54 protein-coding genes (2 of these 54 running past the window's edge) are annotated in these 57,093 nt (G+C 71.7%); 33 read left to right on the top strand and 21 right to left on the bottom strand.

Features of this window, described 5'->3' with window-relative positions:
- From ACIB24_RS20575 to ACIB24_RS20630, 12 genes are all read left to right on the top strand, one after another.
- Positions 1 to 169, top strand: the 3' end of a protein-coding gene (locus ACIB24_RS20575) for an AMP-dependent synthetase/ligase (protein ID WP_398284055.1). The gene continues 1,622 nt to the left of window position 1, outside the view; 169 of the gene's 1,791 nt are visible here — the last part of the coding sequence; the start codon falls outside the window, past its left edge; its stop codon occupies positions 167 to 169.
- A 13-nt stretch (positions 170 to 182) separates the two neighbouring features.
- The gene (locus tag ACIB24_RS20580) at positions 183 to 917 is read left to right on the top strand and encodes an ABC transporter ATP-binding protein (protein WP_398284056.1); all 735 of its coding nucleotides are present in this window, start codon (positions 183 to 185) and stop codon (positions 915 to 917) included.
- Entirely contained in the window at positions 914 to 2,416 is a 1,503-nt protein-coding gene (locus ACIB24_RS20585; protein WP_398284057.1) for a hypothetical protein, read from the top strand. The genes ACIB24_RS20580 and ACIB24_RS20585 overlap by 4 nt, the downstream gene beginning before the upstream one ends.
- 272 nt (positions 2,417 to 2,688) lie before the next feature.
- The gene (locus ACIB24_RS20590) at positions 2,689 to 3,192 is read left to right on the top strand and encodes a TadE/TadG family type IV pilus assembly protein (RefSeq protein WP_398284058.1); all 504 of its coding nucleotides are present in this window, start codon (positions 2,689 to 2,691) and stop codon (positions 3,190 to 3,192) included.
- On the top strand, positions 3,192 to 5,036 hold the full coding sequence (locus tag ACIB24_RS20595) for a pilus assembly protein TadG-related protein (protein ID WP_398284059.1): 1,845 nt from the start codon (positions 3,192 to 3,194) through the stop codon (positions 5,034 to 5,036). The genes ACIB24_RS20590 and ACIB24_RS20595 overlap by 1 nt, the downstream gene beginning before the upstream one ends.
- A 124-nt stretch (positions 5,037 to 5,160) precedes the next feature.
- The gene (locus ACIB24_RS20600) at positions 5,161 to 5,871 is read left to right on the top strand and encodes a hypothetical protein (RefSeq protein ID WP_398284060.1); all 711 of its coding nucleotides are present in this window, start codon (positions 5,161 to 5,163) and stop codon (positions 5,869 to 5,871) included.
- 10 nt (positions 5,872 to 5,881) lie between these two features.
- Entirely contained in the window at positions 5,882 to 7,162 is a 1,281-nt protein-coding gene (locus ACIB24_RS20605; RefSeq protein ID WP_398284061.1) for a CpaE family protein, read from the top strand.
- On the top strand, positions 7,159 to 8,604 hold the full coding sequence (locus ACIB24_RS20610) for a CpaF family protein (protein WP_398284062.1): 1,446 nt from the start codon (positions 7,159 to 7,161) through the stop codon (positions 8,602 to 8,604). The genes ACIB24_RS20605 and ACIB24_RS20610 overlap by 4 nt, the downstream gene beginning before the upstream one ends.
- The gene (locus ACIB24_RS20615; protein WP_398284063.1) at positions 8,601 to 10,673 is read left to right on the top strand and encodes a type II secretion system F family protein; all 2,073 of its coding nucleotides are present in this window, start codon (positions 8,601 to 8,603) and stop codon (positions 10,671 to 10,673) included. Before ACIB24_RS20610 ends, ACIB24_RS20615 begins: the two co-directional genes overlap by 4 nt.
- Before the next feature lies 1 nt (position 10,674).
- A complete protein-coding gene (locus ACIB24_RS20620; protein ID WP_398284064.1) occupies positions 10,675 to 11,673 on the top strand; it encodes a type II secretion system F family protein in 999 nt (332 codons plus the stop codon).
- A gap of 3 nt (positions 11,674 to 11,676) precedes the next feature.
- A complete protein-coding gene (locus ACIB24_RS20625; RefSeq protein WP_398284065.1) occupies positions 11,677 to 13,494 on the top strand; it encodes a hypothetical protein in 1,818 nt (605 codons plus the stop codon).
- A gap of 410 nt (positions 13,495 to 13,904) precedes the next feature.
- Positions 13,905 to 15,197 carry a DUF4041 domain-containing protein gene (locus ACIB24_RS20630; RefSeq protein WP_449619065.1) on the top strand — a complete coding sequence of 431 codons (1,293 nt, stop codon included), beginning with the start codon at positions 13,905 to 13,907 and terminating at the stop codon, positions 15,195 to 15,197.
- A 36-nt stretch (positions 15,198 to 15,233) separates the two neighbouring features.
- Here the strand turns inward: ACIB24_RS20630 and ACIB24_RS20635 are convergent, their stop codons facing one another.
- Complete coding sequence (locus tag ACIB24_RS20635; RefSeq protein ID WP_398284066.1) at positions 15,234 to 16,253, bottom strand: DnaB-like helicase C-terminal domain-containing protein; 1,020 nt, start codon at positions 16,251 to 16,253, stop codon at positions 15,234 to 15,236.
- A gap of 81 nt (positions 16,254 to 16,334) precedes the next feature.
- Between ACIB24_RS20635 and ACIB24_RS20640 the strand changes: the two genes are divergently transcribed.
- From ACIB24_RS20640 to ACIB24_RS20660, 5 genes are all read left to right on the top strand, one after another.
- Positions 16,335 to 18,098, top strand: a complete 1,764-nt coding sequence (locus ACIB24_RS20640; RefSeq protein WP_398284067.1) for a sensor histidine kinase — start codon at positions 16,335 to 16,337, stop codon at positions 18,096 to 18,098.
- Positions 18,095 to 18,754, top strand: coding sequence for a response regulator transcription factor (locus ACIB24_RS20645; protein WP_398284068.1), 660 nt, complete (start codon positions 18,095 to 18,097; stop codon positions 18,752 to 18,754). The genes ACIB24_RS20640 and ACIB24_RS20645 overlap by 4 nt, the downstream gene beginning before the upstream one ends.
- Before the next feature lie 282 nt (positions 18,755 to 19,036).
- A complete protein-coding gene (locus ACIB24_RS20650; RefSeq protein ID WP_398284069.1) occupies positions 19,037 to 19,264 on the top strand; it encodes a Flp family type IVb pilin in 228 nt (75 codons plus the stop codon).
- A gap of 274 nt (positions 19,265 to 19,538) precedes the next feature.
- On the top strand, positions 19,539 to 19,766 hold the full coding sequence (locus ACIB24_RS20655; protein WP_398284070.1) for a Flp family type IVb pilin: 228 nt from the start codon (positions 19,539 to 19,541) through the stop codon (positions 19,764 to 19,766).
- 34 nt (positions 19,767 to 19,800) lie between these two features.
- A complete protein-coding gene (locus ACIB24_RS20660) occupies positions 19,801 to 21,195 on the top strand; it encodes a hypothetical protein (protein ID WP_398284071.1) in 1,395 nt (464 codons plus the stop codon).
- Between the two features lie 48 nt (positions 21,196 to 21,243).
- On the opposite strand, the gene ACIB24_RS20665 is transcribed toward ACIB24_RS20660, so the two are convergent.
- From ACIB24_RS20665 to ACIB24_RS20680, 4 genes are all read right to left on the bottom strand, one after another.
- Positions 21,244 to 22,374, bottom strand: a complete 1,131-nt coding sequence (locus ACIB24_RS20665) for a glycosyltransferase family 4 protein (RefSeq protein ID WP_398284072.1) — start codon at positions 22,372 to 22,374, stop codon at positions 21,244 to 21,246.
- Positions 22,371 to 23,645, bottom strand: coding sequence for a peptidase MA family metallohydrolase (locus ACIB24_RS20670; RefSeq protein WP_398284073.1), 1,275 nt, complete (start codon positions 23,643 to 23,645; stop codon positions 22,371 to 22,373). The genes ACIB24_RS20665 and ACIB24_RS20670 overlap by 4 nt, the downstream gene beginning before the upstream one ends.
- A gap of 120 nt (positions 23,646 to 23,765) precedes the next feature.
- On the bottom strand, positions 23,766 to 24,776 hold the full coding sequence (locus tag ACIB24_RS20675; protein WP_398284074.1) for a C40 family peptidase: 1,011 nt from the start codon (positions 24,774 to 24,776) through the stop codon (positions 23,766 to 23,768).
- Positions 24,777 to 24,991: 215 nt separating this feature from the next.
- Positions 24,992 to 25,252, bottom strand: a complete 261-nt coding sequence (locus tag ACIB24_RS20680) for a hypothetical protein (protein ID WP_398284075.1) — start codon at positions 25,250 to 25,252, stop codon at positions 24,992 to 24,994.
- 111 nt (positions 25,253 to 25,363) lie between these two features.
- Here ACIB24_RS20680 and ACIB24_RS20685 point away from each other — a divergent pair, with 111 nt between their 5' ends.
- Positions 25,364 to 27,133, top strand: a complete 1,770-nt coding sequence (locus ACIB24_RS20685) for a DEDD exonuclease domain-containing protein (RefSeq protein ID WP_398284076.1) — start codon at positions 25,364 to 25,366, stop codon at positions 27,131 to 27,133.
- 141 nt (positions 27,134 to 27,274) lie between these two features.
- Here ACIB24_RS20685 and trpD read toward each other — a convergent pair whose 3' ends face one another.
- Positions 27,275 to 28,357, bottom strand: a complete 1,083-nt coding sequence (gene trpD / locus ACIB24_RS20690; protein ID WP_398284077.1) for an anthranilate phosphoribosyltransferase — start codon at positions 28,355 to 28,357, stop codon at positions 27,275 to 27,277.
- Entirely contained in the window at positions 28,354 to 28,773 is a 420-nt protein-coding gene (locus tag ACIB24_RS20695; RefSeq protein WP_398284134.1) for a hypothetical protein, read from the bottom strand. Before ACIB24_RS20695 ends, trpD begins: the two co-directional genes overlap by 4 nt.
- A gap of 278 nt (positions 28,774 to 29,051) precedes the next feature.
- Between ACIB24_RS20695 and ctaE the strand changes: the two genes are divergently transcribed.
- From ctaE to qcrB, 4 genes are read left to right on the top strand one after another with little or no spacing between them, the layout of a single operon-like run.
- Positions 29,052 to 29,723 carry an aa3-type cytochrome oxidase subunit III gene (gene ctaE, locus ACIB24_RS20700; RefSeq protein ID WP_398284078.1) on the top strand — a complete coding sequence of 224 codons (672 nt, stop codon included), beginning with the start codon at positions 29,052 to 29,054 and terminating at the stop codon, positions 29,721 to 29,723.
- Between the two features lie 34 nt (positions 29,724 to 29,757).
- Complete coding sequence (qcrC, locus tag ACIB24_RS20705) at positions 29,758 to 30,543, top strand: cytochrome bc1 complex diheme cytochrome c subunit (RefSeq protein WP_398284079.1); 786 nt, start codon at positions 29,758 to 29,760, stop codon at positions 30,541 to 30,543.
- A 21-nt stretch (positions 30,544 to 30,564) separates the two neighbouring features.
- The gene (gene qcrA, locus ACIB24_RS20710) at positions 30,565 to 31,644 is read left to right on the top strand and encodes a cytochrome bc1 complex Rieske iron-sulfur subunit (protein ID WP_398284080.1); all 1,080 of its coding nucleotides are present in this window, start codon (positions 30,565 to 30,567) and stop codon (positions 31,642 to 31,644) included.
- On the top strand, positions 31,641 to 33,308 hold the full coding sequence (gene qcrB, locus ACIB24_RS20715; RefSeq protein WP_398284081.1) for a cytochrome bc1 complex cytochrome b subunit: 1,668 nt from the start codon (positions 31,641 to 31,643) through the stop codon (positions 33,306 to 33,308). Before qcrA ends, qcrB begins: the two co-directional genes overlap by 4 nt.
- 8 nt (positions 33,309 to 33,316) lie before the next feature.
- Here qcrB and ACIB24_RS20720 read toward each other — a convergent pair whose 3' ends face one another.
- From ACIB24_RS20720 to ctaC, 5 genes are all read right to left on the bottom strand, one after another.
- Complete coding sequence (locus ACIB24_RS20720; protein WP_398284082.1) at positions 33,317 to 35,290, bottom strand: neutral/alkaline non-lysosomal ceramidase N-terminal domain-containing protein; 1,974 nt, start codon at positions 35,288 to 35,290, stop codon at positions 33,317 to 33,319.
- Between the two features lie 24 nt (positions 35,291 to 35,314).
- Positions 35,315 to 36,478, bottom strand: a complete 1,164-nt coding sequence (locus tag ACIB24_RS20725) for a L,D-transpeptidase (protein ID WP_398284083.1) — start codon at positions 36,476 to 36,478, stop codon at positions 35,315 to 35,317.
- A 103-nt stretch (positions 36,479 to 36,581) separates the two neighbouring features.
- A complete protein-coding gene (locus tag ACIB24_RS20730) occupies positions 36,582 to 36,986 on the bottom strand; it encodes a cytochrome c oxidase subunit 4 (protein WP_398284084.1) in 405 nt (134 codons plus the stop codon).
- 4 nt (positions 36,987 to 36,990) lie between these two features.
- Positions 36,991 to 38,697, bottom strand: coding sequence for an aa3-type cytochrome oxidase subunit I (ctaD, locus tag ACIB24_RS20735; protein ID WP_398284085.1), 1,707 nt, complete (start codon positions 38,695 to 38,697; stop codon positions 36,991 to 36,993).
- On the bottom strand, positions 38,694 to 39,596 hold the full coding sequence (gene ctaC / locus ACIB24_RS20740; protein WP_398284086.1) for an aa3-type cytochrome oxidase subunit II: 903 nt from the start codon (positions 39,594 to 39,596) through the stop codon (positions 38,694 to 38,696). The genes ctaD and ctaC overlap by 4 nt, the downstream gene beginning before the upstream one ends.
- 125 nt (positions 39,597 to 39,721) lie before the next feature.
- Here ctaC and ACIB24_RS20745 point away from each other — a divergent pair, with 125 nt between their 5' ends.
- Both ACIB24_RS20745 and ACIB24_RS20750 read left to right on the top strand, forming a co-directional pair.
- Positions 39,722 to 40,873 carry a cysteine desulfurase family protein gene (locus ACIB24_RS20745; protein ID WP_398284135.1) on the top strand — a complete coding sequence of 384 codons (1,152 nt, stop codon included), beginning with the start codon at positions 39,722 to 39,724 and terminating at the stop codon, positions 40,871 to 40,873.
- A gap of 11 nt (positions 40,874 to 40,884) precedes the next feature.
- A complete protein-coding gene (locus tag ACIB24_RS20750) occupies positions 40,885 to 41,091 on the top strand; it encodes a sulfurtransferase TusA family protein (RefSeq protein WP_398284087.1) in 207 nt (68 codons plus the stop codon).
- A gap of 114 nt (positions 41,092 to 41,205) precedes the next feature.
- On the opposite strand, the gene aat is transcribed toward ACIB24_RS20750, so the two are convergent.
- The 4 genes from aat to ACIB24_RS20770 form a co-directional block, all read right to left on the bottom strand.
- On the bottom strand, positions 41,206 to 41,880 hold the full coding sequence (aat, locus tag ACIB24_RS20755; RefSeq protein WP_398284088.1) for a leucyl/phenylalanyl-tRNA--protein transferase: 675 nt from the start codon (positions 41,878 to 41,880) through the stop codon (positions 41,206 to 41,208).
- A 104-nt stretch (positions 41,881 to 41,984) separates the two neighbouring features.
- Positions 41,985 to 42,980, bottom strand: a complete 996-nt coding sequence (locus ACIB24_RS20760) for a carbohydrate kinase family protein (protein WP_398284089.1) — start codon at positions 42,978 to 42,980, stop codon at positions 41,985 to 41,987.
- A 90-nt stretch (positions 42,981 to 43,070) separates the two neighbouring features.
- The gene (locus ACIB24_RS20765) at positions 43,071 to 43,439 is read right to left on the bottom strand and encodes a HesB/IscA family protein (protein ID WP_398284090.1); all 369 of its coding nucleotides are present in this window, start codon (positions 43,437 to 43,439) and stop codon (positions 43,071 to 43,073) included.
- A gap of 119 nt (positions 43,440 to 43,558) precedes the next feature.
- Positions 43,559 to 44,650, bottom strand: a complete 1,092-nt coding sequence (locus tag ACIB24_RS20770; RefSeq protein ID WP_398284091.1) for a glycerate kinase — start codon at positions 44,648 to 44,650, stop codon at positions 43,559 to 43,561.
- Positions 44,651 to 44,730: 80 nt separating this feature from the next.
- Between ACIB24_RS20770 and nadA the strand changes: the two genes are divergently transcribed.
- Positions 44,731 to 45,906 (top strand): quinolinate synthase NadA, encoded by a 1,176-nt coding sequence (gene nadA, locus ACIB24_RS20775; RefSeq protein WP_398284092.1) that lies wholly within the window; start codon positions 44,731 to 44,733, stop codon positions 45,904 to 45,906.
- 63 nt (positions 45,907 to 45,969) lie between these two features.
- Here the strand turns inward: nadA and ACIB24_RS20780 are convergent, their stop codons facing one another.
- Both ACIB24_RS20780 and ACIB24_RS20785 read right to left on the bottom strand, forming a co-directional pair.
- On the bottom strand, positions 45,970 to 46,368 hold the full coding sequence (locus ACIB24_RS20780) for an acyl-CoA thioesterase (protein WP_398284093.1): 399 nt from the start codon (positions 46,366 to 46,368) through the stop codon (positions 45,970 to 45,972).
- Positions 46,365 to 47,750, bottom strand: a complete 1,386-nt coding sequence (locus tag ACIB24_RS20785) for a dipeptidase (protein ID WP_398284094.1) — start codon at positions 47,748 to 47,750, stop codon at positions 46,365 to 46,367. Before ACIB24_RS20785 ends, ACIB24_RS20780 begins: the two co-directional genes overlap by 4 nt.
- Positions 47,751 to 47,819: 69 nt before the next feature.
- On the opposite strand from ACIB24_RS20785, the gene ACIB24_RS20790 reads away from it, so the two are divergent.
- Positions 47,820 to 48,437 carry a DUF3043 domain-containing protein gene (locus ACIB24_RS20790; protein WP_398284095.1) on the top strand — a complete coding sequence of 206 codons (618 nt, stop codon included), beginning with the start codon at positions 47,820 to 47,822 and terminating at the stop codon, positions 48,435 to 48,437.
- A gap of 22 nt (positions 48,438 to 48,459) precedes the next feature.
- Positions 48,460 to 49,470 carry an aldo/keto reductase family protein gene (locus ACIB24_RS20795; protein WP_398284096.1) on the top strand — a complete coding sequence of 337 codons (1,011 nt, stop codon included), beginning with the start codon at positions 48,460 to 48,462 and terminating at the stop codon, positions 49,468 to 49,470.
- A gap of 48 nt (positions 49,471 to 49,518) precedes the next feature.
- On the opposite strand, the gene ACIB24_RS20800 is transcribed toward ACIB24_RS20795, so the two are convergent.
- Positions 49,519 to 49,731, bottom strand: coding sequence for a hypothetical protein (locus ACIB24_RS20800; protein WP_398284097.1), 213 nt, complete (start codon positions 49,729 to 49,731; stop codon positions 49,519 to 49,521).
- Positions 49,732 to 49,846: 115 nt separating this feature from the next.
- Between ACIB24_RS20800 and ACIB24_RS20805 the strand changes: the two genes are divergently transcribed.
- Genes ACIB24_RS20805 through ACIB24_RS20815 form a run of 3 tightly spaced genes read left to right on the top strand, consistent with a single transcriptional unit; the run spans position 49,847 to position 52,398 of the window.
- A complete protein-coding gene (locus ACIB24_RS20805) occupies positions 49,847 to 50,593 on the top strand; it encodes a bifunctional adenosylcobinamide kinase/adenosylcobinamide-phosphate guanylyltransferase (RefSeq protein ID WP_398284098.1) in 747 nt (248 codons plus the stop codon).
- Positions 50,594 to 50,605: 12 nt separating this feature from the next.
- Entirely contained in the window at positions 50,606 to 51,481 is an 876-nt protein-coding gene (locus ACIB24_RS20810) for a nicotinate-nucleotide--dimethylbenzimidazole phosphoribosyltransferase (protein ID WP_398284099.1), read from the top strand.
- Positions 51,478 to 52,398, top strand: coding sequence for an adenosylcobinamide-GDP ribazoletransferase (locus tag ACIB24_RS20815; protein ID WP_398284100.1), 921 nt, complete (start codon positions 51,478 to 51,480; stop codon positions 52,396 to 52,398). The genes ACIB24_RS20810 and ACIB24_RS20815 overlap by 4 nt, the downstream gene beginning before the upstream one ends.
- An 81-nt stretch (positions 52,399 to 52,479) precedes the next feature.
- On the opposite strand, the gene gcvT is transcribed toward ACIB24_RS20815, so the two are convergent.
- The gene (gcvT, locus tag ACIB24_RS20820; RefSeq protein WP_398284101.1) at positions 52,480 to 53,580 is read right to left on the bottom strand and encodes a glycine cleavage system aminomethyltransferase GcvT; all 1,101 of its coding nucleotides are present in this window, start codon (positions 53,578 to 53,580) and stop codon (positions 52,480 to 52,482) included.
- 73 nt (positions 53,581 to 53,653) lie between these two features.
- On the opposite strand from gcvT, the gene ACIB24_RS20825 reads away from it, so the two are divergent.
- A complete protein-coding gene (locus tag ACIB24_RS20825) occupies positions 53,654 to 55,150 on the top strand; it encodes a leucyl aminopeptidase (RefSeq protein ID WP_398284102.1) in 1,497 nt (498 codons plus the stop codon).
- A 212-nt stretch (positions 55,151 to 55,362) separates the two neighbouring features.
- Complete coding sequence (locus ACIB24_RS20830) at positions 55,363 to 55,539, top strand: hypothetical protein (protein WP_398284103.1); 177 nt, start codon at positions 55,363 to 55,365, stop codon at positions 55,537 to 55,539.
- Positions 55,540 to 55,573: 34 nt separating this feature from the next.
- On the opposite strand, the gene ACIB24_RS20835 is transcribed toward ACIB24_RS20830, so the two are convergent.
- Positions 55,574 to 55,936, bottom strand: a complete 363-nt coding sequence (locus ACIB24_RS20835; RefSeq protein WP_398284104.1) for an oxidoreductase — start codon at positions 55,934 to 55,936, stop codon at positions 55,574 to 55,576.
- Between the two features lie 299 nt (positions 55,937 to 56,235).
- Here ACIB24_RS20835 and sucB point away from each other — a divergent pair, with 299 nt between their 5' ends.
- Positions 56,236 to 57,093, top strand: partial view of a 2-oxoglutarate dehydrogenase, E2 component, dihydrolipoamide succinyltransferase gene (gene sucB / locus ACIB24_RS20840; RefSeq protein ID WP_398284105.1) — the 5' portion only. It continues 1,035 nt past the right edge of the window; the window shows 858 of its 1,893 coding nt (coding positions 1–858); it begins with the start codon at positions 56,236 to 56,238; its stop codon lies beyond the right edge, outside the window.

Here is a 57,093-nt window from a genome sequence, read left to right on the forward strand (position 1 = left end):
CGACGACGCCAACACCACCGTCAGCAAGGCGGAATCGATCCGCAAGTTCACGGTGCTGAGCGACGACTGGACCGAGGCCTCGGGCCACCTGACGCCGAAGATGAGCATCAAGCGGGCGGTCGTGATGAAGGACTACGCCGAGGACGTCGAGGCGCTCTACGCCAAGTGAGGCGCACGAACTGATGCAGCCCGCGGTCGAGGTGCGGGACCTGCGGGTCCGGTACGGAGCGGTGGACGCCGTGGCGGGGCTCGACCTGTCGTTGGCCGACGGGGAGACGCTCGCGCTGGTCGGGCGCAACGGGGCCGGGAAGTCCACCACGCTGCGGGTTCTCGCGGGGGTGGCCCCGGCGGACGGCGGGTCGGTGCACGTGCTCGGGCTGGACCTGCGGGCCGACCCGGTGGCCGTGAAGCGGGTCGTCGGTTACTGCCCCGACGTGGGCGGGCTCGTGCCGCGGGCCACCCCGTGGGAGCACCTGCAGCTGGCCGCCCGCTTGCGCGGGCTGGACGACTGGCACGACCGGGCCACCGACCTGCTCGAGCGGTTCGACCTGCTGGCCGCCGCGCATCGGGTCACGGCCGGCTTCTCGCACGGTATGGGGCGCCGGCTCTCGGTGGTGCTCGCGGCGCTGCACTCCCCCGCGGTGCTGCTGCTCGACGAACCGTTCGACGGGGTCGACCCGCTGGGCGTCGAGGCGACGCTCACGCTGGTCCGGGAACTGCAGGACGCCGGGAGCGCGGTGATCGTCTCGACGCACCTCGTCGAGCTGGCCCTGCAGGTGTGTCAGGGCGCCGTGGTGCTGCGCGGTGGGCGCGCCGTCGCCTCGTCGGCCGGCCCGATCGGCTCGGAGGCGGCGGGTGACGTGCTCGACCTGCGCGGCGCGGAGGGCGCGGAGCGGTACCGGGAACTGTTGCGGTGAGCGCGGTCTCGCCGTCGGCGTGGGCTCAGACCGGGGCGCTGGTCCGGTTCCGGGCCGCGCGGGCCGGGCCCCGGGTGGCGGTCGGGCTCGGGGTGATCGTCGGGCTGCTCCTGGCGGCCGCCCCCGTGGGCACCCTGCTGCCGAGCGACGGGGTGGCGCAGGCCCGCCTGCTGCTGCCGACCGCCTGGCTCGGTTTCGGCGTCACGGTGCTGATCGCCGCGGCGACCGGCGGCAGCCGGATGCTCGTCCCCCGGGACGGGCTCGTCGCCGTCCCGGTCGAACCGGGCACCGAGCACCTCGTGGCGTTGCTGCTGGCCCCACTGAACCTGGCCTGGATCGTCGAGACGCTCGGCCTGCTGGCCCTGGCCGGCTGGGTCTACGGCGAGGGGCGCCTGACCGTGACGATGCTGCCCGGGTTGGCGCTCACCCTGCTGTGGGTGCTGGCCTGCACGGTCGTGGCCCAATGTGCGGGCTGGCTGGTCGAACTCGCGCGCACGACGCGTTCCGGGCCGTGGCTGCTGCGCGGCCTCGTGGTGGTGGCGATCGGCGGCGGCCTCACGCTCGCCGTCGCCGGCGCCTGGCCCGCCCTGCTCGACTCGTCGCCGCTGGTCGGGCTGGCCTTCGCGGGACTGTCCGGCACGGCGCCGCTGCGCTGGGCGGTGGTCGCGGGCGGGTTGCTGGTCGCCACGCTGCTCGGCCTGCTGGCCGGGCCGCCGCTGGTCCGCCGCGTGCAGCGCCGTCCGCCGCGCGACCTGGTCTCGGTCGAGTCGCGCACCTATCCGGCCCGCCCCGACCCCGCGTCGCTGCTGGCGGGGTCGTTGCGCATCGATCGGGCCGGGGTCTGGCGTTCGGCGCCGCTGCGCCGCGGGCTGGCCACGCTCGCCGTCGCCCCCGGGGCGGCCGCGGCCGCGGCGGGCCTGGACTGGCCGATGCTGGTGCTGATGCCCGGGCTGGTCGCCGCCGGCGCCGGCCTGTTGTTCGGGGTGAACGCGTTCAGCCTCGACGGCCGCGGCGCACTGTGGCGCGAGTCGTTGCCGGGCGGGGCCCGGGACTGGTTGCGGGCCCGCTTCCTGGTCATCGCCGAGATCTCGCTCGGCGCAGCACTTCTCGCTACCGTGCTGGGCGCCCTGCGGGCTCCGACGCCGCACCCGGCGGACGTGGTGGCCGTGGTCGCGGCGGCCGTGGCCACCACGGCCCAGGTGCTCGGCGCGTGCGCCCGGTGGTCGCTGCGCCATCCCTACGCCGCGCACCTGCGCGAACCGCGCGACCAGCCCGCCCCACCGCTGGCGATGGCCGGGTACTCGGCCCGGCTGGCGATCCGCACCACCGTGGTGGGGCTGCTGCTGTCGGCCTGCGCACGCGGCGACCTCGCCACGTACGCGGCGCTCATCGGCGTCGCGGTCACCTGCTGGTCGCTGCGGCCCGTCGCCCGGGCCCTCGAGGAGTGGCAGCGCGGCGACGTCCGCGCGCGGGTCGTCGCGACCGTCGCCGCCGGCTGAGCTGCCCCCGGGCATATCCGCGTCCGCAAAGGTCGCCATGAGCGTCCCCGGGACCACCGTGACGACCGATCCGGACGCGGATGTCCGTGTCGGCACCCACCAACCGGCCGTCCGGAGGAGGCGGGGCGTCCCCTGACCTGCGGCGGACCGTTCGGCGGAGGTCGTGATCGGCTCATGACCTGAAAGACGCCTCAGGAACTTGGCGCGCAGAACCGCCTCGATAGTGCAGACTGTCCGAGACCAAACGGGTGCGGAGAGTAAGGAGGCGGGTTTTGCGGTCAGATCCCCGCCGAGGTGACCGAGGGGCCACCGCGGTCGAGTTCGCCCTGATCTTCCCGCTGCTGGCGGGCTTCCTCTTCGCGATCGTCCAGTACGGCTACGGGCTGTACCAGTACCAGGCCTTCGTCTCGGCGATGGACGACGCGGCCCGCGCCACGGCGACCGGCATCAGCAACTGCGCGAAGCTGTCCGACCTCACGCTCAACATCGTCGAGGGCAACGGGCTGCCGGTCGACGCCGACCATCCGCTGAAGGTCACGGTCAACTGGCTGAACGACACCTCGGCCACGAAAACCACTACGGCGCAACGACTCGGCTATGCCGAGGTGGTGGGCACCTACGACAACCCGATGAACTTCAACGTGCCGCTGGTGCCGTTCCCGTCGTCGTTCACCAGCACCCAGCGGGTGATGGTCCAGCAGACCACGAGCAGCGTGACCAGCGCCGTGCCGACCCTGCTGAACTGCCCCGCGGTGACCGGGGTGACGTCTCCCTGATGCGCTCGCAGTTCCTGCACCGGACCCGTCGCGACGCCGGCGTCGTGACGGTCGTCTTCGCGCTGTGCGTGTCGACGTTCCTGATCGGCTTCGCCGCGCTGGCCGTCGACGCCGGCACGGCCTTCGCCCGGCGCGCGCAGCTGCAGTCCGTGGCCGACCGGCTCGCCGTCGCCACCGCCGGCGGCCTGCCCGGGACCGACGCCGCCCTGGCCGACTTCGGCACCGCCTACCGGCAGATGTGCTCCCAGGAGCAGGCCGACGGCAACGAGCTGTGGGACGACTGCGACGGCTCGCTGGACTGGGCCACCGACCGGAACCGTGCGAACGGCGAGGTCGAGTTCCTCAACGACACCAACGGCGGGCTGACCTTCCTGCTGAACCGGCTCGTGCAGAACCGGCCCACGCAGGCCACCGAGGTCCGGGTCACGCTGCCCCCCTCCCGCGTCGAGTACGCGTTCGGCGGGATGTACGGCGTCGGCTCGGCGCTGGTCAGCAAGTCGGCGACCGCACGCATCGGGACGCCGATGGGGGCGGGCATCCTGCCGTTCACGGCGACCAGCACCGATGTGGCCAACGGTCAGCTGTGCATCGTCGACCCCGACGTGTCCGAGGTGGTCGCGCCGAACTGGCCAGTCCCGGCCCCCACCGACAACGCCCCGGGCCTACGGGTGATCGACCCGGCGACCGCGAAGGTCGCCTTCACCGGCGACGGCGGCCAGACCCGAGTCACCCTGCGCCTGTCGTTCAACTCCAATTTCACGTGGAAGGCCCAACAGTTCAAGGTCTTCTACAACACGTCCCCGACGCAGGCCTCGTACCTCACCCCCACTATGAGGGAGCTTCCCCTGGTCGACGGCTGGGTCAGTTACGACCTCACGTTCGACGTCCCGGAACAGCAGCCGGGCAGCACCGTCTCGTTCTGGGTGACCGGCCAGCGCTACAGCTGGTTCTACGACAGCTGGCAGAAGTTCACGTCCTACCCCACGACGATCGACTTCACCGGCCGCCCCGAGGGTGAGATCGACCCGTGCAGCCTGCCCCAGGCATCGGGCCGGGGTTATGTGAAGCTGGCCCGTACGGGCGGGGACGCGGGGCTCGACCCGTTGCAGCTGCTGGAGAAGAACGTCCGGACCGGGCCTCAGGTGCAGCTCTACACCGAGAACGCGTTGCTGGACCTGCTCGGCTCGTTGCCCGTGGTCAGCGACCTGTGCGTGGGCCAGCTGTTCCAGCCGGCGAGCATCTGCCTCAGCGGCGGGGCGACCAGCGGGTTCAGCAGCCAGTTGAAGGACGGACTGCTGTCGGGGGCGGACGGCAGCAACGGCCGACTGGTCGGCGACTGCGGCTACGGGACGACGAGCGCGGGCGGTACCGGAGGGGTCGATGCGAGCCGGTTGCTGAGCGCCGACAGCCCGCTCGTGGACCCGCATTTCGGCACCGGCGCCCAACTGCGCGCGAAGATCGTCTCGGGTATCCCGCTGGGCGCAGACGAGGACGTGCACGGCTGGGTCACCGGCAAGGCGCTCAGCTGCCCACGGATGGCCGTTCTCCCGGTGGTGGGCAATACGGCCCCCACCGACCCGCTGGCGGTCATCGGCGCCAAGAAGATCACCGGCTTCGTCTATGTGTGGATCGACGGGCCGGTCGGCCGCGGGCTCGGCTTCAACGGCGACCAGCTCCGTTCGGTCAGCGCCTATGTGATCGACCCCCGGTACCTGCCGGTGGACGTCGCCGGATCGGGCACGGTCGGGCCCTACCTCGGTGACTCCATGCCCAAGGAGGTCACGCTCGTCTGCACCCTCGACGTGCCCACGGGCGGCGACACCTCGGCCGGATGTAAGCAATGAAAGAGGGGGCTTGGGGCGAGGGGCACGTATGGGCCAGAATGCCACCTCTACGTGAACGCTCCGCAGCACTGAGTCACATGATTGACCCGAACGACGAGGCGCCACCCCAACCGGAAGGACGGCCGTGAAGCGACGTGCCCTGCTGCTGACGTTGTCACTGCTGGTCGCTCTCCTCGGCACCGTCCTCGTCGGCCTCTACGTGAAGGGCGCCGACGACCGGGCCCAGGAGGGCCAGGAGATGGTCCGCGTCCTGGTGGCCACCCGGCTCATCCCCAAGGGGACCACCGCCACGGCCGCGGCCCCGGACATGGTGTTGACCGACGTCCCGAAGTCGAGCCTGACCTACCTGAAGCCGTTCACCGTGAACAACGCCGGTGCGCTGCAGAAGATGGGCGGGAGCACCACGCTGATCGACATCCGCGAGGGCGCCCCCATCTCCGAGACGTACTTCAGCGCCCCGCAGTCGGGCGGGGCGACCGGGGCGAGCGCGGCGACCGACGACGTCACCTTCGTCTTCCCGCTCGACCCCGCCCCCCGCGCGACCGGGGTGATCGGAGCCGGGGACAGCGTGACGATCCTGGTCACCCACGGCGACAAGACCGGCATCTTCATCAAGAAGGCCCTGGTCTACGCGGTCAACGGCACCCCGGCCGGGGACAACGACGCCACCGGCGCCGCCAACTCGATCGCCGTCACCGTGTCCCTCCTCGACGCCGAACGGGTCATCAACGCGCAGGCGCGCCAGTGGAAGCTGTACATCGTCAAGCCGGCCAACCCCGACTCGGTCCGCGAACTCGGACCGGTCACCAACTCCAACGTGCTGGACAACCCATGACGGGGCTGACATGACAGGGATGCCTTTGTTCTGCGACCCCGACCTCACCGTGGCCGACACCCTCCGGGTCAGCACGGGCGGGGTCGGCGTCGTGTTCGCCGACCTCGGGTCGCTGCGCGACCACCTGCTCGAGGTGCCGGACGACGACACGCTCGTGCTCGGTCCGGGGGTCCTGGACGACGAGGCCTTCGCGGTCGCCGACTACATGCGCGTGCACCGGCCGAGCCTCGGCGTCGTCCTGGTCCGCCGCGAGGTGACGACGCCGCTGCTGCAGGAGGCGCTGCGCTCCGGCGTCCGGGAGGTCGTGCACGAGCGCGACGCGCTCGGCCTGGGCACCGCCGTCCAGCGCAGCGCGCACCTGGCCGCGGCCATGCGCAACCAGCCCGGCGCCCTGAACGGGGCCGCCGTCCACCCGCAGGCCGGTTCGCCCCTCTCCCCGCCGCAGGGCGTCCCGGGCCGCAAGGCGACCGTGGTCACCGTGTTCGCAGCCAAGGGCGGCTGCGGCAAGACCACGCTGGCCACCAACCTGGCCGTCGCGCTGGCCGACCGGGGCCGGGCCCGGGTCTGCATCGTCGACCTCGACCTCGCCTTCGGCGACGTGGCGATCACCATGCACCTGGTGCCCAGCAACACGATCGCCGACGCCGTACCGCTCAACGGGAAGCTCGACCCGACCGCCGTCGAGGCGCTCCTGACCCACCACTCGTCGGGCCTCAGCGCGGTGGTCGCCCCGACCGAACCGTCCGCGGCCGAGCAGATCTCCCCCGGGCTGATCTCGCACCTGCTCGAGGTGCTGCGCGCCGAGTTCGACTACGTCGTCATCGACACCCCACCGTCCTTCGACGACCAGATCCTGGCCGCCCTCGACGTCTCGGACGTGATCGCGCTCGTCGTCACCCCCGACGTCCCGGCCCTGAAGAATCTGAAGATCGCCATCGAGACGCTGACCGAGCTGGGCTACCCCGCCGACCGGCTGCGGCTGGTGCTGAACCGCGCCGACGCCAAGGTGGGCATCACCCACGCCGAGGTGGAACGCACCGCCCGGATGCCCTGCTCGGCCCAGATCCCGAGCTCGCGGGACGTGCCGGCCTCGATCAACCGGGGGGTGCCGATCGTTCTGGACGACCCGAGACACGGTGTGTCCCAGGCGATCCGGCAGTTCGCCTCGTCCCAGCTGCCCCAACTGGCCAGCTCGCTGGACCGGTACACGCAGGTCAACGGGCACACCGGGCACGACGCGGGAACGCAACGGCGGGGACTGATGAAGAAGCGGAGGCCGAGAACTTCATGAGCCTTGCCGACCGGCTCGCCCAGGCGCGTGAGGACCGGGCGGAGCAGGAGCAGCACAGCCGGCTGTCCAGCACCGCCCGTGCGCAGGCCCCGATGTCCCACCGTCGCCGGACCACCCCGGTCGACCCGTTCGCGGACCTCAAGCGCACCGTGCACCAGACCCTGCTCGACAGCCTCGGCCCCAAGCTCTACGACTCGCGGCTGCCGCAGTCGGAGCTGGAGCAGCGCGTGCGCCAGTCGCTGCACGAGGTGCTCGCCGGCGGCGACATGCCGCTCACCGCCGCGGACCGCTCGCGGATCGCCGGGGAGATCGCCGACGACATCCTGGGCTACGGGCCGATCGAGCCCTACCTGCGCGACCCCGACATCACCGAGATCATGGTGAACGGCCCCGACCAGCTCTACGTCGAGCGCAGCGGCCGGATCCACCCCGTCGACGGGCACTTCGCCGACGAGGCGCACCTGCGCCGGACCATCGACAAGATCGTCGGCCGGGTCGGGCGCCGGGTCGACGAGGCCAGCCCGATGGTCGACGCACGGCTGCCCGACGGCAGCCGGGTGAACGCGATCATCCCGCCGCTGGCCGTCGACGGTTCGACGATGACGATCCGGAAGTTCTCGGCCGACCCGTTCGAGGTCGAGGACCTGATCCAGTTCGGCACCCTGACCCGCGGCGTCGCCGAGGTGCTCGACGCCTGCGTGCGCGGCCGGCTCAACGTCCTGGTCGGCGGGGGTACCGGGGCCGGGAAGACGACCACCCTCAACGTGCTGTCCAGCTTCATCCCCGGCGACGAGCGGGTCGTCACCATCGAGGACGCCGCCGAGCTGCAACTGCACCAGGAGCACGTGATCCGGCTCGAGTCCCGCCCGCCCAACATCGAGGGCCGCGGTGAGGTGACCATCCGGGACCTCGTGCGCAACTCGCTGCGCATGCGCCCCGACCGGATCGTCGTCGGTGAGATCCGCGACGCCGCCGCGCTCGACATGCTGCAGGCGATGAACACCGGCCACGACGGCTCGATCTGCACCGTGCACGCCAACTCCCCGCGCGACGTGCTGTCCCGGGTCGAGACGATGGTCCTGATGGCCGGCGTCGACCTGCCGATCTCCGCGATCCGGCAACAGGTGGCCAGCGCCCTGGACCTCATCGTGCAGCAGTCGCGGTTCAAGGACGGCACCCGGCGGATCACCGCGATCACCGAGGTCGTCGGCATCGAGAGCGACATCATCACCACCCAGGACATCTTCGTGTTCGACCACAAGGCCGGCATGGACGAGCACGGCCACCCGGTCGGCGGACTGCGCCCCACCGGCCTGCGACCGCGCTTCATGGACAAGCTGGCCAACAACGGGATCCGCGTCGACCCCAGGCTTTTCGCGCCGGACCGGTTCGGGCCCGACAGCCTGACGGGCGGGCCCACGAGCGGGAGGTACGCGCGGTGAGCGGGCGCCGGGGTTGGGCCGCGCTGGCCGCGGTCCTGATCGTCGGCGGGACGGCGGGCGCGGCCTCGGGCGCCTCGACCGCACCGACCAGCCCGTCCCCGAGCGCTTCGAGCGGGACGACGTCCGCGCCGGCCGGGCAGTTCGGCAAGGTCGTACCGGTGGGCACGTCCCTGAAGATCGGCTTCAGCGCCGTCTCGGTCGACCCTTTGGACCTCGACACCGCGAGCGTCCGTCTCAAAGCCGAGAAGGCCGGCACCTCGGTCGAGCGCAAACCCACGGCGACGGCGAGCGGGGGCGGGCTGACCGTCGTCCTGGCCCTGGACACCTCGTTGTCGATGAAGGAGGGTCTGACCGGCGGCGGCGGCACCCGGTTCCAGGCCGCCCAGGCCGCCGCCCGGAACTTCCTCGGCAATCTCCCCGACACCGTGAAGGTCGGGCTGGTCACCTTCGGCTACCCCGCCAAGGCCGTGGTGCGCCCGACCACCAACCACCAGGTCGTCCGCAAGAAGATCGATTCGCTCAACCCCAAGGGCGACACCGCACTGTTCGGAGCCGTTTCGGTGGCGTCGAAGCTGGTGCCGCGACAGGACCAGGGCATGGTCGTCATGGTCACCGACGGCGACAACAGCCTCGGTGACCGGCAACTGACCCCGACCGAGGTCCAGCAGGAGAACAAACAGCGCAAGCAGGCGACCAAGATCATCGCAGGAGGTCTCTTCTTCCGAGGACTGATCATCGGCTCGGAGACGGCGACGGACCTGCGGGACATCGCACCGGGCAAGGTTCTGGACGACGGCAACGACGTCAGCGACTCGCTCGCCACGCTCTTCGCCCAGGCGACGCAGGTCCTGGACCGCTCGACTGTGCTGACGGTCGACGGCCTCGACGATGCCTACCTCCAGGGTCTGGTCACGATCACGGTGACTGTGAGGACGACGGGCGGGGACGACGTCACCACCTCGACCTCGCTCACTCTCGTCAAGCCCGCCCCGGCCACCACCTCGAACATCAGCGGCGCGCTCCCCGTGGTCGTCGAAACCGGTTCCCCCATCGGCACTCCGGTGCTCCTCGGCGCCCTGGGAGCGCTGTTCGTGGCGCTCAGCGTGATCCTGGCCAGCGTCACCGGCGTCTTCTCGGGCGGCGACGCCAAGGCCGCGGCGATGGCCGAGCGGCTGTCGTTCTACACGGTGCGGGGCGCCCGGCCCGTGCGGATCGGGCCGGGCCGTGAGGGCCGGGACAACCAGTCCGGCGGGCGGTTGAGCGACAACAAGCTGACCCGCGGGGCGGTCGCGGCGATCGACAGGCTCGCCCGACAACGACAGCTCGACCACGCGCTCGACGCCCGGCTGGAGGCGGCCGGCCTGCCGATCCGCACGGCCGAGTGGATGCTGCTGCACGTCGGCGCGGCGGTCGGGTTCGGCCTGCTGCTGCTGATCGCGGCCCGTGGCATGTGGTTGGGCGCCGTGCTGGGCCTGCTGATCGGGTTCGGCGGACCGTGGCTGTTCCTGTCCCTGTTGACCGCGCGCCGCGCCTCGAAGTTCCTGGGCCAGCTGCCGGACACCCTGCAGCTGCTGGCCGGCAGCCTGGCCGCCGGGTACTCGCTGCCGCAGGCCATGGACGCCGTCCTGCGCGAGGCCCAGGCGCCGATCAGTACCGAGTTCAACCGGGCCCTGGTCGAGACCCGGCTCGGCATGCCGCCCGAGGACGCCCTGGAGGGCATCGCGACCCGGACCGGCAGCCGGGACTTCTCGTGGATCGTGATGGCGATCCGGATCCAGCGCGAGGTCGGCGGCAACCTGGCCGAACTGCTCTCGACGGTCGCGCAGACGCTGCGGGAACGGGAGCGGTTGCGTCGCCAGGTGGTCGCGCTGTCGGCGGAGGGCCGGCTGTCGGGGTTCATCCTCGGCGCCCTGCCGATCGTCTTCGCCCTGTTCCTGATCTTCTTCAAGCCCGACTACATCGCGCCGCTGCTGAGCACCCTGCTCGGCTGGATCATGCTCGGGGTCGGGACGCTGCTGCTGATCGTCGGCGGGATCTGGATGAGCCGGGTCGTGAAGGTGGAGGTCTGACATGGACGCGATCTTCGACGCGGACACGCTGAGGCGACTGGCCTCGGGCGGGATCGGGTCGGGCGGGGCGCTCGCCCTGACCGGCCTGGTGATCGTGTTCCTCGGGCTGTGCGGCGTGGTCGTCGTCCTGCTCGGGGCCGGCCAGGAACGCCGGGAACAGGCCCGCCGCACCGAGCTGCTGGACAGCTTCGGCGCCGGGACGCCCGTGCCGCTGCGCAAGCAGGAACTGGCCGCCAGCTTCGGCGAGCGCGTCCTGGGGCCCCTGTCGGAGCGCTTCGTCGGGTTCGGTCGGCGGCTCACCCCGGACGAGCGGCTGGAACGCATCCGCCGCCGGCTCGACCTGGCCGGCAACCCGGCGGGCTGGGACGTCGACCGCGTGCTCGGCATGAAGGCGCTCGGCCTGGTCCTGGGGCTGGGGCTCGGACTGCTCCTGCCGCTGCTGTTCGGCGCCGGGCCGCGCGGTTTCATCCTCACCGGGGTCTCGCTGACCCTGCTGGGCTGGTTCGCGCCGACGATGTGGATCTACCAGGTCGGCTACGACCGCAGCGAGCAGCTGCGCCGTCAGCTGCCGGACACCCTGGACCTGCTGACCATCTCCGTGGAGGCCGGGCTGGCCTTCGACGCCGCCCTCGCCCAGGTCGCGCACAAGACCGAGGGCGCCCTGGCCATGGAGCTGCACCGGGTGCTGCAGGAGATGCAGATCGGCACCGGCCGCATCGACGCGTTACGTGGCCTAGCCGACAGGACCGACCTCGACGAACTACGGATTTTCGTGGGCGCGATGGTGCAGGCTGACAGCTTCGGCATCCCGGTCGCCAACGTTCTGCGCGTACAGTCGAAGGAGATGCGGGTCCGGCGGAGTCAGCGGGCCGAGGAGAAGGCTCAGCAGGTACCGGTCAAGATCCTCTTCCCGCTGATCTTCTGCATCATGCCCGCGCTGTTCGTCGTCGTCCTCGGCCCCGCCGGGATCAGGATCTTCCAGACGCTGAAGGGAGTGTGAGGGTTGGCCCGGTTGCTGATCGTCTCCCGGTCGATGGCGTTGTCCACGCGCCTCGCCGACCAGCACCAGGTCTCGGAGCACCCCGTCGCCGACGTCGACGGCCTCCTCCCCGCCCTCACCGCCGCCGAGGCCGGGCCCGGCCCGTTCGACGTCCTCGTGCTCGACCTCGGCGACCCCGTACAGGCCGTCGAGACCGTGAACGCCCTGCGCGAGGCCGGCTCGGGCGTGCCCGTGCTGCTCGTGTCCGGGTACCAGCCGGAGTGGGAGGAGGTCGAGCAGCAGGACGTCGAGGGCGTGCGGGTGGTGCCGCTGCCGATCACCCGGTCCTCGCTGCTGGAGGGCGTCACCGCCCTGCTCCGCGGTGACGATCAGAGTGACGATCCGGACGCACTGGTGCAGATCGGTGCGGGTGCCGCACCGGACCTTGAGCGGGCCGGGTCGGCTGCCGACATCGAGGACATGCGCCGACGGAACCCGCGCCGACCCGCTCAGCCCCACGGGTCGGCCGCGCCCATCCCTCCCGCGGCGGACGTCGACGAGGCCGCGCTCGAGGTTCCGGACGCGATCGACGAGGCGGACGTCGTCGCCGAGGCCGAGGCGGCCGTGGAGGCCGCCGCCCAGGAGACAGCCGACGAACCGGAGACCGGACTGGAGGCCGAACCGTCCGACGACGTGACCGCCGAACCGTCCGACGTAGTGGCCGACGAACCGACCGACGAGGTGTCCGCCGAGGACGCACCGGACGACGAGGCCGACGAGACGGAGATCGGCGAGGCGGAGTCGGAGACGGCGCCCGAGGTCGCCGACGAGCTGGACGCCGAGCCGGGCGTCGAGGCCGCGGAAGGTACGGAGGGCGAGGCGGACGACGTCCTGCCCGCCGGGGCTCCCGACGCGCTTCCGGACGAGACCGCCGAGACGGCGCGCGTCGTCGACGAGGACGCCACCCCGCCCCGGGGCCTGCCGCTGAGCGGGTCCGGCCCCACGGCCCCGCCCTGGGAGCAGGTCGTGGCCCCGACGCCGCGCCCCCGCTGGACCCGTGGTCCGGAGAGCCCGCCGACCGGCGGCATCGCGGCCGGCCCCAACCGTCCGCTCCAGCAACCCCAGTCGCAGGGGGGTCGAGCCCGTATGTTCCAGCGCCGCCCGCAGCACGGTCCGACGCTTCCGGGGACGGGTCTGGTCACCGACCCCCTCGGCCCGCGCACCGACCCGTACGGCTTCTCCACGGGCCTCGAGCGCCGGCTCGACGAGGAGGCCGGTGCCCTCGCGGGCGACGCGGCCTACCGCGATGCGAACGGCGTCGCGATGCGCACCCCCGACCTGATCCGCGCGCTGATCGAGTCGGCCCAACACCTGTACGGCGTCGCCGACACCGCGCAGGTGCTGGCCGACGACGTGATCGAGAAGGCGGACGCCGACGCGGCCGCGGTACTGATCCCGGACGGTCCGGCCTGGCGGGTCAGCGGTGGCGTCGGGCTGCGGCCGCTGGAGCGCCGGCTGGTGCTCGAGGAGACCCACTGGCTGATCGCCGAGATCGGGTTGAGCGGCCGGGCCGTGCTGATCGACGACACCGACTTCGTGCGCCAGCAGCTGTCCGGCGCACCCCTGGCGGCGTGGCGGCACCTGCTGGCCGTCCCGATCCCCGAGGTGCACGGCATCGTCGTCCTGGCCCGCGGTCAGGAGGGCGGCCCGTTCAGCGACCGTGACCTGTCCGTGGTCATCTCACCCGTCCGCGAGGCGGCCCCGTTGATCGCCCAGGCCATCGAGACCCGCCGCCTGGCCAGGCTTCTCAACCCCCTCCGCGAACAGGACTCCCCCTCCTAGTTCGTGATCATGCACAAACGCATGAAGTACCCACACGTACTGGCTGGATCTTCACCGCCGGCGTGAGTCGACAGATGCAGAATGATCTGTCGACGAGGGGATGGACTGTGAAAATGCGATTCCAGGTACCACCGAACTGGCCTGCTCCTCCCGCCGGCTGGGTGCCTCCGACGGGTTGGCAGCCAGATCCTTCGTGGGGTCCGGCCCCTGCCGGATGGGTCTTCTGGGTGGCGGAAGACGCACCATCCAGCGTACGACCGGATCAGCCCCGACATGCCAATCCACCTGCTTCCGCAGGCGGCTTCGAAGACATCATGCGCCCCGGGGCGGCCGCGCAGGGTTCGCACTCGGGGCAGGCACCCGACCGCAATCAGCCCCAGTCCGCCTCCTCCTCTGCAGCGTCATCGTCCGTGCCGCTGTTCGGAGCTCGTCGACAGGCACGCGAATTGGGGTCAGTCCTAGCTGATGTCCAAGCCGAAAACGCCGCCTTGCGCGAGCAACTGGCCGAGTTGGGAGCGCTGGACATCCTCCAGCTGCGCGATCGTCGGCGGCAATTGGAAGACGAAGTGCGGGCAGGCGCCGCGGCTCTGGACGCGGCGCTCAGCGAACTCGACCAGGCCAAACGGGCGATCGTGGAGACACGAGAGGTTGCGATCCTCCAAGAGGTCGGCGTCTACGAGTATCAGCATCCGCTTCAGGATGCGGTCGCCTACAAGGCCGAGTTGGCCGAGCTGAAGAATCAGATCAAGGCGATGACCCTGAGGGACGGCGGGGCGGTCACCGGGGTCACGGACTGGACGGTCAACGGATCAGCCGCCCAGGGCCGGACCATGGTTCGTGAGACTTCCAAGCTGATGCTTCGGGCCTACAACGCTGAGGCCGACAATCTGGCTCGCAGCCTCAAGCCCTACAAGCTCGCGACCGCCCGTGAACGTCTCGACAAGGTTGCCTTCACCATCGAGAAGCTGGGCAAGACCCTGCAGATCCGGATCTCACCCGAATACCACCGGTTGCGCATGTGGGAACTCAGCCTGACTGCCGACTATCTCGAGAAAGTCGCAGTAGAAAAGGAGCGGGAGCGGGAAGAGAAAGCCCGGCTGCGCGAGGAACAGAGAGTCCAGGCTGAAATCGAACGCGAGCGAGCCCGCCTGATCAAAGAGCAGCAGCACTACCTCAACGCCCTCACAGCTCTCCAAGTGAAGGGAGACCAGGAAGCGGTTCTCCGGATGCAGACCCAGTTGGCCGAAATCGAGTCGGCGATCAAGGACGTCGACTACCGGGCCGCCAACATCCGCGCCGGGTATGTCTATGTGATCAGCAATATCGGAGCCTTTGGCCCGGGGATGGTCAAGATCGGGATGACGCGACGCTTGGATCCCATGGATCGGGTGAAGGAACTGGGAGACGCCTCCGTGCCGTTCCGGTTCGACGTGCATGCATTGTTCTTCTCGGACGACGCTGTGGGGATCGAGGCGAAACTGCACGCACACTTCGCCGAGCTTCGGGTCAACCAAATCAACCGGCGACGTGAGTTCTTCTATGCGACACCGGTCCAGGTGCGTGACCAGCTCTTGCAGCTCACAGGCGACTTGCTGACCTTCGATGAACTCCCCGAGGCCATCGAATACCGGCAGAGCGCGACGGCTCGCAGTGCTGTCGCTACCGTGGCAACTGACGAACAGGCCCTCCCATCGCAATCGTGAAGTCATGCGTTTGTGCATGATCACGGACAAGGAGGGTCAGTCGACGAAGAGGCGCTCGTCGACGAGCTCTTCGGGGACGTCCTCGGCGTCGCGTTCGAACCGGCTCTGCTCCAGGCGCTTCCGGAGCTGGAGGTCGATACCGGCCACGCCGGAACGGTTCTTCTCGATCGTCAGCACCACGTAGTCGCGGAACCGCTCCACCGAGCGGGTGTCGTACACCAGGTGGTGCCGGGCGACGACGTCGAACTTCTCGTTCAGCAGCAGGATGACGTCCGCCTCGTAGGCCAGCCCGGCCGGGCCGTGCAGGTGGTTGACCCGCAACCGGCGGCCGGGGGTGAGCCCGGCCTTGTCGGCGGCACTGACCGCGAGCACCGGGACGCCGAGGTCCAGCGCGATGCTCTTCAGGCCGGCGACGGCCCGGGCGATGCGGTCGTCGTCCGACGTCCCGCCGTCCACCGGGATCTTCTGCAGGTAGTCGACGACGAGCAGCGGCGTCCGGCCCGTGCGCTCGGCGGCGGCCGTCACGAACGCCCGGATCTCCTTCAGCCCAGCGGGTTCCGGCCCGGCGGGGTGCACGAGCAACCGGTCGCCGTAGCCGCGCAGCGACGCGACGGCCGACGCCCCGCCGAAGCTGGTGGACAGCCGTTCCTCCAGCGAACCGCCGCGGGTGCGCTCCAGCGCCTCGCGCACCCGGCGCAGGTGCACGCCCTCCATGCCGATCGAGTCGCCGGCCTCGAGCGAGACCATCCGCTCCAGCAGGGTCACCTGGTCGTGCTCGTAGGAGACGACCACGCACGCCTCACCGCCGGCCGCGGCGTGCCGGGCGACCATCAGCGCGAACGCGGTCTTGCCCAGCCCCTGGGGACCGCCGAGCAGGCACAGTTCACCGCCGCGCAACCCGCCGGCGAGGTACCGGTCGAGCAGCCCGAACCCGGTGGGCAGCGGGCGGGCGGCGGGCGCCTGACCGGCGAGCAGCAGTTCGTCGGCGCGGTTGAGGACCTCGCCGAGGGACAGCAGGGGCGGGTGTGACGCGGGTGGTGTTTCGGGCGTAACCACCCGTTCTCCCCTCAACCGGATCTGTCTCGCGGATCGGACGATCGCAAGCCAGGAGTATCACTCGTGTGGCAGATTGTCACCGTGCCGTCACGACAGCTTCAGGACCGGAACGGGTTCCTGCCCCTCCTCCTGCGCTCCGGGATCATCGTGCTCGCGGCCTGCATCACGCTCGGGGTGAGCACCAAGTCCGAGAGCACCGACCCCGCGACGGCGCAGGCCATCCACCCGGTCGAGATCGTCGTCCCGGCCCTGCTGCTCCTGCTGGTCGCCGCGATCGCCTCGCTGCCGCTGTCGCGGTTCGTCCCCCCGCTGTACGTCGCGGTGACCGAGACGATCGTGGCCGCAGTCATCGTCGGTGTCGTCGGCCCGGCCGGGGCGCTCTTCCTGCTCTACCTGATCGTGCCGCTCTGGACGGCAGCCATGGCCGCCGGCGCCGTGGCCGGTCTGGCCTGCGCGGCAACGAGTTTCGCGGTCGTGGCCGGCGTCTACGTGTCCTGGTCGCTGAGCAGCGAGGGGCGGGTCCAGACCGGCAACCTGACCGAGCCGTCGCTGATCGCGGCGATGCTCTGCATCTTCCTGGGCGTCCCCGGGGTGGGCGCCTGGATGCGCCGCATCCGCGACGAGTCCGCCCCCGACAGCGAACCCGCCTACGCGGACGCGCACCGGCTGCTGTCGGAACTGCACGTCGTGGCCCGGCAGCTCAGCCTCGGCCTCGACCCCCGCACGCTGGCCCAGGCGCTCGCGGACGACGTGCGCACCGTCGTCCCCCAGGCCACCACCGTGGTGCTGGCCCGCTCCCCCGGCGGCCGGTTCGTCGCGTTGGTAGGCGAGGAGCCGGACGACGACGCCGAGGTCGCGATCGAGGACGCCTGGATCACGGCGAGCCCCGTGCAGAGGTTGTTCGGCGACGTGGTGCTGACCGCGGTCCCGGTGCTGATGGGCGAGCGGGTGGTGGCGCTCGTCGTGCTGACCACCGATGCCGCCATCGACCGGCCGACACTGGTCCGGTGCCGCGCGGTGATCGAGCAGTCCGGGCCGCGGCTGGCCAGCGCGATGCTGTTCGACGACGTGCGCCGACTGGCCACCACGGACGAGCGGATGCGGCTGGCCCGCGAGATCCACGACGGCATCGCCCAGGACCTGGCCAGCGTCGGCTACGCGCTGGACGACATCCGCCGCGACGCCCCCGAGGAGACCGCGCAGGGCATCGCGTCGGTCCGCCAGCAGCTGCAGACGATGGTCGCGGACCTGCGGATGAGCATCTTCGACCTGCGCGCCGGTGTCGACGACAGCGTCGGCCTGGGTACCGCGATCAGTGAGCACGTGCAGCGGGTCGGCGCCCAGTCGGGCCTGAAGGTGCACATCTCGATGGACGAGTCGCGCCGCCGGCTGCCGGTCAGCGTCGAGGTCGAGGTGCTGCGCATCGTCCAGGAGGCGGTGGCCAACGTGCGCCGCCACGCGCGGGCCCGCAACCTCTGGCTGACCGTGACGGTCGAACCGCCGCGGGCCCACGTGCAGGTGATCGACGACGGTCGCGGCCTGCGCCCCGGCCGGCCCGACAGCTTCGGCATCACCGGGATGCGGGAGCGGGCCCGCCGGATCGGCGCGACCCTCAACGTCGGCCCGGGCCCCGAGGGCGGCACCCTCGTGGAGATCGGGCTGGGCACGTTCCCCGGGCAGGTGCCCCGCGACACGGGGCCGCTGCCCCGCACCCCCGTCACGCGCGAGTCCCTCACCGACCCGCGTGGCATCCCGCTGCTGAGACCACCAGCGCGCAGTGAAGAGAACCGACCCGCGACGGCGATGGCCGACGTCCGCGGGGCTGACCAGGAGGTAAAGCAGTGACCACAGCCGGGGACACCCTGCGCGTCGTACTCGTCGACGATCATCAACTGATCCGCGAGGGGCTCCGCCGCGCCTTCGACCGCGCGGGGGACATCGAGGTCGTGGGCGAGGCGGGTTCCGTCGCCGACGCCCTGACGCAGCTGGAGCGGCTGCGCCCCGACGTCCTGGTGACCGACGTCCGGCTGCCCGACGGCGACGGCATCTCGCTGACCACGCAGGTGCGCCAGGGCAACCCGACCATGGGCATCGTCGTCCTGACGATGTACGCCGGTGACGACCAGGTGTTCGCGGCACTGGACGCCGGAGCGTCGGGCTTCGTCGGCAAGGACGCCCCCGCCGAGGAGGTCGTGGCCGCCGCCCGGCACGCGGCCGCCAACCCGCGGGCCTTCACCGCGCGCGACCTGGCCGGGGCCATGCAGCGCCGGATGAGCGCCCCCGCGGGCCCGAAGCTGTCCCCGCGCGAGCGCGAGGTGCTCGACCTGCTCGTCGACGGCCTGGCCATCGCGCAGATCGCGCGCCGGCTCTACATCAGCGAGTCGACGGCCAAGACGCACGTCGCGAACATCTACGAGAAGCTCGGCGCCGGGAACCGCGCGCAGGCCGTGATGGCGGCCGTGCGGCTCGGCCTGGTCAACGACGAGAAGTCCCACCGCTGACTTTCCGTTCAACAGCTCCACCCGTCCGTAACCGAAGGCGCCCCGGAATGCCCGGGGCGCCTTCGGCGTCGAAAGACCAGTGATCGGACGACTTCAGAGGGTTACAACAGGCCGTTGACCAGGCTAAACATGATTCGCGTAGGACATTCGGACGATCCTCTCGCAGGCTCTTCTCCTGATCCGTGATGTCCTTTAGGTACGGAGCGCAATCGGAGTGGCACGCTGAGCATGTATTCGGAGGAGGAACACATCCTCGTACCGGGCATCCAGGAAGGGATCCGCATGCTCACCAAACTCCGCTCCACGGTGCAGGGCGCGAAGGACCGGGGCGCGTCCGCTGTCGAGTACGGCCTGATGGTCGCCGCCATCGCCGCCGTCATCGTGGCGATCGTCTTCGGCCTGGGCAACCTCGTCGGCAACACCCTCGACGACACCTGCCAGTCGATCACCGGCCAGGGTGTCGCCGGCGCCGGAAACGGTTGCGAGGCTGTCGTACCGAACGGCGGCTGACCGAACATCGCTCCAAGTACCCCCTCGAAGCCCGGGAGCTCACGCTTCCGGGCTTCGACGCGTCCGGACCGGATGAACCGCGAAGATCGTTTGTTCGTGTCACACCTTGCACTTCTGTTCGCTCACAGCAATGCTTCGACTACTCAACGAATCCACCGTTCACCCGATCATGGCTGTAGTCACCTCCTGACAACCGGTGATCGTGCCAGGGTGATGAGCACGGGGAACGTCTCAACCGCGGAACGTGCCGCGGCTGGCGAAGGAGAGGGACGCGATGTCAGCTCGGACCCGACGGGCGCTGCGCGCCATCGGCGATCGGGGTGCCTCGGCCGTGGAGTACGGGCTCATGGTGGCCGCCGTCGCCGGAGTCATCGCGGTGCTCGTGTTCGGCTTCGGCACCTGGCTGGACAACGTCTTCACCAAGACCGGTGACTGCCTGGCCGCCCAGCAGGACGCCGGCGCCGGCTTCCCGACCTGCCCCGAGCGGGCCCCCGGCCGCTGAGGCTGCCCCGAAGCGGCTAGTAGCGTTCCCGCCCATGCGACGGAACGCTCCTCCCCTGGCCGCCCTCCTCGCCCCGGCCCTCGTGGTGGTGGGCATGTCGGTCGCCACGCACAGCGTCGTCCGTTACAAGCTCTGGATCGTCGCCGTCTACACGGCCCTCGCGCTGGGCCTGGCCGCCTGGCAGCTGCGGCGCCCCCCGACGTCCGCACCCTCCCTGACGGCCACCGCAGGTGGCCTGGCGCTCGCGTTCGCGCTCGCCGTCCCCCTCGACGTACGGGTGTGGGCCTACAGCTACACGACACTGCCCCAGCGCGAGCAGGTGCGCTGGCTGTTCGGACTGGTCTCCCTGGTGGTCGCCGTGCTGCTGCTGGTGACCCTCCTGCGGGCCCGGGCGGGCCAGGACCTGCGCCGGCTGCCCGACGCCGCCCTGGCCGTCGCCGTCGTCGGCTACCTGATCGCCGCCGTCCTGCTCATCCGCTGGAGCCCGCACCCGAAGATCGACGTCTGGGTGACGCTGCAGCAGGCCGCCGACGCGATCCCGCGGCCGCAGAACTTCTACGCCATGAACTGGCACGACTCCCCCGGCGTTCAGGACGCCTTCACCTACCTCCCCTTCACCGCGCTGTTGTTGGCTCCGGGCCGCTGGCTGGCCGGTGACGTCCGCTGGGCGCTGGTGGTGATCACCGTGCTGGGCGCGCTCGCCGTCCGGCTGCTGGCGGTGCGGGGCGGACGCCGGGAGCCCGGTTCCGCGGACCCGGCGCCGCGGGCGGTGGTCGCCGCCGCCGGGGGTGCGGCGCTGCTGCTGCTGATGCCCGGGACGGCGACGCAGATCGAGCAGGCCTGGACCGAACCGCTCCTGCTGGCCTGCCTCGCCGGCTGGGCGCTCGGGGTGCACCGCCTGGACGACGGGCGCGGTTGGTCGCTCCTGGCGATCGTGTGTCTCGCGCTCGGGCTGGCCAGCAAGCAGCACCTGGTCCTGCTGCTGCCGTTGCTGGCGGTGTGGCCGCGGTTCGGCTGGCGGCGCACGCTCGCGTCGGCCGTACTGGGTGGGCTGTTCGTGCTGCCGTGGTTCCTCGCCTCGCCCGCCGACATGTGGCACGACACCGTGTCGATGCTGGTGAACTTCCAGCCGCTGCTGTTCGCCGACACCCTCTACATCGCGGCCATCCACGAGCTGTCCTGGACGCCTCCGTTCTGGCTGACCGGGTTCCTGGTGCTCGGCACGTGGGTGGGGGCGGCGCTGCTCATCCAGCGCCGGCAGCCCGACCTCGCGGGGGTGCTGCGCTGGGCCGCGCTGGTGCTGTTCGTGGCCAACCTGGTGAACAAGCAGGCCTTCTACAACCAGTTCTGGCTCGTGGCGGCGCTCGTCGTGGTCTCGCTGGCCGTCGTCGAACGCCCCGAGCCGCGAGTGGAACGTTCTGCCCCGTAAGACCGGCCGATCGACCCCCTGACGGGGCAGAACGTTCCACTCGGCGCCTCAGCGGGCGGCGAGCAGGTTCTGCAGCTTGACGGCGAGGTCGTCCCAGCGCCACTGCTGCGCCACCCATTCGCGGCCGCGGGTACCGAACCGCGCGGCCAGCTCTCGGTCGAGGAGGAGTTCGGCGCACCGGTCCGCGACGGCCTGCTCGCTCGTGCCGTCGACGACGTACCCGTTCTCGCCCTCCAGGACGGCGTCGGGGGCGCCGCCGGAGTCGCCCGCGACGACGGGCAACCCGGTCGCGGCGGCCTCCAGGTAGCAGATGCCGAGCGCCTCGGGTTCGAGGCCGAACAGCCTCGTGCGGGTGGGCATGCAGAACACGTCGCCGGCCGCGTAGTACGGCGGGGTCTCGGCCCACGGGATGCGCCCGGCGAACACCACGTCGCCCTCGAGACCCCGCTCACGCACGAGCTTCTCGACGGCCGCCCGGTGCGGGCCGTCGCCGACCAGCAGCAGCGCGGCGTCGGGCACCCGGCTCTTGATGTGCGGCAGCGCGCGCACCAGCATGTCCTGGCCCTTGCGGGCGACCATCCGACTCACGCACACGATCACCGGCCGGTCGCCCAGCCCGTACCGGGCGCGCACGCCCGACCCGTCGACGCCGGGGTGGAAGGCACGGTCGTCGACGCCCGGGGTGAGCTGGACCATGCGGGCCTGCGCGGCGGCGTCCAGGGCGGGCGCGATCCGCGAACGGCAGTACTCCCCCAGGAACGTGACCACGTCGACCCCGGCGCCGATCCGGCGCAGCAGCGGCCGGGTGACCGGCACGTGCGCCCACCACACCTCGTGCCCGTGGGTCGTGGCGACCATCCGCTCGACGCCCGCGCGGCGCAGCGCCGGGGCCATCAGCCCGAGCGGGGCCGCCGCCCCGAACCAGACCTGGTCGCAGCCCTCGGCCCGCGCGATCTCGACCGAGCGGCGGGTGATCGACGGGATCGGCACCATCAGCGGCGAGGAGTCGCGGACCACCGGGAACGGCAGCGTCGCGTCGAAGGCCGCGTCTCCGCGCTGACGGGCGGTGTGGACGACGACGCTGCCCGGGTCCATCCGCTGGGCCATCGCCAGCACGAACGACTCGATGCCGCCCGTGCGCGGCGGGAAGTCGTTCGTGACGATCAGGGTGCGGCTCACGGGTTCTGGACCAGCCGGCCGAGGTGCTGCTGCCACATGGAGACGAAGCCTGCCGTACCGGTCCCGAGCACCTGCTGCAGGGCCGCGTCGAGCGACGTGCCGCCCGCCACGAGCCGGTGCACCTTCAGCAACCCGGCGACGCCCTTGTCGGCCTCGATGGTGTCGGCGGCCGACCAGGCCTGTGCGTACGCCAGGTCGGGGGCCGCCCCGGTGGCGTCGAAGGCGGCGGACGTCGGCAGCCTGGTCGGGTAGCGCCCGGCCCGGGCCTGGTCGAGCACCGGGCCGGCGATCGTCTCGGCGTCGAGATCGGTCGCCGCATAAGCGATCTCGTCGGCCGTCCCCTCGTCGAGCCAGGTCGGCACGGTGGCCGTCCCACCGGCCTCGACGGCCCGGGTGGCGACGTGCACGAGCTCGTGGGTGAGGACGACGCGGCGCCCCACCGCGCGCAACTGCCCGAACGCCTCGGGGTTGATCAGCACCGCCTCGGCGGGCTGGTGCGCCACGCCGACCGTGATCGCGGCGGTGCGGTCCAGGCCCGCCGGGTCGGTGCGCCCGAGCAGCGTGGCCAGCTGCCCGACGTCCTGCGGGACGACGAGCGTCACGGGGGCGCGGTCCGCACCCGGGGCCCGGACCGCCTTCTGCACGGTGTCGAGCACGTCCGGGCACAGGTCGACCAGCTGCGTGGCGACCGGCCGGCGGGACGCCGCGGCGACGACGGTGCAGCGCGCGTCGCCGGTGTCGGTGCGCGCGTTCGCGGTGCGCCGGACGACGGGGGTCAGGTCCCAGAGGTCGGGGGTGGCGGTCGAGGCGGTGCTCAGCACCTTCGGGCCGCCGTCGAGCTGCAGGACCCAGGTCTGCGGGCGGGTGACCGTCGGGCCGCCGTCCGCGAGCTCATAGGTCAACCGGACGTCGACCCGCATCCGGGTGGCGCCGGCCCGCACGGGTTCCCCGACCCGGGTGTACGTCCACCGCACCGGCCGCAGGACGCGTAGCCGGTCGAAGACCTGCCCCTGGAGCGGCTGGGCCACGGGGGCGACGGTGCCCGCCCAGGCCGCACGGTCGTCGTCCGACACGGCCCGAGCGCGGGTGGCCAACAGGGCGTCGACCGCCGCGACGTCGAGGGCTTCGCGCGGGGCGCCGGCCGAGGTGGGCGGGGTGGTGACGGGAGCGGCGACGGGCTGCCCGTGCACGACGCCCACGACGGTCAGGAAACCCAGCGCGAGCATCCCGGCGACGGCGAGAACCCGGCGCACCACCTCACGACCAGGCACCCCGCCACCCTAACTACCCCCTCGTCGATCATGCGCAAACGCAGGATGGGCACGCCGACGAGGCGCCCGTCAGCGGAGACGATCATGCGTTTGCGCATGATCGACGAGAAAGGGGTGGGGTCAGCCGAGGTGGACGGCGGCGACCGGGGTCTCGTAGACCGGCGCGACCCGCACGACGTCCCCGGTGTGCGGGGCGTGGATCATCAGGCCGTCGCCGACGTAGATACCGACGTGGTGGATCGGCGACCCGAAGAACACCAGGTCACCGGGTGACAGGTTGCCGAGCGAGACCCGGCTGCCGTAGCCGACCTGCAGCCGCGAGCTGTGCGGGATGGAGACGCCGGCGGCGCTCCACGCCTTCATCGTCAGGCCCGAGCAGTCCCACGAGTTCGGGCCGGCGGCCGCCCACACGTAGGGGTCACCGAGCTGGGCGCAGGCGAAGCTGATGGCGGTCTTCGCCCGGCCGGAGGCGCCCCCGACCAGGCCGTCGCAGGTGATGCCGGCCGGGACGGCGTTCGCGGCCGAGAAGGCCCGGTTCAGCGCCCGGCGCTGGGCGGCCTTGAGGGTGTTGAGCTGGGCCTGCGCCTGCGCGAGCTTCGCGTTGACCGTGTCGCGGGTCTTCTTCATCTGCGACTCGGCCTGTGCGGCCTTGCGTTCCTCGGCTGCGATGTCCTTGGTGGTCTGCGCGAGCTGCGCCTCGGCCAGCGTGAGCCGTTTCGTGGCCCCGGCCTGCCGGTCCGTGAGGCTCGGCAGGTAACCGGCCTGGGCCAGCGCGTCGTCGGGGTCGTCGCTGAGCATCAGGTCGAGCGTGGTGAGGTTGCCGCGCTTGTAGGTCTCCGCGGCCAGCTGACCGAGCTGAATCTTCGCGATCCGCACTTCGGCCCGCTGCCGGGCGAGGCGAGCCTTCGCGGCCTTCAGCCGGACCTGGACCGACTTCAGTTCCTCCCGCGCGTCGTTGTACCTCTCGGTGGCCACCTCGGCCTGGTCGCGCAGCGCGTTGACGCGGGTCTGGACCTGGCTGACGGACGGGGTGGGAGCGGCCTGCGCCGTCGACATGGTGAGCCCGGAACCGGCCACCAGGGCGAGGCAGATGCCTCCGGTGACGAGACGCCGGGTGACTCGGACCTGCACGGAGCGGGCGCTCTCTTTCCCTCGGCCCGCACGTACGCGGGTGACCAACCGTGGAGGGCCACCCCGTCACTCCACGATGCGTGAACGCCAGCCACACTAACCACGCGACCCGGGAGCACCAACCCACGGAAGGTGAACCTGTGAGCCCTTTAAGTAATCGACGCAGGTCAGTTAGGACTCCCTTGATTACCGACGGGAAACTTATGCGTTCGTTCCTAGGCCGATCGGGCCCCCGCGGCGGCCGGTCCGTCACCCTCCTGACCTTCGGCCGGAGCTGATTCGTCGGCCTTCACGAGCCGCAGCGGCGGCACGAGCCCGGCCCCGGCCAGGACGGCGATCGCCGCCTGCTCGCGGTTGTCCAACTCGATGGGCGCACCCGCCTCGACCGGTGGCGCCGACCCCAGGAGCACGGTCACCACGCAGTCACCGCAGGCCAGGCCGCGCACCGTGCAGGTGTCGCAGTCGATCGTCGTCATCGTTGCCTCCCTCATCCGTTCTCCCCGGAAGCTAGGCCCGACCACCGACAACCACGGTCTCGACGACACACCGGCGGGGAACTGTCGGTGGTGCCACCTACCGTCGTGAGCATGGCCTCCTCGAACGCAGCAGTGAACGCGGGGCAACCCCTGCAACTGCCGCTGCTGGAGCTCGACGAGTCCGAGCTGCTGACGGTCGCCGGGGGGCGCCGCGAGGCCGAAACCCCGCTGCACGAAGTGACTTTCGTCGTCCTCGACCTGGAGACCACCGGGGGCGCCCCGGCCGACGGCGGCATCACCGAGATCGGCGCGGTGAAGGTGCGTGGCGGTGAGCTGCTCGGCGAGTTCCAGACGTTGGTCCGGCCGCCGAGCTCCATCCCGCCGTTCATCGCGCTGCTGACCGGCATCAACGACCTGATGGTCGCGGGCGCACCGAGTCTCGACGGGGTGCTGCCGTCCCTGCTGGAGTTCCTGTCCGGCAGCGTGCTGGTGGCCCACAACGCGCCGTACGACGTGGGCTTCCTGAAGGCGGCCTGCGCACGAACCGGGCACCCCTGGCCGAAGCCGACGGTGCTCGACACGGTGCGGCTCGCCCGGCAGGTGGTCACCCGCGACGAGGCACCGAACCACAAGCTGTCGTCGCTGGCCCGGGTCTTCGGCTCGCCCACCACGCCCGACCACCGCGCACTGACCGACGCCCGGGCCACCGTGCACGTGCTGCACGGCCTGCTGGAACGCATCGGCGGCCTCGGCGTCCGCACGCTCGGCGAGCTGCACGCCTACAGCGCGCAGGTGCCCGAACGCACGCGCCGCAAGCGGCATCTGGCCGATGACGTGCCGTCCGGGCCCGGCGTCTACCTGTTCCACGACGAGCGCGATCGGGTGCTGTACGTCGGCACGTCCGTCGACCTGCGCACCCGCGTGCGCAGCTACTTCACCGCCGCCGAGAAGCGCAGCCGGGTGCGGGAGATGCTGGCGATCGCGAGCCGGGTCACCGCCGTACCGTGCGCGACGGCGCTCGAGGGGCGGGTGCGTGAGATCCGGTTGATCGCCGAGCACTCACCCCCGTACAACCGGCGCTCGCGCAACCCCGAACGGGCGCCGTGGGTGAAGCTCACCGCCGAGGCGTACCCGCGACTGTCGGTGGTGCGTCAGGTACGGGCCGACGGCGGCGTCTACGTCGGGCCGTTCTCGTCGCAGGGGCAGGCCGAGCTGGCGGTGGCCGCCGTGCAGGAGGCCGTGCCGATCCGGCGGTGCGCGGCGCGGCTGCCCCGGCAGGCGTCCCCCGGCGCGAGCGCGTGCCTGCTGCTGGAGCTCGGCCGGTGCGGGGCGCCGTGCATCGGCGGTATCGACGTCGAGGGGTACGCGGCGGTGGCGGCCCGGGCCCGCGAGGCGCTGCTGCGCGATGCGGAGCCCGTGGTCCGGGCCGGGTTGGAACGGGCCAACCGGATGGCGGGCGACCAGCGCTACGAGGAGGCCGCCCTGCAACGCGACCGGGTGCTGGCGTACCTGCGCGGCACGGCGCGGGGGCAACGCCTCGCCCCGGTGGCGGCGATCCCGCAGCTGGTCGGCGCCCGGCGGCGGGCGCAGGGCGGGTGGGAGTTCGCGCTGGTCCGGTACGGGCGGCTGGCCGGTGCCTCGGTGAGCCCCGCGGGCGCCGACCCGATGCCCTACGTCGAGGCGTTGAAGGCGACCGGCGAGATGGTCCTGCCGGCGGTGGCGCCGATGCCGGCCACGCATCCCGAGGAGACCGACCTGCTGCTGCGCTGGTTGGAGCAGCCGGGCGTCCGGCTGGTCGAACTGGACGGCGAGTGGGCCGTCCCGGCGGCGGGCGCCGCGCGCGCTTTGGCCCGGCTCACCCGGTACGGCCTCGACGCCTGACCTCGGGGCCAACCGTTTACGAGTGAACTACGGCTGGAAATAGCAACCGAGATTCACTCGTCGACGATCGCCGGACCGCACCACGAACATCTACGTGTGAATCTGTGTCGTCAGGAGCGACAGAGATTCACACATAGATGTTCAGGCGTTGGCGGCGGCGACCCAACGATCGAGAACCGCCGCGGCGGAACCGGAATCGATCGACTGCGCCGCCGCCTCGAGGGGCGGCCCCAGGCGAGCGGCGAGGGGGCCGGCGTCCGGGCCCGAGCTGGTCGCGCCGGTCCCGTCGGCCCCGGCGACCAGCAGCGCCGCAGCGGAGTTGAGCAGCACGGCGTCCCGCACCGGGCCGGTCTTGCCGGCCAGCAGGTCGCGCACGACGCCGGCGTTGTGGGCGGCGTCACCCCCGCGCAGGTCGTCCAGCGTGGCGCGGGCGAACCCGAGGTCGGCCGGGTCGAAGCGCGACTCGTGCACCTCGCCGCCGGCGACCTCCCAGATCGCCGACGCGCCCGTCGTGGACAGCTCGTCGAGCCCGTCCTCGCCCCGGAAGACGAGCGCCCGGTCGCCGCGCGCGGCCAGCACCCCGGCCATGATCGGCGCCATCCGCAGGTCGGCGCAGCCCAGGGCCACGGCTCCCGGCTGGGCCGGGTTGGTCAGCGGGCCGAGGAAGTTGAAGACGGTCGGGACACCGAGCTCGGCGCGGGTCGGGCCCGCGAACCGCATCGACGGGTGGAACTTCGCCGCGAAGCAGAACGTGATGCCCACCTCGGTGGCCAGTTCGGCCACGCGCTCGGCGGACAGGTCCAGCCGGACCCCCAGGGCCTCGAGGACGTCGGCCGCACCGGACTTCGAGGACGCCGCCCGGTTGCCGTGCTTCACCACCCGCACGCCCGCACCCGCCACCACGAGCGCGGACATCGTGGAGATGTTCACGGAGTGATGCCGGTCACCGCCGGTGCCGACGACGTCGACGGCCGGGCCCGGGACGCTGATCCGCACGGCGTGCTTCAGCATCACCTCGACCAGCCCGGCCAGCTCGTCGACGACCTCACCCTTACTGCGCAGCGCGACCAGGAAGCCGGCCAGCTGCGACCCGGTGGCCTCGCCGGACATCACCCGGTCCATCGCCCAGGCGGCCTGGGCGCGGGTCAGGTCCGTGCCCGCCAGCAGGGTCGCGATGAGCTGCCCCCACGTGGGCTCGGTCACCTCCCCCGAGGCGCTCGTCATGACGCGCGGCGCCTGCGGGCCAGCGTCGCCACGGCCTCGGCGAGGTCGCGCGGGTCGAGCGGGTGCGGCACGGCGGCGTCGGCGCGCGACCAGGTGGCCAGCCAGGCGTCCTGCGGGCGGCCGGTCAGCACGAGGATGGGGGGGCACTCGTACTTCTCGTCCTTCAACTGCTTGCACATGCCCAGGCCACCGGCGGGCTGCGCCTCGCCGTCGAGGATGAGGACGTCGAAGTCGCCGCCGTCGACCTGGTCGATCAGCGCCGGTCGGGTGGCGACCTCGGTCCACTCCACGGGAGGCAGGTCCGCCGCGACACGCCGGCCGAGGGCCGAACGCACGGAGGCGCGCGTGTCCACGTCGTCGCTGTAGAGCAGCACGCTGAGCGGCTTCGGCCCGGACTCGGGCTCCTCGCCGGTCAGCCGGTGGTCGGCGTGCCCGGAGGTGTCGACCGCCTCGATCGTCGCCAGCCCGGAGGCGGAGGGGTACTCACCGGTCAGCCGCGGGTCGGGGTGACCGGAGGTGTCGGGGGTGCTGGCCATCGTCGTCTCCGCACTTCTACGCATTCGTCGGGTGACTCTCGACCGTAACGATCGACCTGCGGATCGTACCGGCGCGGGCCGGAGTGTGAGCAGCGGCACCGACACTCCGGACGTCGTGTTCCACCCCCGCCCGCCATCCGGGTGAAGGGGTGGCCATAATGACGTCCGTGGCATCTGTAGCGGCAGTAGACAGCGCACCCGGCACGCACGTCGTCGCGCGGGCGAATCCGGTCCAGGTCGGCACCATCGTGTGGCTGTCCAGCGAACTCATGTTCTTCGCCGGGCTCTTTGCCATGTACTTCACGATCCGGTCCGTGGCTCCCGATCTGTGGGTAACCGGGCCGAAGAACCTGGATATTCCGTTCTCCACGGCCAACACCATCAACCTGGTGCTCAGCTCCGTCTGGTGCCAGGCCGGTGTGTTCGCCGCGGAGCGGTTCCAGTCGAAGACCAAGGCGGACCGCTGGTGGAAGATCTGGACCCGCCAGTACGGCTGGTCCACGTGGGGCATGCGCGAGTGGTACGCGCTGACCTACGTCGCCGGCGCGATCTTCGTGGCCGGTCAGGTCTTCGAGTACGCGAACCTGGTGCACGAGGGGCTGACCATCGCCTCCTCGGCCTACGGTTCGGTCTTCTACCTGACGACCGGCTTCCACGGTCTCCACGTGACCGGCGGCCTGATCGCCTTCCTGCTCATCATCGGGCGGACCTTCGCGGTGAAGAACTTCGGTCACAAGGAGGCGACCGCCGCGATCGTCACGTCCTACTACTGGCACTTCGTCGATGTCGTGTGGATCGGTCTGTTCCTCGTCATCTACGTGATCAAGTAGCGCCGGCAACTCCACCCCCTGCTAGGAGACCTTCGTGACCTCGATCGCAGCCCGCCGTCGCCACCCGTTGGCGACCGCCGCGCTCGTGCTGCTCGGCCTGCTCATCACCGGCGTGGTCTACGCCGCGGCGATGCCGGGCCAGGCCGACGCCGCCTCGGGCACCACGTCCGCCGACGTGCAGGCCGGCCGGAAGCTGTTCCTCGCGAACTGCTCCACCTGCCACGGCATGAACGCCGAGGGCCGGGACAACGCGCCGTCCCTGGTCGGTGTCGGTTCCGCCGCCGTCGACTTCCAGGTCGGCACGGGTCGTATGCCGCTGGCGGCGTCCGGCCCGCAGGCCCCCAAGGCGCCGGTCCGGCTGAACACCACCGAGATCAGCCAGCTGGCCGCCTACGTGGCCAGCCTGGGCCCCGGCCCGGCGACGCCCGACAGCGCGACGGTGAACCCGGAGGCCGGTGACGCCTCGCGCGGCAACGCGATCTTCCGCACCAACTGCGCCATGTGCCACAACTCGGCCGGCAAGGGCGGCGCGCTGACCCGCGGGAAGTACGCGCCGAACCTGACCGGCGTGACCCCCACGCACATCTACGAGGCGATGGTCACCGGCCCGCAGTCGATGCCGGTGTTCAACGACATGACCCTCAACCCGCAGGCCAAGCGCGACGTCATCGCCTACCTGACCGAGGTCAACGAGACCCCGAACCCGGGCGGTTTCAGCCTGGGCCGACTCGGCCCGGTCAGCGAGGGCCTGGTCGGCTGGGTCGTGGGTCTGGGTCTGTGCATCGGGGCCGCCGTCTGGCTCGGCTCGAAGTCCGCGTGAGTGTAAGGAAACGGTGAAACGATGAGCACACACACGGAGAACGAGCACTCCGCGGGCCACGGCGACAGCCACGGCCACGTCGAGGTGCACGACCCGGACCTGGTGAACCTCCCCGAGAAGTTCACCGACCCGGGGTTGCCGCCCCACCAGCACCGCATGGGCGACGACGACGAGAAGGCCGCCAAGCGCGCCGAGCGTCAGGTCGCCGCCCTGTTCGGGCTCTCGACCGTCGGCACCCTGGTCGCGATCGTGTCCTACTTCGCGGTCCAGCTGAAGCCCGGCCCGTTCGAGAGCTTCGACGAGTTCGTCGACTTCATGAACCGGGTGGGCCTGTCCACCAAACTGCTGGGCACCGGCCTCGCGGTGGCGCTGCTGGGCATCGGCCTGGGCGCCATCCACTGGGCCAAGACCCTGATGCCCGACACCGAGCGCGTCGAGTACCGGCACATGCAGCGCGGCACCGACGAGGACCGCGCCGAGGCCGTGGCCATCCTCAAGCTCGGCGCCGAGGAGTCGCAGCTGGGCCGTCGCCCGCTGATCCGCAACTCGCTGCTGGGCGCGATGGCCCTGCTGCCGCTGCCGGGGCTGATCCTGCTGCGCGACACCGGCCCCATGCCGGGCGACCAGCTGTCCACCACCCCGTGGAAGGCCGGCACCCCGCTGACCCGGGACGTCGTGGGCGGGAAGCTGCTCGCCTCCGACCTCACCATCGGGTCGGTCGTGCACGTGATGCCCGAGGGCATCGAGGAGCTGGAGCACAAGCTGGAGGAGCGGGCCAAGGCCGCCGTCCTGCTGATCCGCCTGCCCGAGAGCGAACTGGCGGCCGAGTCGCTGCCCGGCTCCTACCAGGGCATCGTGGCCTACTCGAAGATCTGCACGCACATGGGTTGCCCGGTGGCGCTGTACGAGCAGCAGACCCATCACCTGCTCTGCCCGTGCCACCAGTCCACCTTCGACCTCACGCAGGGCTGCAAGGTGATCTTCGGCCCGGCGAAGCGGCCACTCCCGCAGCTTCCGATCACGGTGGATGCTGACGGATATTTGATTGCCAAGGCACCGTTCGACCAGGCCGTCGGCCCGAGCTTCTGGGAGCGGGGATGAGCATCAGCACAGCGGAGAAGGCCGCCGGCAGCGTCGGCAACTTTCTCGACGAGCGCATCAGCGGGGCCAAGGGCGTCAAGTTCTTCGCCCGCAAGATCTTCCCGGACCACTGGTCCTTCCTCCTGGGTGAGGTCGCTCTCTACAGCTTCATCATCCTGTTGCTGTCCGGGACGTTCCTGACCTTCTTCTTCATCCCGTCTGTGGATCCGGTGACCTACGAGGGCAGCTACAAGCTCCTCGAGGGCCAGGAGGTCTCGCAGGCCTTCGCGTCGACGATGCACCTCACGTTCGACGTGCGCGGCGGCCTGCTGCTGCGCCAGATCCACCACTGGGCGGCGCTGATCTTCACGGCCGCGCTGATCGTGCACATGTTCCGGGTGTTCTTCACCGGGGCGTTCCGCAAGCCGCGCGAGCTGAACTGGGTCATCGGCGTCACGATGGCGATGATCACGATGTTCGAGGGCTTCCTGGGCTACTCCCTGCCGGACGACCTGCTGTCCGGCAACGGCCTGCGCATCGCCTCGGGCATCATCCTGGCGATCCCGGTGGTCGGCTCGTACGTCAGCTTCTTCCTGTTCGGCGGCCAGTTCCCGGGTGAGGCGTTCATCCCGCGCATCTACACGATCCACGTGCTGCTGCTGCCGGGCATCCTGCTGGCGCTGATCACCGTCCACCTGTTCCTGGTGGTGCTGCACAAGCACACCCAGTACCCCGGGCCGGGCCGGAACAACGGCAACGTGCAGGGCTTCCCGCTCTTCCCGATCTACACGGCGAAGGCCGGCGGCTTCTTCTTCGTGGTCTTCGGCATCACGACGCTGATGGCGGCCTGGTTCACGATCAACCCGATCCAGAACTACGGGTCCTACGATCCATCACCGATCGGCGCGGGCGCCCAACCCGACTGGTACATGGGCTTCATGGACGGCGCGGTGCGTCTGACGCCGGGCTTCCTGGAACTGTCCGGGCTGGGCTACACGCTCTCGCTGAACATCGCGATCCCGGCGTTGATCCTGCCCGGCATCCTGACCAACATCGCGATCCTCTACCCCTGGATCGAGGCCTGGGCGACCGGTGACAAGCGCGAGCACCACGTGCTGGACCGGCCGCGCAACGTCCCGACCCGTACGGGTCTGGGCGCCATGGCGATCTCGTTCTACATCCTGCTGTGGATCAGCGGCGGCAACGACATCATCGCGACCCACCTGCACCTGTCGATCAACGACATCACGGTGTTCCTGCGGGCCGCGATCTTCATCATCCCGCCGCTGGTCTACCTGGTGGCCAAGCGCATCGCGCTCGGCCTGCAGCGCAAGGACCGCGAGAAGGTCCTGCACGGTCGCGAGACCGGTCGGGTGTTCCGCGACCAGGACGGTCGGTACTTCGAGCTGCACGAGCCGCTCGACCCGTTCAACCGCTGGGAGCTGGTGGCGTTCGAGTCCTACGCGCCGTCCCCCGCCCCGACGAAGGCCGACAAGGCCGGCGTCCGGAAGCCGCTGGCGGTCCTGGGGACGTTGCAGCACAAGCTGTCGACGTTCTACTTCCAGGACCGGGTCGAGCCCGTCACCCCGCGCGAGCTGGCTGCGGCCCACTCGCACGGCGAGCACGACGAGATCAGCGCCAGCGGGGGCTCCGAGCCCCAGGGCGAGCTGAGCGGCCAGCAGTAGGGCGTGGCTCAGAAGCTCGCAGAGCGCACGAGCGGCCCGTCCGGTTCCTCCGGGCGGGCCGCAGTGTTTTGCCCCTGCAGCAGCACGAAGCGGTAGGCGGGCGCTCCGGCCGCACCGGGCAGCTCGGCCGCGGGCACCGAGCCCACCTCGGCTGCGTGCCAGCGCACCCGGTAGCCCTGCCGGGTGACGACGACCACGGACAGGTCGCCGTGCCCGTCGTCGAGGACTCGCCCCCCGGGCTGCGGGACGGCCTCCCAGCCGTCACCGGCGCGCCGCTCGACCCGCACCAGCGGCTCGTGCCAACGCAGCCCGGCAGGCGCCGGGCCGGTCCACGCCCAGGAGACGTCGCCGACCGCATGGACGACGGGAGCGTCGGTGGACGACGCCCCCTCGCCACTCGCGGGGGCCGGCCAGTACCGCCGGACCTTCAGGTCCGGGACGCGGTGCGGGACGACGTCCCGCACCCGCCCGCCGCCCGTCGCCAACCGCTCGCCGAGGGACTCCAGGCAGGCGGCCAGGAACCGTTGGGTCGCAGGCCCGTACAGCGTGTGGCCGCCCTCGTAGAACTGGGCCGAGTACTCGGCGGCGGTCGTGCAGTAGCCGACGTACTCGTCGGCGACGGAGGTGACCACGGCCCGCTGCCCCGTCGCCGCCTCGATCGCCTCGGCGAAGCGGCGCCCGCTGGTCGTGGTGATCTCGAAGGGCAGTCCGGTCAGCACGACGTCCCCGACCCGCAGCAGCTGCAGCGGCAGGACGCGGGGGAAGCCGTCCAGCGGGAGGATGGCCGGCTGCCCCCACCGCGAGCCCAGCACCCATTTCGCCCCGTGCACGCTGCGACTCCACGGCTTGCCGTGCCCGGCTCGGAAGAAGGGCAGCAGCGAGACGCCCGGTGTGAGGTTCTCGCGGGCCCCGGCGACCAGCGCGGCGCCGACGGCCGGACGGGCGGGCAGCGCCACGTCGGGGGCCCCGGGGGCGCGGCGCTGGGCGGGGTCGCGCAGGTCGACCTCCCGCAGGGCGCACCCCAGGTCGACGGTCTCGCGAGGTGCGGCGGCCGTGTAGGCCTCCATCGCGCGCGCGGCGACCCCGCGCCCGATGCGAGCCGCCTCGGCGTGTCCGGCGGGCGCCTCCAAGGCGGGGGTGACATCCCCGTGCGTGCCCTGCAGCGCGGCCACGACCGGCCGCGCGCCCCGCCCGGTGGCGATCCGGTCCCCCACGTCGGTGCACAGGTACGACCAGAGGTCGGCGTTGTACGGGCCGGTGCTCGACGGCACGGTGGTGCCGTGGATCGAGAAGACGAGCAGCGCCGCCAGCGGGTCACCCTCGGCGGAGTCGAGGCGCAGCACCTCGACCCAGGGGTTCACGGCGTCGTAGGCGCCCATCGAGGAGCTGCCGGGATTGCGCCGGAACGCGGGTAACGAGCGGTTGCGGGTCAGCCCCTCGACCCGCGTCCTCCCCCACCCGGCGACGGCCGGACGTCGCGTCGCCACGGCCTCCTGCACGGCCTCGGTGACCCGCTCGACCAGGAACGCCGTCCAGTCCGGGTCGAGACCGGGACGGTTGGAGGAGAACCGGTTGTAGAAGTCGGTGCCGTGGAACTGCCCGGGTGCGCCGTGCGTGTGGGTGGCGCCGATCAGCAGCCCTTCGAGCGGGACGTCGACACCGGCCTCGAGCAGTCGCCGGGCGACCAGGTGCTGGATCAGGGCGGAACCGCCGAGCAGGTCGGTGGCCACGATCGCCAGCGACGTCGTGCCCTGTCGTAGGTGGATGACCCGGGCCCGCAACCGGGTGCGGAAACCGTTGCCGTCCTTGGCGTTGCGGGAGTAGCCGGCCTTGGGCAGCCCGGGCGGCGGGGTGATGTCGACCTCGGCGGCCCCGGCCAGGAGGCGCGGGACGTCGGGCAACGGGGGCGACTGCCCCGGGCTCAGCGTGAGCCGCAGCCGGTCACCGTCGAGGGTGCCGCCGAGCACGGCCAGGGGTTCCATCTGTGGACCCTTCGCAACGAGGTGTCAGGCGGTCCACTTGTCGTACGAGACGTCCCACGCGGTGAACCCGTTGCCCCACTCCAGGGGCCGCTTGCTGTTCTTGTAGACGACGACGTCACCGATCTTCGAGTGGTCGAACATCCACTGGGCGTTGGACATGCTCATCCCCGTGCAGCCGTGGCTGACGTTGGCCCGGCCCTGCGAGCCCACGGACCACGGTGCGGCATGCAGGAACTCGCCGCTGTAGGTCAGGCGCATCGCGTAGTGCACGAGGATGTTGTAGTACTCGGGGTCGTCGGGGTCGGTGCCGGTCGAGGCCGCGTCCATCCGGCGGGTGGCCTCGTGCGTCATGATCACCTTGACCCCGTTGCGGGTCTCGTAACCGGCCTTCCCGGTGGTGATCGGAATGGTGCGGATGACCTTGCCGCCTCTGCGCACGGTCATCGTGTGCTTGTCGACATCGACCGTGCTGATCATCTCGGAGCCGATGGTGAAGTCGGTCTTCGCGGTCTTCGACGCCCCCCAGACGCCCTTGGCCAGCTCGACGCCGGCCAGGTCGGCCCGGACCTTCACCTTCACACCACTGGGCCAGTAGGCCTTGGGGCGCCACTGCACCTGCTGGGCGGTCATCCACTTCCAGTCGCCCTCGACGAGCGGGTCGCTGGTGACGCTCAGGCCCTTCTCGACGGCCGCCTGCCGCGACTTGGCGACGGGGGCCGAGAAGTTCAGCACCACGGGCATGCCGACGCCGACGGTGCTGCCGGCGGCCGGCTGCATCCAGACCTGGGCGCGCGCGGACGGCGACAGCGTGGTGAACGAGCTGGTGCTGGTGGCCTTCAACCCGTCCTGGTTGGCAGCCGCCACCGAGACGGTGTACTCGGCGCCGGGTTTCAGGACCCCGATGCTCTTCCAGGAGCGCTGGTCCGGCGACAGCTGCCCGTCGAGCGCATGCCCCTTGCTGGTGACGGAGACCGAGGCCAGCGTGCCGTCGAGGACCGAGATGGCGATCGGCTTGTCGAGCCGCCACTTCCGGGTGCCGTCGCCCGGCGCGATGTCGATCTTCGCGGCGGGGCTGGAGACGGTCTGCGGCTTCGGCCCGGCCGCGCCGTCCTCACCCGGGCCGCAGGCGGTCAGGCCGGCGACCAGCGTGACGACCACCCCGACCAGGGTCAGCGACCTGTACTGCACCGTTCTCTCCCCGAGAAGCGACTGGGCATACGACAGCCGCCCGGTCCGGGCGGCTGTGACTGGTGCGACAGCCTAGCCGGGGACGCCTCCGAAGATGCGGATATCAGTGAGCGTGCTCGCCGCGGTAGAACTCGAAGACCCAGCCGATCACGCCGATGGCCCCCAGGCCGAGCCCGATGAGCAGCAGCCACCAGCCGATGGCTGCGCCCGCGAAGACCACGGCTCCGCCGCCGGCGGCCACCAGCGGCCACCAGGAGTAGGGCGCGAACTCGCCGAGTTCGCCTGCGCCCTGCTCGATCTCGCCGAAGGTGTCGTCCTCCGGGAGGTCGTCGGTGTGCCGGTCGGTGTAGGACAGGTACACCGCGATCATCAGGGCCAACCCGGCCGTCAGGAACAGGGCGACCACGCCGACCGGTTCCTCCCAGTCGGTGGCGAACACGCCGTAGACGACCCCGGTCACCGCGAAGATGATCGTGCCCAGCCAGAACAGCAGCGCCGTTACCTTCACCGGTTCACTCCCTCGTCGTGCCGCGAGCCAGGTCGGGCTCGCCCAGCACCTCGTCCAGCAGGTTCTTGTCGGGGGTCGGCGCGTCCAGCTCGCTGATCTCCGGGTGGTGCAGGTCGAACGCCGGGCGCTCGGAGCGGATCCGCGGCAGCGAGATGAAGTTGTGCCGCGGCGGCGGGCAGGACGTCGCCCACTCCAGCGAGGCACCGAAGCCCCACGGATCGTCGACCTTCACCAGCGGCGCCGACTTCCACGTCTTGTAGACGTTGTAGAGGAAGGGGAACGTCGCCGAGGCAAGGATGAACGCGCCCACGGTGGAGATGTCGTTGTACCACTGGAACCCGTCCTCGGGCAGGTAGTCCGCGTAGCGCCGCGGCATACCCGCCACCCCCAGCCAGTGCTGGATCAGGAACGTGGTGTGGAAGCCGATGAAGGTCATCCAGAAGTGGACCTTGCCCAGCCGCTCGTCGAGCATCCGGCCGGTGAGTTTCGGCCACCAGAAGTAGAACCCGGCGAACATCGCGAAGACGACCGTGCCGAACACGACGTAGTGGAAGTGGGCCACCACGAAGTAGCTGTCGGACAGCTGCAGGTCCAGCGGGGGCGAGGACAGGATGATGCCGGTCAGGCCGCCGAAGAGGAACGTCACGAGGAAGCCGATGGCCCAGACCATCGGGGTCTCGAAGGTCAGGGACCCGCCCCACATCGTGCCGATCCAGTTGAAGAACTTCACGCCGGTGGGTACCGCGATCAGCATCGTCATGAACGCGAAGAACGGCAGCGCCACCTGGCCCGTGACGTACATGTGGTGCGCCCACACCGCGACCGACAGGCCGGCGATGCCCAGGGTCGCGAAGACCAGGCCCTTGTAGCCGAACAGCGGCTTGCGGCTGAACACCGGCAGGATCTCGCTGATGATGCCGAAGAACGGCAGCGCGATGATGTAGACCTCGGGGTGGCCGAAGAACCAGAACAGGTGCTGCCACAGCAGCGCCCCGCCGTTCTCCGGTTCGAACACCTGGGCCCCCAGGCGCCGGTCGGCGCCCAGCGCCAGCAGCGCGGAGGCCAGCGGCGGGAAGGCCATCAGCACGAGGACGCTCGTGATGAGCACCGTCCATGTGAACAGCGGCATCCGGTACATGGTCATGCCCGGGGCGCGCATGCAGACGATCGTGGTGATGAAGTTGACGGCGCCGAGGATGGTGCCGAAACCGCTCAGCGCCAGCCCGAAGACCCACAGGTCCCCGCCGACGCCCGGCGAGTACACCGAGTTGCTCAGCGGCGCGTACGCGAACCAGCCGAACGACGCCGCACCCTGCGGGGTGAGGAAGCCGGAGACGGCGATCAGGCTGCCGAACAGGTAGAACCAGTACGACAGCATGTTCAGCCGCGGGAACGCCACGTCGGGCGAGCCGATCTGCAGCGGCATGATCGCGTTCGCGAAGCCCGCGAACAGCGGCGTCGCGAACATCAGCAGCATGATCGTGCCGTGCATGGTGAACAGCTGGTTGTAGACCTCGTTGTCCCGCACGATCTGCAGGCCCGGCTCCCAGAGCTCGGCGCGGATGACCAGAGCCATCAGGCCGGCGGCCAGGAAGAACGCGAACGAGGTGATGAAGTACAGGTTGCCGATCACCTTGTGGTCGGTGGTGATCAGCCACTTGGTGACGGTGCGGCCCTTGCGGGAGGGCCCCTGGTCGAACGCGAGACTCACTGGTTCACTCCCGCCTCTTCGGCATGGCCCGGGTCGACCGGCAGCTTGCTGCGGCCCAGGTCGGTCGGCAGCGAACCGGTCTGACCGGCGGCTCGCAGCGCCGCGACGTGCGCGTCGTAGTCGGCCTGGCTGACGACCTTCACGTTGAAGAGCATCGCCGAGTGGTACTCACCGCACAGCTCGGCGCACTTGCCCTTGTAGGTGCCGATCTGCGTGGGCACCACCTGGAAGCTGTTCTCCACCCCGGGGATGGTGTCCATCTTCCGCAGGAACGCGGGGATCCAGAACGAGTGGATGACGTCACGCGAGGTCAGGTTGAACTGGACCCGCTTGTTCACGGGCAGCCACAGCGTGGGCAGTTCCTTCTCGATGCCCTTGCCACCGTCGAGCTCGCCCATCACGCCGGTCTCGTAGACGTCGGCGTTGACGTAGTTGAAGTCCCACGACCACTGCTTCGCGACGACGCCGACGGTCAGGTCGGGCGTCTTCTCGAGCGACAGCAGCTCGGACTGGTCGCGCGCCGTGTAGAAGAACAGCACGCCGACCATCATCAGAGGGACGATCGTGTACATGATCTCGAGCGGCAGGTGGTACCGGACCTGCGGCGGCAGCACGGCGTCGTCACGACGACGGCGGTACACGACCACCGACCAGATGATCAGCCCCCAGACCAGGACGCCGACGACGAGCGCGGCGATCCAGGACCCGTTCCAGAGGTTGATGATGCGGTCGTTGTCGACCGCGACATCCGGCCCGTACGGCAGGAAGCCGTGCTTCAGGGTGTCGGAACACCCCGACAGAGTGAGAACCGCCCCGACGCCGAGCGCGAGCGTCGCAGCACGCGCGGTACGCCGCGGGGACGGGGTTCTGCTGTGCGAACGCAACTCCGGCCTTCCCACGGTCTCTTCCCGGGCCGACGTTGCGCCGACCGGGTGGAACTTGACGCCTCCCGAGCACCACTGGTGCCCGACGACGAGCAGGGTAGCGGGTGGCGCATGCGCCTCCTCCGCAGGGGCACACTGACATCGTGACACCCCGGGTCTACCTCGACGGCGCCGCCACCCAACCCCTGCATCCCGCGGCCCGCGAGGCACTGCTCGCCGCGCTGGACGACGGGTGGGCCGACCCGCGCCGGCTGCACTCCGAGGGACGCCGGTCGCGGGCCCTCCTGGACGGCGCCCGCGAGGCGATCGCAGCCGTGCTGGGCGTGCGCACGGACGAACTGTCGTTCACGGGATCGCACACGCAGGCGGTGCACGCCGCCGTGCTCGGGGTGGCCGGGGCGCGACGGCGGGCCGGGACGACGGTCGTCACCTCCACCGTCGAGCACCCGACCGTCCTGCACGCCGCCGACCACGTGGCGGCCCGCGGCGGCGGGGCCCGGAGCGACGTGGCCGTCGACCGGACCGGCGCCGTGGACGCCGACACGTTCGCCGAATCCGTGAACACCCCGGGCGTGTCGCTCGCCTGCCTGCAGTTCGCCAACGCCGAGGTCGGCACCCGCCAACCGCTCGAGGCGGCGGCCACCGCGGCAGCCGCGGGCGGCGTCCCCCTGGTCGTGGACTTGAGCGCCTGCGCGGGGCACGTCGACGTACGGGGGGCGCGCGGCGACGTCCTGGTGGCCGATCCCCAGAGCTGGGGCGCGGCGCCCGGGGTGGGCGTGCTCGCGGTGCGGGCCGGCACCCGCTGGGCCGCGCCCGGCCCCGAGGGGGACGGTCCCGAGGCCGTCCCCGGAGGCGTGTCGGTGCCCGCCGCGCTCGCCGCGGCCGTGTCCCTGGAGGCGATGGTGGCCGGGCGCGCCGCGCGCGAGGCCGAGCAGCGCGCGCTGGTGGAGCGGGTCCGCCGCGGCGCGGCGCAGGTGCCGGACACCGAGGTGCTGGGGGACGACGTCCACCGGCTGCCGCACGTCGTCACCTTCTCGTGCCTGTACGTGGACGGCGAGGCGCTGCTGTCCGAGCTGGACCGGCGCGGGTTCGCGGTCGGGTCGGGTTCGGCGTGCACGGCCTCGACGCTGGAACCCAGTCACGTGCTGACGGCGATGGGCGTGCTCAGCCACGGCAACGTGCGGATCGGGCTCACCCCGGCGACGACGGGGGCCGACGTCGACGCCTTCCTCGCGGTGCTGCCCGACGCGGTCGCGACCGTGCGCCGCGAGCTGGGGGTCGAGGGCCTGTGACGGCCGAACCCGTGACGGTTGACGCGCGCGGCCTGCGCTGCCCCAAGCCGGTGATCGAACTAGCCCGCGCCGCAAGGGGTTCCGCGCCAGGTACGGAGATCACGGTCCTGCACACCGACCCCGCCGCCCCCGGCGACATCGCCGCCTGGTGCCGGATGCGCGGTCACACCCTCGTCGACCAGTTCCCCGGCTCGACCACCCTCACCCTCTCGCGGTGATCATGCACAAACGCACCCTTCCGCCGTTGATCATGCGCAAACGCATGATGCGTTCGCGCATGATCACGCCTGGCGTGCTGCGTTTGTGCATGATCACGAGCTGAGAAGGAGGGGCTAGGAGAAGAGGGGCGGCGGGTCGAGGCGCAGGGCCTCAGCCAGGCGGGACCGGTAGTCCTCGCGGCCGATCTCCACCACCCCGAGGCTCGCGAGGTGGTCCGTGCGCCACTGGACGTCGAGCAGCCGGCGCGGGTCGTCGTCCTCGCGGAGATACTCGACCAGCCGCACCAGCGCGACCTTCGACGCGTCGGTCTCGGTGTGGAACATCGACTCCCCCGCGAACAACCCGCCGATCGCCACTCCGTACAGCCCGCCGACCAGTTCCCCGGCCCGCCAGCACTCGACGCTGTGCGCCCAGCCCAGGTCGTACAGCCGGCGGTAGGCCTCGCCGATGCGCGGGGTGATCCAGCGGCCCGGTCGGCGGGTGTCGGCGCAGCCCTCCAGCACCCGGTCGAAGGCGGTGTCCACCCGCACGTCGAACCGGGCCAGCGACTTGCGCAGGGAGCGGCTGACCTTCAGCTCCCGCAGCGGCAGCACGCCGCGCGGGTCGGGCGACCACCAGCCGAGCGGGCCACGACCGTGCCGGCCCAGGCCCATCGGGAAGACACCCGCGCGGTAGCCGGCCAGCAGGGTGCCGGGCTCCAGGTCGGCACCCACGCCGATCAGGTCCTCCCCGGGTACGGCGACGCCCAGGTCGAAGGCGTATCGGCTGGCCACCGGCTCGGCGGGCAACACTGAACCCTCTAGGTCGTGATCATGCAGAAACCTCGCGCTCTCGGCCGTCACGACCCAGGGCCGCGACGTCTGCGCGAGGTTTCTGCATGATCACGACGGGGCTAGGCACGGACGCCGGACAGGTGCGGCTCGACGTCGGCGGCCGCGTCCGCACCGTAGGTCGCGGTGAACCGGGCCAGAAAACCGCCGCGGCTGAGGTCGTACTCCTGCGGGCCGACGGTCTCGATCACCAGGGTGGCCAGCGTCGAGCCCAGCTGCGCGCACCGCTCCGGCCCGAGGCCCCACGACAGCCCGGCCAGGAACCCGGCGCGGAACCCGTCGCCGACGCCCGTCGGGTCGGCGAGGGTCGTCGCCGGGACGACGGGCACGCTGATCGGCTCGATCGGCTCGCCCTGCCAGCGGCCGTCGATGATGCAGCCCTTCTCGCCGTGCGTGGTGACGCGCAGCCCCACCCGGCGCAGCACCTCGTCGTCCGACCAGCCGGTCTTCTTCTGGATCAACCCGGCCTCGTAGTCGTTGCTGAACAGGTACGTGGCGCCGTCGATGTACCGCTTGATCATCTCGCCGTCGGCGAAGGCCAGCTGCTGCGAGACGTCGGCGGCGAACGGGATGCCCCGGTCGCGGCACTCGTCGGCGTGGCGCAGGATCGCGACCGGGTCGGTGGGCCCGATCAGCACGAGGTCGATCGGCTCGCCCACCCCCAGCGGGGCCAGCTCGATCTCGCGGGACTCGGTCATCGCCCCGGCGTAGAAGCTCGCGATCTGCGCGTGGTTGCTGTCGGTCGTGCAGACGAACCGCGCGGTGTGCTTCAGCGCGGAGTACCGGATGCCGGCGCAGTCGACGCCGTGCCGCTCCAGCCACGACCGGTACTCGGCGAAGTCCTCACCGACCGACCCGACGAGCAGCGGGCGCAGGCCCAGGTTGCCCATCCCGAAGCTGATGTTCGCGGCCGTGCCGCCGCGGCGGATCTCCAGGTCCTCGACGAGGAACGACAGCGAGACCTTGTCCAGCTGCTCCTCCAGGAGCGAGTCGGAGAACCGCCCCTCGAACGTCATCAGATGGTCCGTGGCGATGGATCCGGTGACGGCGATACGCATTTTGCGAACCCTACCGGCACGCCGACGGCCGGGTCACTCGCGAGTGACCCGGCCGTCGAGGACGTGCTGGATGGTGCGGCGCGGTACGGCTCAGTGGAAGCTGTCGCCGCACGCGCAGGAGCCCTGCGCGTTGGGGTTGTCGATCGTGAAGCCCTGCTTCTCGATCGTGTCGGCGAAGTCGATCGAGGCGCCCTCGAGGTACGGCGCGCTCATCCGGTCCACGACGACCTCGACCCCGTCGAAGTCGCGGGTCAGGTCGCCGTCGAGCGTGCGCTCGTCGAAGTAGAGCTGGTACACGAGGCCGGAACAGCCGCCGGGCTGGACGGCGATGCGCAGGCGCAGGTCGTCACGGCCCTCCTGCTCCAGGAGGTTCCGGACCTTGACGGCAGCCTCGTCGGTCAGCGCCACACCGTGGGTGGTGGTCGCGCTCTCCGTGGTGCCCTGGTCGCTAACGGTCATCAGGTGTCTCTCCTGCTCTCGGACGGTCCGGCCATGCTCACACGCAAGCTCTCGTAGTGCCTAGCGGGGCGGGCGTGCGATGCATTCCCGGATGCCCGACCAGAATACGTCAGGTTCGCCTAACCCGAACGGCTCCACGTGCGGGCCACCCGCTCGGCCCGCGCCGCGAGCGTCCCGGCCGGGTCGGCGAGCGCGTCGGCCACCTCCGCGGGGGTCCGCGCCACGGGATAGGCGCCGTCGACCCCCAGGGTGAGCAGCTCGCGGCGCCCGACCAGCAGCTGACCAGGGACGGCGACGGCCGGCACACCGCGCGCCTGGGCCGTCTCGGCGACCGCGGTGAGCACCTTGGCCCCCAGCGACTGCCAGTCCAGCGACCCCTCGCCGGTGACGACCAGCTCCGCCCGGTTCGTCCCCTCCAGCAGGTCCGGCAACCCGGCGAGTCGCGCCACCAGCGAGGCCCCCGGCTCCAGCCGCCCACCCAGCGCGAGCACCCCGAACCCGAGCCCACCCCCGGCTCCAGCCCCGGGTTCGACGACGTTCCGGTCGGACAGCTGCGCCGCCGCGAGGACGGCGGTGGCCAGGTCGGTCAGGGCCGCGTCCAGGCGCTGGACGAGGTCGTCGTCCGCCCCCTTGGTCGGGCCCTCGACCGCGGCCGCGCCCTTGAAGCCGAGCAGGGGCAGCTGGACGTCGACCGCCCCCACCAGCTCGACCCCCACCAGCCGCTCGCGCAGGGCGGGCAGGAACGCCAGGTCGGCGCCCGTCACCCCGCGCAGGGCGGCGCCGCCGTTCCCGAGGCGTTCCAGTGCGGCCGGGTAGCCCTCGACCTGCCAGGCGGCGGCCAACCCGGCCAGGAGGCCCGCCCCGCCGTCCACCGCCCCGACCTCGCCGAGCCCGACCACGATCCGCCGCGCCCCGGCGTCCACCGCGGCCGCGACCAGCGCCCCGACGCCCAGCGTGTTGATCGGGCCGGGATCCTCGCCGACGGGGCTGACCTGGGCCGATTCCACGTAGGCGGTGCCGTCGGGGGCGAGCCACCACGGTTCGGGCGGCCCGCCGAGGGCGCTCACCAGCCCGGCGCTGCCGTCGGACAGCGGGAGCAGCACGAGGTCGTCGTCCGGGGCGGCCCGGCGCCACCCGGTGGCGATCGCCGCCGCCGCCTCGGCCGCCGACAGGGTTTCCCGGAACCGGTCCGGGGCGATCACGACGCGCACGGTCCCAGTGTCCCTGGTGTGGCGCACGAGTCATCGCCCACCCATGGGTTCCCCGTTAACCCGCGTGTGACAATTCCCGGATGACCGACGTCTTCGTCGAACCCACCCCCTCGGCGCTGCTGCTGCTCGGGCGCAACCGTGACCTGGCCAGCGAGCGCGGCGTCGAGTGCCCCGGCGACCTGCCCGCCGCCTCCGACCCCGACCTGGTGGCCCGCGCCCGCGCCGCCCGGGACGCGCTCGGCGACGACGCCTTCATCCTCGGCCACCACTACCAGCGCGACGAGGTGATCGAGTTCGCCGACGTCACCGGCGACTCGTTCAAGCTCGCCCGCGACGCCGCGAACCGGCCCGGCGCGCAGTACATCGTGTTCTGCGGCGTGCACTTCATGGCCGAGTCGGCCGACATCCTCACCGCCTCGCACCAGCAGGTCGTGCTGCCCGACCTGGCGGCGGGCTGCTCGATGGCCGACATGGCCGCGATCAGCCAGGTCGAGACGGCCTGGGAGGTGCTGGAGGACGCCGGGGTCGCGGCCGACGTCGTGCCCGTCAGCTACATGAACTCGTCCGCCGCGATCAAGTCGTTCACGGGGCGCCACGGCGGCACGATATGCACGAGCTCGAACGCCAAGACCGCGCTCACGTGGGCGTTCGAGCAGCGGCCCGACGCGAAGGTGCTGTTCCTGCCCGACCAGCACCTGGGCCGCAACACGGCCGTGCTGCAGTTGGGCCTCTCCCTGGACGACTGCGTGGTCTACGACCCGCACAAGCCGAACGGCGGGCTCACCGCCCAGCAGTTGCGCGACGCCAAGATGATCCTGTGGCGCGGGCACTGCTCGGTGCACGGCCGGTTCTCGAAGGAGAACGTGGACGACGTGCGCGCGGCGGTCCCGGGCGTGAACGTGCTCGTGCACCCCGAGTGCCGCCACGACGTCGTGACGAACGCCGACCTGGTGGGCTCGACGGAGTTCATCATCCGCACGATCGAGGCGGCCGACGCCGGTTCGTCGTGGGCGGTCGGCACCGAGCTGAACCTGGTGCGCCGGCTGGCGAAGGCCCACCCGGACAAGCAGATCACGTTCCTCGACAAGACGGTCTGCTACTGCTCGACGATGAACCGGATCGACCTGCCGCACCTGGTCTACGCGCTGGAGTCCCTGGCCGCCGGCCGGGTCGTCAACCGCATCGTCGTCGACCCGGACGTGGCCCACTGGTCTCGCGTCGCCCTCGACCAGATGTTGGCCCTGCCCGGCATCTAATAGTCGTGATCATGGAAACTTCTGGTGAAGGCGCCCCAGCGCCCTCACCAGAAGTTTCCATGATCACGACAAGTTGGTGCGGAGCAGGTCCGGCAACGGGACTTTGCCGCCCCCGACGCTGATGCACACGTACACGCTGCGCGCCGTGCACACCGCGGGACCACCCTCCCCGCGCCGGATCTCGAACCCGATGGTGAGCGACGTCGTCCCCAGCGCCTCGGTGCGTACGGCGACGGCGCCCACGTCGCCGTACCTCAGCGACGTCGTCCAGTCGAGCTCGGTGTGCACCAGCTGCAGGTCGTACCCCGAGGCGACCAGCGTCGCGTAGTCGACGCCGCGGTGCCCGAGGTAGGCGTTGATCGCCTCGTCCATGTAGGCCAGGTACCAGGCGTTGAACACCACGCCCTGCCCGTCGATCTCGAAATACCTTACGGGCTGGGCATATTCGAACCAGTCGGTCATGAGCCCAGGGCAGTCAGGAGCAGCGCCTCGGCCAGGCACGCCTTCTCGAACTCGGCCAGGTGCAGCGACTCGTTCGGGCCGTGGGCGCGGGAGTCCGGGTCCTCGACGCCGGTGACCAGCACGGTGGCCGCCGGGAACACCTCGGCCAGGTCGGCGATGAACGGGATGGACCCGCCGATGCCGATCAGCTCGGCCTCCACGTTCCACGCTGCCGACAGCGCCCACCGGGCCGCCCGGTAGGCGGGCTGCTCGGGATCGGCCTCGAACGCAGCTCCCCGCTCTCCCTCGACCACCTCGACCTGCGCCCCCCACGGGGTGTGCGCCTCGACGTGCTTGCGCAGCGCGGCGGACGCCTCGCCCGGGTCCTGGCCCGGGCCCAACCGCATCGAGTACTTCACCCGGACGCTGGGCAGCAGCGTGTTGGACGACGTCGCCACACTGGGCGCGTCGATGCCGGTGACCGTCAGCGCCGGACCCGTCCACATCCGCGCACTCAGCGGACCGCGCCCGATCAGCTGCACGCCGTCGAGGATCCCGGAGTCCGCCCGCAGGTCGGCCTCGTCGTAGTCGGGGCCGCGGTGCGGCGCCCGGACCAGACCCTCGATCGCGACGTCGCCGTCGGCGTCCCAGAAGCTGTTCAGCAGGCGCAGGGTCGCCGTCATCGCGTCGGGGACCACCCCGCCGAACATGCCCGAGTGCACGGCGTGGTCGAGCGTGCGGACCGTGAGCTCGCCGTCCACCAGACCGCGCAGCGTGGCGGTCAACGCCGGCACCCCGACCTTCCAGTTGCCCGAGTCAGCGACCACGATCACGTCAGCCTCGAGCCGGTCGCGGTAGGTGGCCAGGAACTCGCCGAAGGTCGGTGAGCCGATCTCCTCCTCCCCCTCGACGAACACGGTCACCGAGACCGGCAGCCCGCCGTCGGCAGCCTTCAGGGCCCGCAGCGCGGCGACGTGGGCCATCACCCCGGCCTTGTCGTCGGCGGCGCCGCGGCCGAACAGCCGGCCGTCGCGTTCGGTGGGTTCGAACGGGTCGGTCAGCCACGGGGTGTCCTGCCACGCGGCGCCGGGTTCGACGCCGGTGGGCTGGACGTCGTGGTGCGCGTAGAGCAGGACGGTCGGCGCCCCCGCGGGCCCGGCGAGGTGACCGACGACGGCGGGCGCACCGCCGTCCACGCGCAGGATCTCCACCGCGAGCCCCTCGGCGAGCAGCAGGTCGCGCACCGCGGTGGCGCTGGCCTCGACGTGCGCGGCGTCGAACGCGGCCGCCGAGACGCTCGGGATCCGGACCAGCCGTTCGAGGTCGGCGCGCACGCCGGGCATGAGCTGCGTCACGTCGGCGCGTAGGGCGGTGACGTCGATCGGGTACTCCTCGGCACTCATACGGGTGACGTTAGTCCGCCATCCCGCACGACCTCCTCACGGCGCGTGCCCGCCCCGTAGGCTGACCCCGTGTTCGGACGTGAGAAGACCCCCACCGCCGCCACCCCGACCGTCTCCGAGTCGAGCGAGACGGTGAAGGTGGGCGGCAAGGGCCGCGCCACGCCCTCGCGCAAGGAGGCGCAGGCCCGCAACCGCGTGCCGCTGGTCGGGGCCGCCGCGCCCGCCGTGCCCAAGGGGGCCACCCGCGAGGAGCGGCGCGAGGCCAAGCGACAGCGCCAGGCGCTCAACCGGGAGAACCGGATCAAGACGCTGGAGGGGCAGGCCAAGGGCGACGACCGCTACCTGCTGCCCCGCGACAAGGGGCCGGTGAAGCGCTACGTCCGCGACGTCGTCGACGCCCGCTACAACGCCGGCGAGTACTTCCTGCCGGTCGCCGTCGCCTCGTTCGGTCTGACGCTCGTGCAGACCCCGTTCACCCGGGTCGCGGGTGCGGTGCTGCTGTACGCGATGGTCCTGGCCATCGTGGTCGACTCGCTGTTCCTGGTCCGCCGCATACGCAAGGGCGTGCAGGAGAGGTTCGGCGAGAAGGCGGTCGGCGGAAACAACGCCTACGCGATCCTGCGCGCCTGCCAGATGCGCCGCACCCGCCGCCCACCGGTGATCGTGGCCCGCGGCGCGCATCCGTGAGGGGTGAGTTAGCGTCCGGGGTATGGAGTTCCGTTACCTCGGCAACAGCGGCCTGAAGATCTCCGAGATCACCTACGGCAACTGGATCACCCACGGCTCACAGGTGGAGAACGACACCGCCACGGCCTGCGTGCGCGCGGCCCTCGACGCCGGCATCACCAGCTTCGACACCGCGGACGCCTACGCGAACACCGCGGCCGAGACGGTGCTCGGCGAGGCGCTGAAGGGCGAGCGCCGCGAGAGCCTGGAGATCTTCACCAAGGTCTACTGGCCGACCGGGCCCGGCGGTCACAACGACTCCGGCCTGTCCCGCAAGCACATCCTGGAGTCGATCAACGGCTCGCTGCGGCGGTTGCAGACCGACTACGTCGACCTCTACCAGGCGCACCGGTACGACACGGAGACGCCACTTGAGGAGACGATGCTCGCGTTCGCGGACGTCGTGCGGGCCGGGAAGGCGCTCTACATCGGGGTCTCCGAGTGGACGGCCGAGCAGATCCGGACCGGGCACGCGCTCGCGCAGGAGCTGGGCGTGCACCTGGTCTCGAGCCAGCCGCAGTACTCGATGCTGTGGCGCGTGATCGAGCCCGAGGTCGAACCGACGTGCCGGGAGCTGGGTCTGTCGCAGATCGTCTGGTCGCCGATCGCGCAGGGCGTGCTGACCGGCAAGTACCTCCCCGGGCAGGCGCCGCCGGCCGGGTCGCGGGCCACCGACGAGAAGAGCGGCGCCGCGTTCATCGAGCGTTGGATGCGTGACGACGTGCTGGCCCGCGTGCAGGACCTGAAGCCGGTCGCGGACGACGCCGGCCTGAGCCTCGCGCAGCTGGCCGTGGCCTGGGTGCTGCAGAACGACAACGTGGCGGCCGCGCTGGTCGGTGCCTCCCGGCCCGAGCAGGTGCACGAGAACGTGGAGGCCGCCGGGGTGCGCCTCGAACCGGAGCTCATGACCCGCATCGACGACGTGCTCGGCGATCTCGTGGAACGCGACCCGGCGCAGACGGCCCGCAACGCGCCGGCCGGCCGGCCCACCTGACGAGCTGCCCGATCGACGGACTATTCGACGGACTACTCGGCGGAGGGACTACTCGACCGGGCGCAGGCTCATCGGGCCGTAGACGACCTCGTCGGACTCCAGCAGGTACACCTGCTCCACCCCCGCGGCCAGCAGGTCGTGCCAGGCCTCGCCGACCCACGTCTCGGCGTCCGCCTGGCTCGGGAAGGTGTTGGCCGGCAGCTCACCACCGCTCAGGGTCGAACCGTCCGCCGCCTCGAATCGCCATGCCCACGGGTTCACCCGGCCCACCGTAACGGGCATAGGGCGCTGAGTGTGCAGTCCCTTGACGCTTGGCGCGCGCCTGCGTGCGCCAAGTGTCACGAGACTTCGCACTCAGGGCCCTAGCCTGGCCCGCGTGACCTACGACGCCGTCGTGCTCGGCGAGGAAGTGCTCGCGGCGGCGCACACGCTGGCCCGCCGCCGCGCCGCGGGCGAACTCGGCCCCGACGCGCGCGTGGGGTTCGCCGGCCCGACGACGATGCGCCCCCGCCGCCTCGCCCTGCTGCTGGCCGCCTGGGGCGGTTCCCGGGCCGACGCGCTGACCGACCCGGGCACGCTGCCCGCCGTCCCGCGGCTCGGTGGGCGGACGCTGGTGCTGGGCGGGGCGTCGTCCGGGAAGTCGGCGTTCGCCGAGGCGCTGCTGGCCGCCGAACCCCAGGTCACCTACCTGGCCACCGGGCCCCGGCCCGCCGCCGAGGACGCCGACTGGGCGGCTCGCGTGGCCCGGCACCGGGAACGGCGACCGGCCTGGTGGAGCACCGTGGAGTCACCCGATGCCGCCCTCGAGCTGACCACCCCGACCCCCGTCCTGCTCGACTCCGTCGGCACGTGGCTGACCGCCGCACTGGACGACTGCGCCGCCTGGCAGCGCCCACCCGGCTGGCGGGAGCGGCTCGACGAACGGGTGGAGGCGTTCGTCGAGGCGTGGCGGGCCCGGACCGGCACCGTGGTGGCGGTCAGCGACGAGGTGGGGCTGGGCGTCGTCCCGGCGACCCCGGCCGGACGGCTGTTCCGGGAGCGGCTCGGCGCCCTCAACGAGCGGCTGGCCGAGGCGAGCGACCGGGTGCTGCTGGTGGTGGCCGGTCAGGTGACGGAGCTGTGATGATGTCCCGTTGTGACTGACCCCCTCATCGATGCGGAGCCGCCGCAGGACGCGGTCGAGGCGCTGCTGGCGGGCACCGATCTGCCGGACGGCTGGGCCACCCGGGCGACCGGCCCGGACCGCCTCACCGAACTGGCGGGCTGGTGGACGACGGTCTCCGCCGCCCCCACGCCCGCGCAGGTCACGCTGGCCTGGGCGGCCGAGGAGGCCGCGGGGGACGCCGACGCTCCCCCGCGCTGCGCGGCCCGGCTGGTCCGCGCGGAGGCCGCGGGGCGCCCGAGCGATGTGGAGACGGCGCTCGCGTGGGGCGCGGCGACCGCGGATGCGGCGGTGGACGGCGGCAGTGACCTGATCGTCCTGAGCCTGCCCGAGGAGCTGGTCGCCGACGCCCTCGAGGCGCACGTGCTGCTGGCCGCCCAGCAGCTGCAGCTGGACCCGGTCGACGCCAGCGAGTGGCCGAGCCCCGAGAACGTGATGAGCGACGTGGCCTGGGTCGCCCGGGTGGCCGGGCTGCGCGACGAGCGCCGACGGGTCGGCGACCTGTCCGGCGCGCCGCAGCGGCTGCTCACGGCGGTCGGTTCGCCCTGGTTGGCCGCCGGGGTGGGACTGCTGGCCCGGGCCACCGCCCGGCGCACGCCGGTCCTGCTCGACGGCGCCGCGGCGGCGGTCGCCGGCTTGCTGCTGCGGCGGACCGACCCGGCGGCGCGGGCCTGGTGGCAGGTGGCGGACGGGGGCGACCGGTTGCACACCCGGGTGCTGGCCGAGCTGAAGCTGACGCCGGTGCTCACGCTGGCGTTGGGGCGGCGCCCCGGCGACCCGTGGCTGGGTGGGCGCGTGGCCCTCGCGGTGCTCGAGACCGCCTGCGCGGCAGGCACCGTCGAGTCGTGACCGGCTCACTCGACGACGCCGCCGCGACCCGGCCGCCCCGGCTGGTCGACCCGCTGCTGCTGGCCTTCGGCACCCTGACCGCGCTGCGGGTGCCCGCCCCGCGGTCGCTGGTGGCCCCGATCCCGGGCCGGGCGATGCTGCTGGCCCCCGTGGCCGGGCTGTTCCCCGGTGGGCTCGCGGCGCTGACGGCCTGGGGCGGCTGGCAGCTCGGCTGGGACCCGCTGGTGGTCGCGGTGCTGGCGGTCGCCGTCCTGCAGCTCGCCACGCGGGGGCTGCACCTCGACGGGCTGGCCGACTTCGCCGACGGGTCCGCCGCCTCCTACGACCGGGAGAAGGCGCTGTCCGTGATGCGCCGCGGCGACACCGGCCCGGCGGGCCTGGCCACGACGGTGACCGTGCTGCTCCTGCAGGTCGCCGCCCTGGCGCAGCTGCTGAGCCTGACCGTCGGAGGCCCGGTGACGGCGACCTTCCGCGAAGCCGTCCTGGGTGACGGACAGGACGGGCTGTTCTACGGCGGTGACCTGGCGCCGGCCGCGACGGTGTTCGGGCACGTGGTCCCGGTCGGCGCGCTCGGGGTCCTGCTCGTGGCCGTGGCCGCCCGGCTCGCGATACCGCTGGCCTGCCTGCGCAGCGTGCCGGCCGCCCGGCCGGAGGGTCTCGGCGCCACGGTCGCCGGTTCGGTGCGGCTGCCCTCGTTCCTCGTCGTCGCCGTGTTGGTGACCGTACTGCTGGGCCTGCTCGGTACCTACGCCGGTCTGGATGCCTGGCAGGTGCCGGTGGCCGTCGGCGTCGCGCTCGTCGTCGCAGCTCTCGTGGTCCGGCGCGCGGTGAAACGGTTCGGCGGCATCACCGGCGACGTGATCGGCGCCGCGGTCGAGTTGTCCACCGCCGCCGCCCTCCTCGCCCTCTGTTCGTGATCAAGGAAACTTCTACTCTCCTCGAACGTCGACCGACCTACGTCGGCCTCGCCGGAGAGTAGAAGTTTCCTTGATCACGAACTAGCGGGTCGAGGTGTCCACGAACGGCGGCTTGGTCACGCGACAGCGCAGCGACCGGCCGCGCACCGACACCGCCACCTCGTCCCCGACGGCCACCGCGGGGTCGAGCAGCCCCAGCGCGATACCGACCTTGAGGGTCGGCGAGAAGGTGCCCGACGTCGTCCGGCCCACGACCGCGCCGGAGGCGTCGAGCACGTCCATGTCCGCGCGGGGCACGCCCCGGTCGAGGGCGACCAGCCCGGTCGCGACCCGCGACGGGCCCGCCTCGCGTTCGGCGACCAGCACGTCACGCCCCCAGAACGCGGGCTTCCTCCAGCCCACCGCCCAGCCGACGCGTGCCTGCACCGGCGTGATGTCGAGGTTCAACTCGTGGCCGTGCAACGCGTACCCCATCTCGGTGCGCAGCGTGTCACGGGCACCGAGACCGACCGGCAGGCCACCGAACTCGCGCGAGGCCTCGAGCAGCGCGTCCCACAGCGCGGGAGCGGAGTCCCACGCCGGCAGCAGCTCGTAGCCCCGCTCGCCGGTGTAGCCGGTGCGGCACACGATCAGCGACCGGCCCTGCCACTCGACCTCGACGAAGCTCATGTAGTCGTGCCCGGTCGGCAGGCCCAGCGCAGCGAGCGTCTCGTCGCTGCGCGGGCCCTGCACGGCGATCACGCCGTAGTCGGTGTGCCGGTCGGTGACGGTGATCCCCTCCGGCGCGGCGGCGGCGAGCCGCTCGACCACCGCGGCCGTGTTGGCCGCGTTCGGGACCAGGAACACGTCGTCGGGGCCGCGCAGGTAGGCGATCAGGTCGTCGACCACGCCGCCGGACGACGGGTCGCAGCACAGCGTGTACTGCGCCTGCCCGGGACCGATCCGGCCGAGGTCGTTGGTCAGGCACGAGTTCACGAACTCGGCGGCCCCGGGACCGGTGACGGACGCCTTGCCGAGGTGGCTGACGTCGAAGACACCGACCCGTTCGCGCACGGCCGCGTGCTCGCCGAGGACCCCCGATCCGGCGTACTCGATCGGCATCTCCCAGCCGCCGAAGTCGGCCAGTTTGGCGCCGAGGGCGACGTGCCGGTCGTAGAGCGCCGTGCGGCGAAGCGTGTCCACGCCGATCACCGTATCGGGGGTCCCACGCGGGGTGGACGTTGCACCGGAACCTGTCCGCCCTACGATCGGCCTCGTGCTGAACCTCACCGTCACCAGCAAGGATCCCGCGGACATCGGCGCCGACGCCCTCGTCGTCGGAGTGGTCTCCGGCAGCGGAGGTCCGGCGCTCGCCGCGACCCCGGGCCTGTCCACCGGCGTCCGCAACCGCCTCGCCACGGCCCTGAAGGCGGCCGGGGTGAGCGCGAAACCGGATGCCGTGCAGCGGATTCCCGCCGTGACGGGGGTCAACGCCAAGTCGGTCGTGTTCACCGGCCTCGGCGAGCAGAGCACGGTGGACGACGAGAGCCTGCGCCGCGCGGCGGGCGCGGCGGCGCGCTCGCTGGCCGGTTCCGCCAAGGCCGTCCTCGCGCTGCCCGCCACCACCCCCGCCGCCACGGTGGCCGTGGCCGAGGGCGCCCTGCTGGGGGCCTACTCGTTCGACCGGTACAAGTCCGGCGCGAAGGGCGACGGGCCGCTCGGTGCCGCGGTGGTCGTGACCGGCGCGTCCCCGGCGGCGGTGCGGGGCGGCATCCGGCGGGCGAAGGTGCTGGCCGAGGCCGTGCACGGCACCCGGGACCTGATCAACACCTCACCGCTCGACCTGTACCCGGCGCAGTTCGCGGCGGAGGCGACCGCAGCCGCCGAGGGCCTGCCGGTCAAGGTGACCGTGCTCGACGAGAAGAAGCTGGCCCGGGGCGGGTACGGCGGGCTGATCGGCGTCGGGCAGGGCTCGACCCGGCCGCCCCGGCTGGTGCAGCTGGAGTACGCGCCGCGCGCGGCGAAGAAGCACGTCGCGCTGATCGGCAAGGGGATCACGTTCGACAGCGGCGGCATCTCCATCAAACCGGCCGCGAACATGGACGCGATGAAGAGCGACATGTCCGGTGCCGCCGCGGTCCTGCACACCGTGCTGGCCGCCGCCAAGCTCGAGCTGCCGGTGAGGGTGACCGGCTGGCTGGCGATCGCCGAGAACATGCCGTCGGGCACCGCGCAGCGCCCGTCGGACGTCATCACGATCCGCGGCGGGAAGACCGTCGAGGTGCTGAACACCGACGCCGAGGGCCGGCTGGTCCTGGCCGACGCGCTGGTCAGCGCCGGTGAGAACGGCGCGAACCCCGACGTGATCGTCGACATCGCGACCCTGACCGGCGCCCAGATGGTGGCGCTGGGCAACCGGATCTCGGCGATCATGGCCAACGACGACGACCTGCGCGACCAGGTGCGCCGGGCCGCCGACACCTCCGGCGAGCAGTTCTGGCCGATGCCGCTGCCCAAGGAGCTGCGGGCGAGCATGGACAGCAAGGTCGCCGACATCGCGAACATCGGTGACCGGTTCGGCGGCATGCTCGTCGCCGGGCTGTTCCTGCAGGACTTCGTGCCGACGGACGGCGACGGGCGGCAGGTGCCGTGGGCGCACCTCGACATCGCCGGGCCGGCCTTCCTGACCGGCGCGGCACACGGCTACACGACCGTGGGCGGCACCGGCGTCGGGGTCCGGACCATGCTCACCCTGCTGGAGGACCTCGCCTGAGCCCTCGGGCACGGAAGCATCACGAACAACCCTCTGAGACGCGGGTGTGACACGGGTTCCGTACATTCACGTACGCCCGATATGTCCAATCCGCGGCGCATCCGGCCGGTCCGTTGACGTCCGGCCAGCACCCGTTCCTCCGCACGGGCCGGTGCAAGCCCAGCGTCGACGTCCCCCAGACCGGATGGGCCGCTCTCGCCTGAGAGGTCCTCATGGTGTTCTCGCACAACAGCACGTCCGTCGCCCGTACCGCCGCCCGCCGCACCGCCGACAAGTGGCCGCTGGACAAGTGGCCGGCCGACAAGTGGCCGTACCGCGCCGCCGACAAGTGGCCCGCGGACAAGTGGCCGGCCGACAAGTGGCCCGCCGACAAGTGGCCCGTGGTCTGACCCCACCCGCCCGGTATCCGCAGGTGCCCCCGACTCACCCGGTCGGGGGTGCCTGCCGGCCCTCGCGCTTGACCTTCTCGTTCCAGTCGCGCATGCGTTGGGGATACCCGACGAGCTGCACGTCATACACCGGCACGTTGAGCCGGCCCGCCCAGTCCCGCGCCGCCGCGTGGTCGGGCACGCGTCGCCGGGTCCACTCCCCCGTGGTCGCGATCAGCAGGACGGTCGGCGGCGTCACGGTGGTGGGCGGCTCGAGGAACGCCTCGACGCCGACGCGGGTGCGGACGAACTCGTCGAGGTACTGCCGGACGGCGCCCGCCTCCTCGCGCTCCTGCGCGCGCGTCCCCTTGCCGCTCGACTTGCCGCCCGACGCCCGCCGCCGACTGAAAAGCCCCACCGGGCCACCTCCCTTGATCCCCTCGTGCGGGCCAGGTTCTCATCCCCCACCGGGCGACTCAACGTTCCCGTGGAACACCCAACGCCCAGGTCCTCGCCCCTGTGCCCGAGGCGCTCCGGACACGTGATCTACTGCACACGCCGACGGCTGGTCAGGACCCGAAGTGACCCCCCGCAACGGTGGTGACAGGATGGTCGTCGCGCCTCAGCCCGCGCGCACCCAGACCCTGATAGACCAAGGAACAACCACCGTGATCCCGGATCCACGGATCACCTTGCACGAAGGAGAGCGGAGAGCAGATGGCTGACTCCGTGCAGATGCCCGCCCTGGGCGAGAGCGTCACCGAGGGCACCGTCACCCGATGGTTGAAGCAGGTCGGCGACCGGGTCGAGGTCGACGAGCCGCTGCTCGAGGTCTCCACCGACAAGGTCGACACCGAGATCCCGTCGCCGGTCGCCGGGGTGCTGCAGGAGATCCTCGTCGCCGAGGACGAGACCGTCGAGGTCGGCGCCCCGCTCGCGACGATCGGGGACGGCGCCGCTCCCAACCCCTCCGGCCAATCCAGCACAGCCGCGCCGGCCGCACAGCCCGCGGCCGAACCCACCCCCCAGCCCGCCGCGCCCGCCGCGCAGCCCGAGCCGGCCCCGCAGGCCGCCGCCCCGGCACCGCAGGCCGCGCCGGAGCCCTTCTCCGCGTCGGCCCCCGCCCCCGAGCCGGAGCCCGCCCCGGCGGCCCCCGAGGCCGCGCCCGCCGGTGGCGAGGGCACGCAGGTCGCGATGCCCGCGCTCGGTGAGAGCGTCACCGAGGGCACCGTCACGCGCTGGCTGAAGAACGAGGGCGACCGGGTCGAGGTCGACGAGCCGTTGCTCGAGGTCTCCACCGACAAGGTCGACACCGAGATCCCGTCACCCGTCGCGGGCACCGTGCTGAAGATCCTGGCCGCCGAGGACGAGACCGTCGAGGTCGGCGCCCCGCTGGTCGTCATCGGCTCCGGGTCGGCCGCTCCCGCCGCTGCCGCCCCGGCTCCGGCGCCGGCGGCCCCTCCCGCCCCTGCGCCGGCACCGGCCCCCGCCGCCGCCCCGGCACCGGCACCCGCCCCGGCACCGGCACCCGCCGCGGCGCCCGCCCCCGCGGCAGCACCGGCTCCGCCCCCGGCG

This window comes from Spongisporangium articulatum (genome assembly GCF_044465595.1).
Classification (GTDB): domain Bacteria; phylum Actinomycetota; class Actinomycetes; order Actinomycetales; family Kineosporiaceae; genus Spongisporangium; species Spongisporangium articulatum.

Excerpts from the sequence above, each read along its gene's own strand:
- ACIB24_RS20780 (WP_398284093.1), bottom strand. The coding sequence starts at position 46,368 with ATGACCGACTGGTTCGAATATGCCCAGCCCGTAAGGTATTTCGAGATC.
- ACIB24_RS20785 (WP_398284094.1), bottom strand. The coding sequence starts at position 47,750 with ATGAGTGCCGAGGAGTACCCGATCGACGTCACCGCCCTACGCGCCGAC.
- ACIB24_RS20595 (WP_398284059.1), top strand. The coding sequence starts at position 3,192 with ATGCGCTCGCAGTTCCTGCACCGGACCCGTCGCGACGCCGGCGTCGTG.
- ACIB24_RS20685 (WP_398284076.1), top strand. The coding sequence starts at position 25,364 with ATGGCCTCCTCGAACGCAGCAGTGAACGCGGGGCAACCCCTGCAACTG.
- ACIB24_RS20605 (WP_398284061.1), top strand. The coding sequence starts at position 5,882 with ATGACAGGGATGCCTTTGTTCTGCGACCCCGACCTCACCGTGGCCGAC.
- ACIB24_RS20660 (WP_398284071.1), top strand. The coding sequence starts at position 19,801 with ATGCGACGGAACGCTCCTCCCCTGGCCGCCCTCCTCGCCCCGGCCCTC.
- qcrB (WP_398284081.1), top strand. The coding sequence starts at position 31,641 with ATGAGCATCAGCACAGCGGAGAAGGCCGCCGGCAGCGTCGGCAACTTT.
- ACIB24_RS20620 (WP_398284064.1), top strand. The coding sequence starts at position 10,675 with ATGGACGCGATCTTCGACGCGGACACGCTGAGGCGACTGGCCTCGGGC.
- ACIB24_RS20655 (WP_398284070.1), top strand. The coding sequence starts at position 19,539 with ATGTCAGCTCGGACCCGACGGGCGCTGCGCGCCATCGGCGATCGGGGT.
- ACIB24_RS20650 (WP_398284069.1), top strand. The coding sequence starts at position 19,037 with ATGCTCACCAAACTCCGCTCCACGGTGCAGGGCGCGAAGGACCGGGGC.
- qcrA (WP_398284080.1), top strand. The coding sequence starts at position 30,565 with ATGAGCACACACACGGAGAACGAGCACTCCGCGGGCCACGGCGACAGC.
- ACIB24_RS20765 (WP_398284090.1), bottom strand. The coding sequence starts at position 43,439 with ATGACCGTTAGCGACCAGGGCACCACGGAGAGCGCGACCACCACCCAC.
- ACIB24_RS20580 (WP_398284056.1), top strand. The coding sequence starts at position 183 with ATGCAGCCCGCGGTCGAGGTGCGGGACCTGCGGGTCCGGTACGGAGCG.
- nadA (WP_398284092.1), top strand. The coding sequence starts at position 44,731 with ATGACCGACGTCTTCGTCGAACCCACCCCCTCGGCGCTGCTGCTGCTC.
- ACIB24_RS20795 (WP_398284096.1), top strand. The coding sequence starts at position 48,460 with ATGGAGTTCCGTTACCTCGGCAACAGCGGCCTGAAGATCTCCGAGATC.
- ACIB24_RS20720 (WP_398284082.1), bottom strand. The coding sequence starts at position 35,290 with ATGGAACCCCTGGCCGTGCTCGGCGGCACCCTCGACGGTGACCGGCTG.
- ACIB24_RS20680 (WP_398284075.1), bottom strand. The coding sequence starts at position 25,252 with ATGACGACGATCGACTGCGACACCTGCACGGTGCGCGGCCTGGCCTGC.
- ctaE (WP_398284078.1), top strand. The coding sequence starts at position 29,052 with ATGACGTCCGTGGCATCTGTAGCGGCAGTAGACAGCGCACCCGGCACG.
- trpD (WP_398284077.1), bottom strand. The coding sequence starts at position 28,357 with ATGACGAGCGCCTCGGGGGAGGTGACCGAGCCCACGTGGGGGCAGCTC.
- ACIB24_RS20760 (WP_398284089.1), bottom strand. The coding sequence starts at position 42,980 with ATGCGTATCGCCGTCACCGGATCCATCGCCACGGACCATCTGATGACG.
- ACIB24_RS20610 (WP_398284062.1), top strand. The coding sequence starts at position 7,159 with ATGAGCCTTGCCGACCGGCTCGCCCAGGCGCGTGAGGACCGGGCGGAG.
- ACIB24_RS20830 (WP_398284103.1), top strand. The coding sequence starts at position 55,363 with ATGGTGTTCTCGCACAACAGCACGTCCGTCGCCCGTACCGCCGCCCGC.